49 protein-coding genes, 2 tRNA genes, 1 other RNA gene and 4 pseudogenes (1 of these 56 only partly in view) are annotated in these 56235 nt (G+C 74.8%); 36 read left to right on the top strand and 20 right to left on the bottom strand.

Annotation, left to right across the window (positions count from 1 at the left end):
* From HOY81_RS14715 to HOY81_RS14690, 6 genes are all read left to right on the top strand, one after another.
* On the top strand, positions 1-653 hold the 3' portion of the coding sequence (locus tag HOY81_RS14715) for a type III PLP-dependent enzyme (RefSeq protein ID WP_237320803.1). Its footprint begins 544 nt before the window's first position; 653 of the gene's 1197 nt are visible here — the last part of the coding sequence; its start codon lies off the left edge, out of view; its stop codon occupies positions 651-653.
* A 260-nt stretch (positions 654-913) separates the two neighbouring features.
* Positions 914-2908, top strand: coding sequence for a pyridoxal-dependent decarboxylase (locus HOY81_RS14710; protein WP_237320802.1), 1995 nt, complete (start codon positions 914-916; stop codon positions 2906-2908).
* Between the two features lie 389 nt (positions 2909-3297).
* Positions 3298-5505 carry an IucA/IucC family siderophore biosynthesis protein gene (locus HOY81_RS27580; protein ID WP_237320801.1) on the top strand — a complete coding sequence of 736 codons (2208 nt, stop codon included), beginning with the start codon at positions 3298-3300 and terminating at the stop codon, positions 5503-5505.
* The gene (locus HOY81_RS14700) at positions 5502-6986 is read left to right on the top strand and encodes a lysine N(6)-hydroxylase/L-ornithine N(5)-oxygenase family protein (RefSeq protein ID WP_237320800.1); all 1485 of its coding nucleotides are present in this window, start codon (positions 5502-5504) and stop codon (positions 6984-6986) included. Before HOY81_RS27580 ends, HOY81_RS14700 begins: the two co-directional genes overlap by 4 nt.
* 96 nt (positions 6987-7082) lie before the next feature.
* Positions 7083-8873, top strand: a complete 1791-nt coding sequence (locus HOY81_RS14695) for an IucA/IucC family siderophore biosynthesis protein (protein ID WP_237320799.1) — start codon at positions 7083-7085, stop codon at positions 8871-8873.
* Positions 8870-10258, top strand: a complete 1389-nt coding sequence (locus HOY81_RS14690) for a glutamine synthetase family protein (protein WP_237320798.1) — start codon at positions 8870-8872, stop codon at positions 10256-10258. Before HOY81_RS14695 ends, HOY81_RS14690 begins: the two co-directional genes overlap by 4 nt.
* A 240-nt stretch (positions 10259-10498) precedes the next feature.
* Here the strand turns inward: HOY81_RS14690 and HOY81_RS14685 are convergent, their stop codons facing one another.
* Positions 10499-11476 (bottom strand): ABC transporter substrate-binding protein, encoded by a 978-nt coding sequence (locus tag HOY81_RS14685; protein ID WP_237320797.1) that lies wholly within the window; start codon positions 11474-11476, stop codon positions 10499-10501.
* Positions 11477-11656: 180 nt separating this feature from the next.
* Here HOY81_RS14685 and HOY81_RS14680 point away from each other — a divergent pair, with 180 nt between their 5' ends.
* On the top strand, positions 11657-12157 hold the full coding sequence (locus HOY81_RS14680) for a tetratricopeptide repeat protein (protein ID WP_237320796.1): 501 nt from the start codon (positions 11657-11659) through the stop codon (positions 12155-12157).
* Here the strand turns inward: HOY81_RS14680 and HOY81_RS27395 are convergent.
* Positions 12127-12606, bottom strand: coding sequence for a VanZ family protein (locus tag HOY81_RS27395; RefSeq protein ID WP_306423479.1), 480 nt, complete (start codon positions 12604-12606; stop codon positions 12127-12129). The two genes, HOY81_RS14680 and HOY81_RS27395, sit on opposite strands and share 31 nt — an antisense overlap.
* 730 nt (positions 12607-13336) lie before the next feature.
* Here HOY81_RS27395 and HOY81_RS14670 point away from each other — a divergent pair.
* The 3 genes from HOY81_RS14670 (at position 13337) to HOY81_RS14660 (ending at position 16017) form a co-directional block, all read left to right on the top strand.
* The gene (locus HOY81_RS14670; RefSeq protein ID WP_237320795.1) at positions 13337-14275 is read left to right on the top strand and encodes an RNA polymerase sigma factor SigF; all 939 of its coding nucleotides are present in this window, start codon (positions 13337-13339) and stop codon (positions 14273-14275) included.
* Between the two features lie 394 nt (positions 14276-14669).
* Complete coding sequence (locus HOY81_RS14665) at positions 14670-15527, top strand: formate/nitrite transporter family protein (protein ID WP_237320794.1); 858 nt, start codon at positions 14670-14672, stop codon at positions 15525-15527.
* Positions 15528-15756: 229 nt separating this feature from the next.
* Positions 15757-16017 (top strand): GlsB/YeaQ/YmgE family stress response membrane protein, encoded by a 261-nt coding sequence (locus HOY81_RS14660; RefSeq protein WP_237320793.1) that lies wholly within the window; start codon positions 15757-15759, stop codon positions 16015-16017.
* A 288-nt stretch (positions 16018-16305) separates the two neighbouring features.
* Here the strand turns inward: HOY81_RS14660 and HOY81_RS14655 are convergent, their stop codons facing one another.
* The 4 genes from HOY81_RS14655 to HOY81_RS14635 form a co-directional block, all read right to left on the bottom strand.
* Positions 16306-16530, bottom strand: a complete 225-nt coding sequence (locus HOY81_RS14655) for a helix-turn-helix transcriptional regulator (RefSeq protein ID WP_237320792.1) — start codon at positions 16528-16530, stop codon at positions 16306-16308.
* The gene (locus tag HOY81_RS14650; protein WP_237320791.1) at positions 16530-17150 is read right to left on the bottom strand and encodes a DUF2975 domain-containing protein; all 621 of its coding nucleotides are present in this window, start codon (positions 17148-17150) and stop codon (positions 16530-16532) included. The genes HOY81_RS14655 and HOY81_RS14650 overlap by 1 nt, the downstream gene beginning before the upstream one ends.
* A 469-nt stretch (positions 17151-17619) precedes the next feature.
* On the bottom strand, positions 17620-18030 hold the full coding sequence (locus HOY81_RS14640; protein WP_237320790.1) for a VOC family protein: 411 nt from the start codon (positions 18028-18030) through the stop codon (positions 17620-17622).
* A gap of 155 nt (positions 18031-18185) precedes the next feature.
* Positions 18186-18270, bottom strand: a tRNA-Ser gene (locus HOY81_RS14635).
* 73 nt (positions 18271-18343) lie between these two features.
* On the opposite strand from HOY81_RS14635, the gene ffs reads away from it, so the two are divergent.
* The 5 genes from ffs (at position 18344) to HOY81_RS14610 (ending at position 23624) form a co-directional block, all read left to right on the top strand.
* Positions 18344-18440, top strand: an RNA gene (gene ffs, locus HOY81_RS14630) — signal recognition particle sRNA small type.
* A 230-nt stretch (positions 18441-18670) separates the two neighbouring features.
* Positions 18671-21532: a DNA polymerase III subunit gamma and tau gene (locus HOY81_RS14625; RefSeq protein ID WP_237320789.1), complete on the top strand. Its 2862-nt coding sequence runs from the start codon at positions 18671-18673 to the stop codon at positions 21530-21532.
* Between the two features lie 361 nt (positions 21533-21893).
* The gene (locus HOY81_RS14620; protein ID WP_237320788.1) at positions 21894-22217 is read left to right on the top strand and encodes a YbaB/EbfC family nucleoid-associated protein; all 324 of its coding nucleotides are present in this window, start codon (positions 21894-21896) and stop codon (positions 22215-22217) included.
* 146 nt (positions 22218-22363) lie between these two features.
* A complete protein-coding gene (gene recR / locus HOY81_RS14615; RefSeq protein ID WP_237320787.1) occupies positions 22364-22963 on the top strand; it encodes a recombination mediator RecR in 600 nt (199 codons plus the stop codon).
* Positions 22956-23624 carry a DUF5063 domain-containing protein gene (locus HOY81_RS14610; protein WP_237320786.1) on the top strand — a complete coding sequence of 223 codons (669 nt, stop codon included), beginning with the start codon at positions 22956-22958 and terminating at the stop codon, positions 23622-23624. Before recR ends, HOY81_RS14610 begins: the two co-directional genes overlap by 8 nt.
* A 54-nt stretch (positions 23625-23678) precedes the next feature.
* On the opposite strand, the gene HOY81_RS14605 is transcribed toward HOY81_RS14610, so the two are convergent.
* The 3 genes from HOY81_RS14605 to HOY81_RS14595 form a co-directional block, all read right to left on the bottom strand.
* On the bottom strand, positions 23679-24101 hold the full coding sequence (locus HOY81_RS14605; RefSeq protein WP_237320785.1) for a VOC family protein: 423 nt from the start codon (positions 24099-24101) through the stop codon (positions 23679-23681).
* Positions 24098-25042: a helix-turn-helix domain-containing protein gene (locus HOY81_RS14600; protein WP_237320784.1), complete on the bottom strand. Its 945-nt coding sequence runs from the start codon at positions 25040-25042 to the stop codon at positions 24098-24100. Before HOY81_RS14600 ends, HOY81_RS14605 begins: the two co-directional genes overlap by 4 nt.
* Before the next feature lie 464 nt (positions 25043-25506).
* Positions 25507-25881, bottom strand: coding sequence for a VOC family protein (locus HOY81_RS14595; RefSeq protein WP_237320783.1), 375 nt, complete (start codon positions 25879-25881; stop codon positions 25507-25509).
* Between the two features lie 393 nt (positions 25882-26274).
* Between HOY81_RS14595 and HOY81_RS14590 the strand changes: the two genes are divergently transcribed.
* Positions 26275-27435: an aromatic acid exporter family protein gene (locus HOY81_RS14590; RefSeq protein ID WP_308341035.1), complete on the top strand. Its 1161-nt coding sequence runs from the start codon at positions 26275-26277 to the stop codon at positions 27433-27435.
* A 140-nt stretch (positions 27436-27575) separates the two neighbouring features.
* On the top strand, positions 27576-28352 hold the full coding sequence (locus tag HOY81_RS14585) for a DUF72 domain-containing protein (RefSeq protein ID WP_237320781.1): 777 nt from the start codon (positions 27576-27578) through the stop codon (positions 28350-28352).
* Positions 28353-28473: 121 nt separating this feature from the next.
* Here the strand turns inward: HOY81_RS14585 and HOY81_RS14580 are convergent, their stop codons facing one another.
* Complete coding sequence (locus tag HOY81_RS14580; protein WP_237320780.1) at positions 28474-29085, bottom strand: TetR/AcrR family transcriptional regulator; 612 nt, start codon at positions 29083-29085, stop codon at positions 28474-28476.
* 54 nt (positions 29086-29139) lie between these two features.
* On the opposite strand from HOY81_RS14580, the gene HOY81_RS14575 reads away from it, so the two are divergent.
* From HOY81_RS14575 to HOY81_RS14555, 5 genes and pseudogenes are all read left to right on the top strand, one after another.
* Positions 29140-30234, top strand: a complete 1095-nt coding sequence (locus tag HOY81_RS14575; protein ID WP_237320779.1) for an FAD-dependent monooxygenase — start codon at positions 29140-29142, stop codon at positions 30232-30234.
* A 286-nt stretch (positions 30235-30520) separates the two neighbouring features.
* Positions 30521-31156: a dihydrofolate reductase family protein gene (locus HOY81_RS14570; RefSeq protein ID WP_237320778.1), complete on the top strand. Its 636-nt coding sequence runs from the start codon at positions 30521-30523 to the stop codon at positions 31154-31156.
* 37 nt (positions 31157-31193) lie between these two features.
* A pseudogene (locus tag HOY81_RS14565) lies at positions 31194-31334 on the top strand (deaminase); the annotation flags it as partial.
* Between the two features lie 289 nt (positions 31335-31623).
* Positions 31624-32613: a hypothetical protein gene (locus tag HOY81_RS14560; protein ID WP_237320777.1), complete on the top strand. Its 990-nt coding sequence runs from the start codon at positions 31624-31626 to the stop codon at positions 32611-32613.
* Positions 32610-33179: a Uma2 family endonuclease gene (locus tag HOY81_RS14555; protein ID WP_237320776.1), complete on the top strand. Its 570-nt coding sequence runs from the start codon at positions 32610-32612 to the stop codon at positions 33177-33179. The genes HOY81_RS14560 and HOY81_RS14555 overlap by 4 nt, the downstream gene beginning before the upstream one ends.
* 158 nt (positions 33180-33337) lie before the next feature.
* On the opposite strand, the gene HOY81_RS14550 is transcribed toward HOY81_RS14555, so the two are convergent.
* Positions 33338-33607 (bottom strand): hypothetical protein, encoded by a 270-nt coding sequence (locus tag HOY81_RS14550; protein WP_237320775.1) that lies wholly within the window; start codon positions 33605-33607, stop codon positions 33338-33340.
* A gap of 431 nt (positions 33608-34038) precedes the next feature.
* Here HOY81_RS14550 and HOY81_RS14545 point away from each other — a divergent pair, with 431 nt between their 5' ends.
* The 5 genes from HOY81_RS14545 to HOY81_RS14525 all read left to right on the top strand — a co-directional run bounded on the left by HOY81_RS14545 (position 34039) and on the right by HOY81_RS14525 (position 39919).
* Positions 34039-35328: an aspartate kinase gene (locus HOY81_RS14545; RefSeq protein ID WP_237320774.1), complete on the top strand. Its 1290-nt coding sequence runs from the start codon at positions 34039-34041 to the stop codon at positions 35326-35328.
* A gap of 55 nt (positions 35329-35383) precedes the next feature.
* On the top strand, positions 35384-36430 hold the full coding sequence (locus HOY81_RS14540) for an aspartate-semialdehyde dehydrogenase (protein WP_237320773.1): 1047 nt from the start codon (positions 35384-35386) through the stop codon (positions 36428-36430).
* Positions 36431-36777: 347 nt separating this feature from the next.
* Positions 36778-37425: a SigE family RNA polymerase sigma factor gene (locus tag HOY81_RS14535; protein ID WP_237320772.1), complete on the top strand. Its 648-nt coding sequence runs from the start codon at positions 36778-36780 to the stop codon at positions 37423-37425.
* Positions 37422-38831: a hypothetical protein gene (locus tag HOY81_RS14530; RefSeq protein WP_237320771.1), complete on the top strand. Its 1410-nt coding sequence runs from the start codon at positions 37422-37424 to the stop codon at positions 38829-38831. Before HOY81_RS14535 ends, HOY81_RS14530 begins: the two co-directional genes overlap by 4 nt.
* Positions 38832-38947: 116 nt before the next feature.
* Entirely contained in the window at positions 38948-39919 is a 972-nt protein-coding gene (locus HOY81_RS14525; protein ID WP_237320770.1) for an SURF1 family protein, read from the top strand.
* Here HOY81_RS14525 and HOY81_RS14520 read toward each other — a convergent pair.
* Positions 39864-41645, bottom strand: a complete 1782-nt coding sequence (locus HOY81_RS14520; RefSeq protein ID WP_237320810.1) for a prolyl oligopeptidase family serine peptidase — start codon at positions 41643-41645, stop codon at positions 39864-39866. The genes HOY81_RS14525 and HOY81_RS14520 overlap by 56 nt on opposite strands.
* A gap of 192 nt (positions 41646-41837) precedes the next feature.
* On the opposite strand from HOY81_RS14520, the gene HOY81_RS14515 reads away from it, so the two are divergent.
* The 6 genes from HOY81_RS14515 (at position 41838) to HOY81_RS14490 (ending at position 48227) form a co-directional block, all read left to right on the top strand.
* Complete coding sequence (locus HOY81_RS14515; protein WP_237320769.1) at positions 41838-42257, top strand: rodlin; 420 nt, start codon at positions 41838-41840, stop codon at positions 42255-42257.
* A 381-nt stretch (positions 42258-42638) separates the two neighbouring features.
* On the top strand, positions 42639-43226 hold the full coding sequence (locus HOY81_RS14510) for a hypothetical protein (RefSeq protein ID WP_237320768.1): 588 nt from the start codon (positions 42639-42641) through the stop codon (positions 43224-43226).
* Positions 43227-43442: 216 nt separating this feature from the next.
* A complete protein-coding gene (locus HOY81_RS14505; RefSeq protein ID WP_237320767.1) occupies positions 43443-44156 on the top strand; it encodes a DUF4232 domain-containing protein in 714 nt (237 codons plus the stop codon).
* 335 nt (positions 44157-44491) lie between these two features.
* Positions 44492-46210, top strand: coding sequence for an ABC transporter ATP-binding protein (locus HOY81_RS14500; protein WP_237320809.1), 1719 nt, complete (start codon positions 44492-44494; stop codon positions 46208-46210).
* A gap of 146 nt (positions 46211-46356) precedes the next feature.
* Complete coding sequence (locus tag HOY81_RS14495) at positions 46357-47577, top strand: trans-acting enoyl reductase family protein (RefSeq protein WP_237320766.1); 1221 nt, start codon at positions 46357-46359, stop codon at positions 47575-47577.
* Between the two features lie 296 nt (positions 47578-47873).
* Positions 47874-48227 (top strand): putative quinol monooxygenase, encoded by a 354-nt coding sequence (locus HOY81_RS14490; protein ID WP_237320765.1) that lies wholly within the window; start codon positions 47874-47876, stop codon positions 48225-48227.
* 23 nt (positions 48228-48250) lie between these two features.
* On the opposite strand, the gene HOY81_RS14485 is transcribed toward HOY81_RS14490, so the two are convergent.
* The 4 genes and pseudogenes from HOY81_RS14485 to HOY81_RS14470 form a co-directional block, all read right to left on the bottom strand.
* Entirely contained in the window at positions 48251-48658 is a 408-nt protein-coding gene (locus HOY81_RS14485; protein ID WP_237320764.1) for a VOC family protein, read from the bottom strand.
* 95 nt (positions 48659-48753) lie between these two features.
* Positions 48754-49002, bottom strand: a pseudogene (locus HOY81_RS14480) (hypothetical protein); the annotation flags it as partial.
* Positions 49003-49058: 56 nt separating this feature from the next.
* A pseudogene (locus HOY81_RS14475) lies at positions 49059-49324 on the bottom strand (methyltransferase, FxLD system); the annotation flags it as partial.
* A gap of 148 nt (positions 49325-49472) precedes the next feature.
* Positions 49473-50192: a hypothetical protein gene (locus HOY81_RS14470; RefSeq protein ID WP_237320763.1), complete on the bottom strand. Its 720-nt coding sequence runs from the start codon at positions 50190-50192 to the stop codon at positions 49473-49475.
* Positions 50193-50397: 205 nt separating this feature from the next.
* Here HOY81_RS14470 and HOY81_RS14465 point away from each other — a divergent pair.
* A pseudogene (locus tag HOY81_RS14465) lies at positions 50398-51050 on the top strand (transposase); the annotation flags it as partial.
* Between the two features lie 85 nt (positions 51051-51135).
* On the opposite strand, the gene HOY81_RS14460 reads toward HOY81_RS14465, so the two are convergent.
* The 4 genes from HOY81_RS14460 to HOY81_RS14445 all read right to left on the bottom strand — a co-directional run bounded on the left by HOY81_RS14460 (position 51136) and on the right by HOY81_RS14445 (position 54124).
* Positions 51136-51969, bottom strand: a complete 834-nt coding sequence (locus HOY81_RS14460) for a hypothetical protein (protein ID WP_237320762.1) — start codon at positions 51967-51969, stop codon at positions 51136-51138.
* 88 nt (positions 51970-52057) lie between these two features.
* Complete coding sequence (locus HOY81_RS14455; RefSeq protein WP_237320761.1) at positions 52058-52747, bottom strand: DUF488 family protein; 690 nt, start codon at positions 52745-52747, stop codon at positions 52058-52060.
* A gap of 243 nt (positions 52748-52990) precedes the next feature.
* Positions 52991-53064: transfer RNA gene (locus tag HOY81_RS14450), tRNA-Pro, on the bottom strand.
* 118 nt (positions 53065-53182) lie between these two features.
* Positions 53183-54124, bottom strand: a complete 942-nt coding sequence (locus tag HOY81_RS14445; RefSeq protein WP_237320760.1) for a metallophosphoesterase — start codon at positions 54122-54124, stop codon at positions 53183-53185.
* 172 nt (positions 54125-54296) lie between these two features.
* On the opposite strand from HOY81_RS14445, the gene HOY81_RS14440 reads away from it, so the two are divergent.
* Positions 54297-54602, top strand: coding sequence for a trypco2 family protein (locus HOY81_RS14440; RefSeq protein WP_237320759.1), 306 nt, complete (start codon positions 54297-54299; stop codon positions 54600-54602).
* 15 nt (positions 54603-54617) lie between these two features.
* The coding region (locus HOY81_RS14435) for a trypsin-like peptidase domain-containing protein (RefSeq protein WP_237320758.1) at positions 54618-56235 on the top strand (1618 nt) is incomplete at its 3' end.

The raw sequence follows: 56235 nt of genomic DNA, 5'->3' as shown, positions 1-56235 counted from the left end.
CCCGGCGGCTGCCCGGCCTCGACCTGACCGGCTTCCACTTCCACGCCGCCTCCAACAACCTCGACGCCGAGGCCCACGCCGCCTATCTGCGCTGGTGCGTGGAGTGGAGCGGACGGACGGCCGCGGAGCACGGCGTCGACCTGCGCCAGGTGGACATCGGCGGCGGCATCGGCGTGGCCTTCGAGGGCGAGAAGCCCTTCGACGTCGCCCGGTTCGGCGAGCTCGCCGCCCGGGTGCAGCCGCCGCCCGGGGTCACGGTCGTGCTGGAGCCCGGCCGGTACCTGGTCACCGACTGCGGCTGGTACGCGGCCGAGGTGACGGACGTCAAACGCGCGTACGGGGAGTGGTACGCGATGCTGCGCGGCGGCATCCACCACTTCCAGCTCCCCACCTCCTGGGACATCGTGCACAACATCGCCGTGCTGCCCGTGGAGGAATGGCCCGCGGGACTGCCCCGGCCGGCGGCCGAGGACACATGCGTCACCGTCGTCGGTGAACTCTGCACCCCCGAGGACACCCTGCTGCGGGACGTGCGCGTGGACCGGGTACGCGCCGGTGACCTGGTCGTCTTCCCCTGCGCAGGGTCCTACGGCTGGGAGTTCGCCATGCACTCCTTCCTCGGGCACCCGGTCGCCGCACGCCACATGCTGTAGGGCGGCCCGCCCGCGCCCTCCCGGCGCACCCGACTCCCGACCCGCCGCCGTCCTTCCGGAGCCTCCGCCATGACCGTCGCCCCCGCGCGCGTCCGTACCCGCCCCCGCCCGTCGCCGCCCGTGCCCGCACCGGCTGGGGGAGGAGCGTTCCACGGCGCCTTACGGCCGGTCGGGTCCGGGTCCGGGGCGGACCGGGAGGCCGGCGCGGCGCACCGCCCGGCCACGCCCGCAGCAGGCGCGGCACACCCCGGGAGGACGGCATGAGCCCGCGGCCCGGGGACGAGACCCGGGAACGGGCGGAGAACGCGGCGGCCGTCTCCGGGAGCCGGCCCGGCACCGGGCCCGGCGTGGCCGGTGACGCGCCGGTCGCCCCTGGCCCCGTACGCGGCGTCCCCCCGGCACGGGGTCCCGCCGCGGGGCGGCGGCCGGAGGCCACGGAGCCTGCCGGAGGCCCGGGACCGTCGCCCCTGGGCGTCCCGGAGCCGGCCGGAAGCCCGGGCGACCGGGACCTGCTGGGGGACCTCGGGCCGGGTAGCCCGGTGCCGGTGCCGCTGCGGGGCCCGGAGCCGCCGGGGGGCACGGACCTGTCCGGTGGCCCGGTGCCGCTGTGTGACGGCGCGTCACCGGGCGGCCTGGAGTCGCCGGGCGGTGCGGGCCCGGTGGGTGGTCCGGCGTCGCCGGGCGACCGTGCCCCGCTGGGCGGCCCCCGCCGGCCCGGCGGTCCGGACCGGGCGGGCCCACCGGGCCCGCAGGCAGACGTGCTGCTCGCCCGGCTCGCCGCCCTCGCCGGCGGCACGGACGGGCCGCGGGCCCTGGAACAGCCCGTACGCGAGGTCCTGGAGGCCCTGGCCGACGGCGCCCGTGCCCGGGGCGGCCCCCTGCCCGCCGGCGCCCCCTGGGTCACCTCCGAGTCCATGGCCAAGGCGTACGCCACCGCGGACGGCGACGGCGCCCTGCGCACCCTCACCGAGGCGCTGGCCCAGGGCAGCGCCGACCCCGCCGACCCCGCCTGCGCCGCACACCTGCACTGCCCCCCGCTGGCCGTGGCCGTCGCCGCGGACCTCGCCGTCTCCGCCCTCAACCCCTCGCAGGACTCCTGGGACCAGGCCCCCGCCGCCACCGCCCTGGAGACCCGGCTCCTCGCCGGGATGGCCGCGCTCGTCGGCTACGACCCGGAAGCCGCCGCCGGGGTGCTGACGTCCGGCGGCACCGAGTCCAACCTGATGGGGCTGATGCTCGCCCGCGACCGGGTCTGGGGCCGTGCGGACGGGACGCAGATCGAGCTGGCCGGCACCCCGGGCCGCGCCGCCCGCCCGCGGATCTTCGCCTCCGCCGCCGCGCACTTCTCGGTGCAGCGCGCCGCGGCCCTGCTGGGGCTCGGCGAGGACGCGGTGGTGCCGGTGCCCGTGGACCACCTGCTCCGGATGCGCCCCGACGCGCTGGAGCAGGCCATGGCGGAGAGCGTCGCACGCGGCGAACTGCCGCTCGCCGTCGCCGCCACCGCGGGCACCACCGACACCGGCAGTTTCGACCCGCTGGGCCCGTGTGCCGACCTCGCCGCCCGGCACGGCGCCTGGCTGCACGTGGACGCCGCATACGGCGGGGGCGCCCTGCTCTCCCCGCGGCTGGCGCCGCTGCTGGACGGCCTCGCCCGCGCCGACTCCGTCTCGCTCGACTGGCACAAGCTGGGCTGGCAGCCCACCGCCGCCGGGATCTTCCTGGCGCGCCGCGCCGCCGACTACGCCTCGCTGGCCCGTCGCGCGGTCTACCTCAACCCGCGGGACGACGAGGAGGCCGGCTACCCGAGCCTGCTCGGGCTGTCGCTGCGCACCACCCGGCGGGCCGACGCGTTCAAGATCGCGGTGACGCTGCGGACCCTCGGCACCGAGCGGCTGGGCCGGCTGGTCGACGCCTGCCACGCCCTGGCGCTGGCCGGAGCCCGGGCCGTACGGGCTGACCCGCGGCTGGAGTTGTACGCCGAACCGGTGCTGACCGCCTTCCTCTTCCGCTACCTGCCCGCCGACCCGGCGCTCGCGGCCGACCCGGAGGCGGTCGACCGGATCAACGCCGCGCTGCGGCGCCGGCTGCTGCGCGACGGCACCGCAGTGGTCGGGCGCACCGAGCTCCCCGGGGAGGGCGCCGGGGGCGTGCGCCTGAAGCTCACCCTGCTCAACCCGCACGCCACCGCCGAGCAGGTGAAGCGGTTGCTGCGCCTCGTCGTCGCGGCGGGCCACGCCGAGGAGACCGGCCGGTGACCCGCCGCCCCGCCCCGCACGGGACGCACGCCGAGGAAGCCTCCGGCCCCGCGGGCCGGCGCCCCGGGGAACCCCTGGACGGGGCCGCAGCGGCCGGACCCGCCGCTCCGGCCCCGTCCGGCGGGGCGCCGGTGTCCGGCACGTCCGGTGCGGGCGCGGCCGGTGCGGGCGCGTCCGGCGGGGCGCCCTTATCCGGTGCGGGCGGGCGCGGCGGCCCCCCGCCCGGCGCCTTCCCGGCGTCCGACTCCGCGGCTGGTCCGGCCCGGGGCGGTGGCGCGGCCGCCCGGGGTGACGTCCGGCCCGGCGGCCCGCACACCGGTGCCGCCGGGGCCGCCGTGTCCGGAAACCCCGCCTTCCCGGGCGTCGGGGGAGACTCGCCGGGCCGTCCCGTGACGCCGGGCGCGGACCCCGCGCCCCCGTCCCCGGTGGGCGGCGGGCCGGGCCCCGACCCGCTCGATCACCCGGACCCGCGGGAGGCCGCGGCGGCGGCCGCCGCCGAGCGGCTGGTGCGGTCGTACGTACGCGAGCACGGCATCGACGTGCCGCCCGCGGGTCAGGAGGTGCGGCTCGGACTCCCGGCCTCCGGACTGCACCTCGCCGTGCCGGTGCGCTACCGCAGCGCCACCGGGTGGCACCGCTTCGGACCCGCCCGCCTGCTGCCCCCGGCCGCCGCCGAGCCGGGGGCGACCGCGGTCGGAGAGGTGGCGGCCCCCGGCGCGTCCGGGGCGCTGCCGGCACCGGCCGGCACGGGCCCCGGCACGGCGCCCGGCACGGGCGTGGGGGAGGCGGGCGCTCTGGAGGGCGGCTCCCCGTGTCCGGGAGGACCGGGCGGGGTCTGCCGTCCGGGCCAGGGCCGGGCTCGCGGGTCCGTGCCCCCGGCCTCCGCCGCCGTGGCGAACGGGCCGACGCAGGGGGGCTTCTCGGACGGGGCTCCCGGCGCCGGTGCGGACGGGGCTCCCGGGGCCGGTTCGGGTGTGGCTCCCGTGGCCGGTGCGGGTGCGGCTCCCCTGGCCGGCGCGGCAGGCCTGGGGGCGGCGGGCGCTGGGTGCCCCGCCGGGGTGGCGCTGGTGGCGGCCGCCCTGGTGCGGGAGACCACCGTGGCCCGCGCTCTCCCCCCGCACCGCGGGGACGACGCGGTGGCCCGGGTGCTGGACTCGGCCGCCCGCACCGCGGCCCACCTGACCCGCCGGCGCGGCGAGGAGCGGGGCGCGGAGGGCCCCACCCCGTTCCTCGACGCCGAGCAGGCCCTGCTGCTCGGCCACCCCTTCCATCCGGCGCCGAAGAGCCGGGAGGAGGCCACGGAGGCGGAACTCGACGCCTGGTCCCCGGAGATGCGCGGCTCCTTCCCGCTGCACTGGTTCGCCGCGCACCCGGACGTGGTGGCCGGCGAGAGCGCGGACGGCCGTACGGTCGCCGGGGTGCTGCGCCCGCTCGCCCGGGGCCTCGACCTGCCGCCCGGGATGCTGCCGGTCCCGGCCCATCCCTGGCAGGCCCGCGAGGTGCTGCGGCGGCCGGGGACGGCCGCCCTGGTGGACGCGGGGCTGCTGCGCCCGCTCGGGCCGTACGGGCCGGCCTGGTGGCCCACCTCCTCGGTGCGGACCGTGCACCGGCCGGACGCCGCGGTGATGCTCAAGCTGTCGCTCGGTATGCGCATCACCAACTCCCGCCGCAACAACCTGCGGGGTGAGCTGCGGCTCGGCGTCCGCGCCGCGCGCCTGCTGGCCGCCGGGCCGGCCGCCTGGCTGCGCGCCGAGCACCCGGAGTTCGGCATCCTGCGCGACTTCGCCTGGGTGTCCGCCGGCCCGCCGGAACCCGGCGGGCCCGGGGGGAGGGACGCCGTGCCGGGCGGCGAGTCCGGGCTGGAGACCGCGATCCGCGACAACCCCTTCCGCGGCGGCCCGGACGACGCCCTGTGCCTGGCCGGGCTGCTGGCCGAGCGCACCGGCCCGGGCGACGGCCGACCGCCGCGGCACCGCGCCCTGCTGTCCGCCGCGGTGGCGCAGGCGGCCCGGGTGCACGGCGTCGGCCGGGCGGAGGCCGCCGCCCGGTGGCTCGACCGCTGCCTGGACGTGCTCGCCGTACCGCTGATCCGGCTCTACGCCCGGTACGGCATCGCGCTGGAACCGCACCACCAGAACACCCTGCTCGCACTGTCCGGCGACGGCCTGCCCCGGGCGGGCTGGTACCGCGACAGCCAGGGCTACTACGTCGCCGCCTCCCGGGCCGGCGAGGCGGAACGCCTGCTGCCCGGTGTCACCACGGGGGTCGAGCTGGTCTTCGACGACGCCCTGGTGGACGAGCGGATCGCCTACTACCTCGGCGTCAACAACCTCCTCGGCCTGGTCGGCGCCTTCGGCGCCCTGGGCCTCGCCGCGGAGGAGCCCTTGCTGCGGCGCGTACGGGACCGCCTCGCCGCGCTGCGCGGCACGGAGCCCGGCGCGCGGGGCCTGCTGGACACCCTCCTCGACGCGCCCGCGCTGCGCTGCAAGGGCAACTATCTGACCTGCGTGGACGGGCGGGACGAACTCGTCGGCGACGTCCACACCCAGTCCGTCTACCTCGACCTGCCCAACCCCCTCCGGGAGGCCACGCCGTGACCGACCACCACCGCAGCGCCGCCGGGCCGTCCGCCGGGTCCGCCGGGGAGCCGTACGACCTGCTCGGCGTGGGCATCGGCCCGTTCAACCTCTCGCTGGCCGCCCTCGCGGACGGCGTCCCCGGGCTGCGCACCTGCTTCCTGGACGCCCGGCCCGCCTTCTCCTGGCACCCCGGGCTGCTGCTGGAGGGCACCGTGCTCCAGGTGCCGTTCCTCGCCGACCTGGTGACCATGGCGGACCCGACCAGCCCCTGGTCGTTCCTGAACTACCTGCGGGCGCACGACCGCCTGTTCCCCTTCTTCTTCGCGGAACGCTTCCACATCCCGCGGCGCGAGTACGACCACTACTGCCGCTGGGTCGCCGAGCGGCTGCCGTCCTGCCGCTTCGGTGCGGAGGTCACGGCGCTGGAGTGGGACGCGGGAGCGGAGGTCTTCGTGGCCGAGCACCGCACCCCCGGCGGGGGGCGCGTTCGGATGCGGGCGCGGCAGGTGGTGCTGGGCGTCGGCACCGAGCCGGTGGTGCCGGAGCCGCTGCGGCCGTTCCTCGCCGGGGCCCCCGGAGCGTCCGGCGGGTCGCCCGGGCCGGCCCCGGCGGGCGTACGGGTGCTGCACAGCGCGGACTACCGCGCGCACCGCGCGGCGCTCGCCGCCCTCGACGACGTGACCGTCCTCGGGGCGGGCCAGTCCGGCGCCGAGGTGGCCCTCGACCTGCTCCGCCGGCAGGACGGGCACGGGGAGGGCGGCCCGTACGTGCGCTGGCTGGCCCGGTCCCCCGCCTTCGCACCGATGGAGTACTCCAAGATCGGCCTGGAGCACTTCACCCCTGACTACGTCCGCTACTTCCGCGGGCTTCCCGCGGAGCGGCGGGACCGTTTGGTGCGCGAGCAGTGGCAGCTCTACAAGGGCGTGAGCGAGGAGACGCTGGCGGAGCTGCACGACGAACTGTACGAGCGGACGATCGGCGGGGCCGCACCACGTGCCGCCCTGCACCCGGGCGTGGAGGTGGTCGCCGCGGAGCCCCGCGTACGGGATGCCGGGGGCGCCGTGGACGCGGCCGGCGGGGGGCTGCGGCTGGTCTGCCGCCATGTCGAGCAGGGCGCCGAGTTCGCGGTGCGCACCTCGGCCGTCGTCGCCGCCACCGGGTACGCGCCGGTGCGCCCGGCCTTCCTGGAGCCGCTGGCCGGGCTCGTGGACTGGGACGCCCAGGGCCGCTACCGGGTGGACGGCACCTACCGGGTGGCGCTCGACCCGGCGGTCACCGGGGCGCTCTACGTGCAGAACGCCGAGATGCACACCCACGGCGTGGGCGCCCCCGACCTGACCCTGGGCGCCTGGCGCGCCGCGACCATCCTCAACGCCGTCGCGGGGAAGGCGGTGGTGCCGGTGCCGGAGCGGGCCGCCTGGACCACCTTCGGGGCACCGGAGCCCGGTGCCCCGGCCTCCGCCCGCGTCCCCGTTCCCCGTGCCGCCGCCCCCCGGTGACGGCCGCCGCGCAGCGCGCCCCACGCACGGCGGCTCCGGGCTGGCCGGGCGGGAGCCCCGCACTCCGCAATCGTCGTCCCCCGAGGAGGCACACCCATGACACCGACCCCCTCCGCCCTCTGGGCACGGGCCGGGAGCCGGCTGCTGGTCAAGGCGCTCGAGGAATTCGCGTACGAGGAGCTGCTGCTGCCCGAGCCGGTGCCGGACGCCCCCGGCGCGTACCGCCTGGCTCTCGCGGACGGCGTGCACTGGACGCTGCGCGCCACCCGCGGCGCGTTCGGCGCCTGGCGCGTCGACCCCGACTCCCCGCGCCGCCACCCCGCACCGCCCGCCGGGGAGGAAGCCGGCCCGGAACGGCTGCTGCTGGACGCCCGCCCGCTGCTCGGCTGGGACGGCCCCACCACCGCCGAGGTGCTCCGCGAACTCACCGCCACCCGGCAGGCCGAGGCCCGGGTCCTCGCCCGCGCGGTGCCCGCCGCCGCCCTCGCCGACCTCTCCCACGCCGACCTGGAGACCCACCAGAACGGCCACCCCTGCATGCTGCTCAACAAGGGCCGGCTGGGCTTCTCCGCCGCCGACAGCGCCGCCTACGCCCCCGAGGCCGCCGGAACCGTACGGCTGCGCTGGGCCGCGGTGCACCGCACCCTCGCCGGCTACGCCGGGGGGCCCGGGCTGGACGCCGAGCGGCTGCTGGCCGAGGAGCTGGACCCGGGGGTGCGGGAGGAGTTCGCCGCCGTGCTCGGCGCCGCCTGCGCGGAGAGCGGCCGGGCCGCCGCGGACTTCGTCTGGCTGCCGGTGCACCCGTTCCACTGGGACGAGGCCGTGGCCCCCCTCTTCGCCCCCTACCTCGCCGACGGCCGGATCGTGCCGCTCGGCGAGGGGCCGGACCGGTACCGCCCGCTCCAGTCGGTCCGTACCCTCACCAACCTCGACCACCCGCACCGCCGGGACGTCAAGGTGCCGCTGCTCATCCGCAACACCCTGGTGTGGCGCGGGCTGGCGCCCGGCCCGACGGCGGCCGCCCCCGAGGTGAGCCGCTGGCTGCACGCGCTGCGCGCCGCCGACCCGTACCTGCGGGACGAGCTGCGCTTCCACCCGCTCGGCGAGGTCGCCTCGGTGGCCGTCCGGCACCCCCTCTACGACGCGGTCGCGGACGCCCCGTACCGCTACCACGAGCTCCTCGGCGCAGTCTGGCGGGAGCCGCTCGCCGGCCTGCTGCGGGAGGGCGAACGCGCCCGCACCCTGGCGGCCCTGCTCGGCACCGGCTCCGACGGGCGCACCCTCGTCGCGGAGCTGGTCGCGCGCTCCGGGCTGCCCGCCCGCGCCTGGCTGGAACGATTCTTCGCCGCGCTGCTCCCGGGCCTGCTGCACCATCTCTACCGGCACGGCGTGGCCTTCTGCCCGCACGGCGAGAACACCGTGCTGCTCTCCGACGCCGGCGAGGTGCCGTCCGGCATCGCGGTGAAGGACTTCGCGGAGGACGTCAACCTGCTGCCCGGGGCGCGGCCCGAGTACGCCGGTCTGCCGGCGGACGCGGACGCCGTCCTGCTCCGCTGGCCCGCCCGGGAGCTGGCGCACTCGCTGCTCAGCGCGGTCTTCGCCGGGCACTTCCGGCACTTCGCGCCGCTCGTCGCGGAGTCCCTGGAGGTGCCGGAGCGGGAGTTCTGGTCGCTGGTACGGGCGGAGGTCGAGCGCTACCACGCGCGGTTCCCGCAGCTCGCCGACCGGTTCGCGGAGTTCGGGCTGCTCGCCCCCGAGTTCGGCCGCGTCGCCCTCAACCGGGAGCAGCTCCTCGGCGGCGCCTTCCACGACCGCGCGGAGAAGGACGAGGGCTTTGACGTCGTGCACGGCACCGTTCCCAACCCGCTGGCAGGAGGCCGGATATGACCGCCGCCGAAGAGACCGCCCCGCACGACCGCCACGCCCCGTACGGGGAACTGCGCGCCCGGGCGGCGTCCGGCGAGATCGAGGAGGTCGTCGTCGCCGTCCCCGACCTCCAGGGCAGGCTGCAGGGCAGCCGGCTCGCCGCGCCGTACTTCCTCCAGGAGACGGTCACCGAGGGCTTCGGCGCCTGCGTCTACCTGCTCGCCACCGACGTGGAGATGGACACCGGCCCCGGCTACGCCGTGGACGCCTGGGAGAGCGGCTTCGGCGACTTCGTGCTGCGCCCCGACCCGGGGACCCTGCGCTGCCCGCCGTGGGACCCCGGCACGGCCCAGGTGCTCGCCGACGCCCACTGGCCGGACGGCTCCCCCGTCGGCATGGCGCCGCGGCAGGTGCTGCGCGGCCAGCTCGACCGGCTCGCCGCGCGCGGGCTGCGGGCGTACGCGGGCACCGAGCTGGAGTTCCTGGTCTTCCTCGACACCTACCGGGAGGCCTGGGAGCGCCGCTACCACGGGCTGACCCCCGCCACCCGGCACAACGTGGACTACGCCCTCCAGGGGCTGGAGGGCGTCGAGCCGGTGGTGCGCCGCATCCGGCGCGAGATGGTACGGGCCGGGCTGGCCCTGGAGACCGCGCGCGGCGAGTGCCACCCGGGCCAGTACGAGATCGTCTTCCGGTACGCGGAGGCGCTGGCCGCCTGCGACGACCACGTCTTCTTCAAGAACGGCGCCAAGCAGATCGCCGCCGCGGAGGGTGCGGCGCTCACCTTCATGCCGCAGTTCGGCGCGGGCGAGGGCAACTCCTGCCACCTGCACCTCTCGCTGCGCGGCGAGGACGGTTCCCCGGTCTTCGCCGACCCGGACGCGGAGCTGGGCATGTCCGCCCTGATGCGGCACTTCGTGGCCGGGCAGCTCGCCTGCCTGCCGGAGTTCGCACTGCTCATGGCGCCGAACGTGAACTCGTACAAGCGGCTGCGGGCGGGCGGCTTCGCACCCTCCGGGATCGCCTGGGGGTGGGACAACCGCACCTGCGCGGTCCGGGTCGTCGGCGCCGGGGCCGGGCTGCGGATCGAGCACCGGGTGCCGGGCGGCGACGCCAACCCGTACCTGGCGGTCGCGGCCGCGGTGGCCGCCGGGCTGTACGGCGTCGAGCACCGGCTGCCGCTGCCCGCCCCGCACCCCGGCAACGCGCTGGCGGACGCCACGGTGCCCCGGCTGCCCGGCACGCTGGGCGAGGCGCTGCACCGCTGGGAGCGCAGCGACCGGGCGGTGCGGGCGTTCGGCGCGGACGTCGTCGCGCACTACGCGCAGGCGGCACGGGCCGAACTGGCCGCCTTCGAGACGGCCGTGACCGACTGGGAGCGGATGCGCGGCTTCGAACGGCTCTAGCCGCCGGTCCGGGGCACGGCGTGCGGGCGCGCCGGTCCGTGCACGGCGTGTGGGCGCGCGGCCCCCGGGCCCCGGAGTCGTGCGCGCACAGCAGGCCGGACGGGCACGCGGCGCCGCGCTCACCGTTCGCCCGGGCGGCGGGTGCCCCGGCGCCGCGCACCGGGACACCCGCCGTGGGCGTCGGTGGGGGCCGCTCGGAAGCCTGGCGAGGCCGCCCCGGGAGCCCCGGGTGCCCGCAGGTCAGGCGTCGGAGCCGCCGAGGTGCTTCTCCATCTGGTCCAGGATCTGCCCGGCGCCGGTGTAGCCGATGCCCAGCATCCAGAGGTTGTCGTCCACCCGGAAGGCCCGGTCGTTCTGTACCGCGTCCAGGCCCTTCCAGAGGCCGCTCCGGGTCACCTTGGTCTCGTCGGCCTTCTCCGGGTCGCCGTAGGTGGAGTAGAAGATGATGTCGGCCTGCGCCTTGTCGATCTGCTCCGGGCTGACGTCGAGGGAGAAGCCGGTGCCGTCCTGGTTCTCGGGGCGGCCGACGCCGAGGTCCTGGAAGATCGAGCCGATGAAGGTGTCGTTCTTGTAGAGCCGGATGTCGGCGCCCTCGATGAAGCGCACGAAGCCGACGGTGGACTTCTTCGCCTGCTCCGGGCCGCCGAGCGTCTCGCGCACCTCCTCGATGTGCTGCTCGTAGTCGGCGACGACCTGCTCGGCCTTCTTCTCCTCGCCCAGCGCCTCGGCGTGCAATGTGAAGTTCTCTCGCCAGGTGGGGCCGGTGGTCTCGGTGAAGACGGTCGGGGCGATGGCGGAGAGCTTGTCGTAGTTCTTCTCGTCGCGGACCTTGCTGCTGAGGATGAGGTCCGGGTCCAGGGAGTTGATCTTCTCCAGGTTGGGCGTGCCGATGGTGCCGACCGTCTCCACGCCCTTCAGCTTCTTCTCGGGCAGGTAGGTGGAGAGGGGCCGGCCGGGCTCGGCGGCCACCGCGCCGACCGGCTGCACGCCGAGGGTGACGGCGGAGTCCAGGGCGTCGGTGTCGAGGACGACCACGCGCTGCGGGTCCTCGGGGACCTCGACCTCGCCCATCGCCGTGCTCACCGTGTGGGTCGCGCCCCCGGCGTCCTGGGAACCGCCCTTCCCGTCCTCCGAGCCCCCGCAGGCGGTGGCGGTGAGGGCGAGGGCGACGGCGGTGCCGGTCAGGACGGCGCGGCGGTGGAAGGCGGTGGTGGACATGGGTACGGATGCGCCTCTCGTGGGACGGTGGAGCGGCCCGGACGCACACACGTCCGGGCAAATTCAGGTGAGGCTAACCTAACTGCTAGTGCTCTGCAAGGGCGCATCTCTCCCGCCCGCACGCCGTTCCGGGCTTCGCCGCACCCCCGCCCGGGCCCTCCCGCCTGACACCCTGGGCGCATGAGTGCAGCGAGCAGGGACGAGGTGCTGGCGGCGGCCGCCGCGTTGCAGGAGCAGGGGCGCCTGGAGGAGGCACGGGAACGGCTGACGGAGCTGGCCGCCGGGCTTCCCGGGGACGCCGAGGTGGCGTATCACGCGGCCTCGGTCCACGACCGGCTGGGCCTGGAGGCCGAGGCCGTCCCGTTCTACGAACGCGCCCTCGCCGGCGAGGGCCTGCCCGACGAGGACCGCCGGGGCGCGCTGCTCGGGCTGGGCAGCACCTACCGGGTGCTGGGCCGGTACGAGGAGGCCGTCGCCACGCTCCGCCGGGGCGTGGCGGACCACCCGGACGACGGCGCCCTCCAGGCGTTCCTGGCCATGGCCCTGTTCCACACCGGGCAGGCGGACGAGTCGCTGCGGATCCTGCTGCGGCTGCTCGCGGCCACCAGCACCGATCCGTCCGTCCAGCAGTACCGGCGGGCTCTGGAGCTCTACGCACGGGACTTCGGCGCGGAGCCCTGAGGCTCACTCCGGGTGAACCGGTGCCACCAGTGGCGGCGCCGCGGGTGGACCGCCCGGCCCAGGCGCCGGCCCAGCAGGAGATAGCCGAGCAGCGCGCCCGTGGTGTTGAGCAGCACGTCGTCGATGTCGAAGGCGCGCCCGGTGATGAGGGCGCCCTGCACCAGCTCCACCAGGACCATCACCACGGCGGTGACCAGCGCCACCCGCAGCAGCCCCCGCGCCCGGGGCACCAGCACCGGCAGCAGCAGGCCGAACGGCACGCCCAGCACGATGTTGCCGCCGAGCTGCTTGACCGTGTCGCGGAAGCCGGGACGTTCGAGGTAGGCCCGGATCGAGTCGCCGGGGCGCAGGTTGGTGTGGATCAGGGCCTCGGAGGCGGCGGACTCGTTCAGGGTCACCCGGGCCAGCAGCACGGCGAACACCACCATCGCCCCGAAGGCCAGCAGCATGGCCGGCACCCGCACCCAGGGCGGGGGCGCCGCCGGGGCGCGCTGCGCAGCGGCCTCCGCAGGCCGGTCCGCACCGGCGGGCCGCTCTGCGCCGCCGGCGCCCTTGCGGCCGGTCGTGCCCTTGCGGCCGGTCGTGCCCTTTCCGCCGGTTGCGCCCTTCGGGCCGGTCTTCCGCTTCCGGCCGGCGGTCTCCGTACGGGCACCTGCGCGGCCGCCGGAGCTCCGCGCGCGGGACCGGCCGCCGCGGGACTTCCGTTCCCGCGCGGGCTGCGCGCCCCCGGCGGACTTCGCCCCAGGCGAGGACTTTCCGTCCTGGGCGGACTTCCCGCCCCCGGCCGGCTTGCCGTCCGCCGCGGACCTGCCGCTGCCGAGGATCCAGCGGCCTCCTGCGGGCCTCGTCCGGGGATCACGCTCCTTCCCTCCGTCTCCGGAGGACTTCCGTCCCTTCGGGCGCCGCCCGCCCGTCCCCTTCGCGGAGTCGTCGGGCGGCGGGGATGTTCTCGGCATCACTCCCCCTCGTGTCGTCCGGCTCGTTGCCGGGGCTCGCAGCCTCTTTCCCGGGCCGCGGGGGAGCATGCCCGGGCCGGACGCCGGGCGGGTGCACGCGGGGCGCGGAGGAGCAGGTGACCCTGTATTTCGTCAAGTCACGGGAATATAACGAACGATGGCGGGTAGCAGCAGCGACACACGCGCTCTCACCGGGGGAGCGCCTCAGCGTTCCGGGAGTGACATGACAGACCTGGCCGGCGACATCCTCGTCCCCGCCGCCGACACCGCCGAGCGACATACCACCGGCCGCGGCCTCGTTTCCCCGGCACCCGGCGCGGACGACGCCACGGCACCGCCCCCGCCCGCCGGGGACCTCCCCGCGCTGCCGCTCGGAGCGGACGGCGAGCGCCTCGACCCGGCGGACGCCCGGGCGCTCTCCCACGACCTGTTCCGCAGGCTGGCGGAGCTGGAGGAAGGCACGGAGGAGTACTCCTACGTGCGCAACACCCTGGTCGAGCTCAACCTCAACCTGGTCCACTACGCGGCGTCCCGCATGCGCTCGCGTGAGGACTCGTACGAGGACGTCGTGCAGGTCGGCACCATCGGCCTGATCAAGGCGATCAACCGCTTCGACCCCACCCGCGGCGTGGAGTTCACCACCTTCGCCGTGCCCACCGTCCTCGGCGAGATCAAGCGGTTCTTCCGGGACACCACCTGGGCGGTACGCGTACCGCGCCGGCTCCAGGAGCTCCGGCTCGACCTGAACCGCGCGGCCGCCGCGCTGGAACAGACGCACGGCCGGTCCCCGACCGCCGCCGAACTCGCCGAGCACCTGGACCTGGACGAGGAGACCGTGGCCGAGGGCCTGACGGCCGCCAACGCCTACTCCGCCGGCTCCCTCGACCTCCCCTTCGACGGCGACGAGGCCGGCGACACCCTCGCCGAGCACCTGGGCCGCGTCGACCCCGGCCTCGCCACGGTCGACTACGTGCAGAGCCTCAAGCCGCTCATCGCCCGGCTCCCCGAGCGCGAACGCCGCATCCTGGCGCTGCGCTTCGTGGAGGACAAGACGCAGCGGGAGATCGGCGAGGAGTTCGGCATATCGCAGATGCACGTCTCCCGGCTGCTCACCCGCATCCTGAGCCGGCTGCGCGGCGAGCTGCTCGGCACCACGGGCTGAGCGCGGGCGACGGCCCGCCGGGCGCCGCCCGGGCCGTACGGGCATGCGAGCCGTACGGCCCGGGCGACGCGCGGACAGCGACACACCCGCGGACAGCGACGACCTCGCACATCGAGGCCCCGCACCATCGAGGCCCCTGCGGACATCGACCCCATGGAGCCCCGGACCCTATGATCCCCCGGTCCGGGGCCGTCGCGTGCCGCCCGACCCCGCGCGGGCGACGAACCTGACAGACCGGGGCCCGACCCGGTGAGCCCGGTGTGACCCGATGCTCCCCGCCGCTTCACAGGGCGGAAACCTCCGGTCCGCAGGCTCGACCGGAGAAGCCGGGCCCCGGGCACGATCGACCGGTGCACGCGGCGCCCTCCAGGCCCGCCAGGGAAAGAGCGATGTCATGTCCTACGTGAGCCCACCAGAGTTCGTCACCAAGATGATCGACGCCGGTGAGGCCAAGGTCTTCATGTCCACCCGGGACACGGTGATCCGTGCCTACATGGCCGGCGCCATCCTGGCGCTGTCCGCCGCGTTCGCGGTCACGGTGACCGTGCAGACCGGGCAGCCGGTCGTCGGGGCGCTGCTCTTCCCGGTGGGCTTCTGCATGCTCTACCTGCTCGGCTTCGACCTGCTGACCGGCGTCTTCACCCTCGTCCCGCTCGCCCTGATAGACCGGCGGCGGGGCGTCACCGCGCGTTCGGTGCTGCGCAACTGGGGGCTGGTCTTCCTCGGCAACTTCGCGGGGGCGCTCACCGTGGCGCTGATGATGGCCGTGATCTTCACCTTCGGCTTCTCCACCGACCCGAACGAGGTCGGCCGCACGCTCGGCACCATCGGCGAGGGCCGTACGGTCGGCTACGCCGAGCACGGCGCGCCCGGCATGCTGACCCTCTTCATCCGCGGCGTGCTGTGCAACTGGATGGTGTCCACCGGCGTCGTCGCCGCGATGATGTCCACCTCCGTCTCCGGCAAGGTCATCGCCATGTGGATGCCCATCCTGGTCTTCTTCTACATGGGCTTCGAGCACTCGGTCGTGAACATGTTCCTCTTCCCCTCCGGCCTGATGCTCGGCGGCGACTTCTCCTTCGGGGACTACCTGCTGTGGAACGAGATCCCGACCGTGATCGGCAACATCGTCGGCGGGGTGACCTTCGTGGGTCTCACCCTCTACGCGACCCACGCCCGTACGGCCGCCGGCCGGACCCGCCCGGAGGCCGAGGAGCCGGAGGCCGCCGCCCCGGAGAAGGTCTCCGTCTGACGCCGGCCACCGCTCCCGGCCCTCCGGCCCGTTCCGCCTTCGCTCGCCCGGGCCCCGGGCTCCCGCGCCGGGCCCGGGGCCACCCCTACGGGCCCGCCGGCGCCCCGCAGCGCTCCCGCCGCCCGCCCGTCACGATGCGTGGCCCGGCTCCCACGGGGCACCCGGACGCCGGACACTCCGGGTCCGCGCAACGGGACCCACGGCGGCCCGGGGAAGGAGAGGAGACGCCATGGAGATCTCGGGCATCATCAGCGCGATCCTCATCGGGATCGTCATCGGCGTGCTCGGCCGGCTGGTGCTGCCGGGCCGCCAGCGCATCGGGGTGCTGCTGACCATCGCCGTCGGCATCGTGGCGGCGTTCGTCGGCACGTCGATCGCGGTGGGGCTGGGGGTCGCCGACACCGCGGGGATCGACTGGATCCAGCTCGCCCTCCAGGTCGCGCTGGCCGCCGGCGGTGTCGCGGCCGTCGAACGCCTCAAGGCCCGCTGACCGCACCGGCCGCGGGCGGCGCCGCACCGCCCGCTCCGGCCGCGCGCGCGGAACGGGAGAACACCGGACCGCCGGCAACCGCGCCGGCGGTCCACGCGTCCTCCTCCCGGGGCGTGCGCGGCAACCCGTGCCACATCGGGGCCTCCGCCGCAACGGAGTTCCGGCACCTCCACAGTTGCCGCACACCGGTACGGAGCCCGGGAGCAGCGCCGGTGTGCGCGACCGGCGACCCCGCCCCGGCGCAGCTGCTCGCCCGCGTCCGCCCGGAGGCGGCGCTGCCGGAGGCGGTCAGTCGTCGCGGACGCTGAGCAGGTCCCCCGGCTGGCAGCGCAGTTCCCGGCAGATCGCGGTGAGGGTGGAGAAGCGGATCGCCTTGGCCCGGTCGTTCTTCAGCACGGAGAGGTTCACCACCGTCACCCCGACCCGGCTCGCCAGCTCGGAGAGGGTCATGCCGCGTTCGGCCAGCAGCCGGTCCAGGTGGGCCTGGACGCGGTGCTCCTCCTCCGGAGGCATCAGACCAGCCCCTCGGTGTCGGCGCGCAGCTTCGTCCCGCGCCGGAAGACCTCACCAAGAGCCAGGACGAGGAGGGCGAGCAAGACGTACTCACCGGCGAAGGTGGCCGAGAAGGGGATCCGGTCGGCCAGGTGCGTACCGCTCACCAGCAGCTGCGTGGTGAGCGCCGGCAGGACCGGGACGAGGACGGCCTGCGCCAGCACCGCGAGTCCTATGACGCTCAGGCGTCGTGCGTTCCGCGGGACGAAGACGTCTCCGTCGCGCAGGGTCCCGGCCACCCGGACGAGGAAGACCAGGATGAGCAGCAACAGCAGACCGCCCGTGATCTGCGGCAGGGCGAGCAGCAGGCGCTCGCCCAGGTCGGGATCGGCGAAGACCAGGTCGGCCCGGTGGGTGCCGGTGAGGGCCATGCCGGGGCTCGCCGCCGCGTCGGCCGCGGTGTCCGGCAGCCGCGTCGTGCTCCCGGCCTCGACCGCCCGGGTGTCCACCGGGCCGACGAGACCGGCCACGCCGAGCGCCGGCCACAGCACCCCCGAGACACCGGCCAGTACCGCCGCCAGGCCCAGCACCGCCTCCAGCAGCCGGCTGTCGGTCCGGCTCCACCAGGACTTGTTACCCATGACTCCCCTGACACTCGCGATGTGCATATCGATTGTCGATACTATCGAGAAACGATATGCACGGCGTCAAGGGGGGGTCGGCGTCAAGGGGGGTCGCGGTGCCGGTGAGCGGAGTCCCGGCCTCCCGGGGGGCCGGCGGAGAGCGCGGAGCACCGTGCGCCCCGTACCTCCCCGCACGTCGTGCTCAGCCGAGCCGGCGGCCGTCGCGCATCAGGTCGCGCCCCCTGCCACGCGTCCTCCTCCCGCCGGACCTGGAGGCAGCGGCTGCGCGTACTCCCGGTCGATCCGGTCGCGTATCCGGCGCAGCCGCGCGAGGTCGTTCCGGCGCTGCGCCGCGGCGCGGGCGCGGCCCCAGGAGGGTGGCACATGGGGGACTCCTCTTCCTCGGTGTCCGCGAGTCGCCTGGGGTCCGCGCGCACGGCCGGGCCCCGTGACCGGGCGGACCGGCCCGGCGCAGCTCCCGTGCGGCTCAGCGCAGCTCCTGGATACGGATGAGGTTGCCCGCGGGGTCGCGGAAGGCGCAGTCCCGGATGCCGTACGGCTGCTCGGTCGGCTCCTGGACCACCTCGGCGTCCGCGGCCTGCACCTGCTCGAACGTGCCGTCGAGGTCCCGGGTGGCCAGCAGGATCCAGCCGTAGGTGCCCTTGGCCATCATCTCGGCGATGGTGCGGCGCTCCTCCTCGGTGATCCCCGGGTCGACCGCAGGCGGCGCCAGCAGGATCGACGTACCGGGCTGGCCGGCGGGGCCCACCGTGATCCAGCGCATCCTGCCCTCGCCGACGTCGTTGCGGATCTCGAAGCCGAGGGCGTCCCGGTAGAAGGCCAGCGACGCCTCCGGGTCCTCGTGCGGGAGGAAGCTCGTGTGAATGGTGAGGTCCATACCGACGACGCTAGAGCGCCTCCACGACCCGCGCTTCTCGATTCCTGACCGATCCCCCCGGCCGGTCGTTCCGAAGCCAGGACGGGGACCGGCGAACGACGAAGGTCCCGGCCGCTGGGCGGTCGGGACCTTCGGTCAGCCCGGTGAAGGCTGGGCGGAGGATACGAGATTCGAACTCGTGAGGGGTTGCCCCCAACACGCTTTCCAAGCGTGCGCCCTAGGCCTCTAGGCGAATCCTCCGCCGAGAACTGTACACAACGTCGGCGGGTGGGTGCGAACTCGATCCCGGGTCCGGGCATCGGGTAGGGTTGAGCGCAGCCCCTCACGCGGCGCTAACTCTCTGAACTCCCCCAGGGCCGGAAGGCAGCAAGGGTAGGAGGGCTCTGGCGGGTGCGTGGGGGGCCCTTTGTATGTGCGGTGCGGCTCGCTGATCGGTGCGGAAGGTGACCGGTCGCGTACGCCCGGTGGTGCGCGGGGCTTCGTGCGCCGGTTCCGGAGCGGGTGCGGGGCGGGAGCCGTGCGTGCCGTGTGTCACGCGCACGGCATTGCGGGCGCACGCCCTGGCGGGGTGCGGGCGTGTGCGGGGGCTCTCCCCGGCGGGCCCGTCCGGATGTCGGCGGGGGCCGATATCGTCGGGGGTGTGTCGTCCCTCGCCCTGTACCGCCGCTACCGCCCGGAGACCTTCGCCGAGGTCATCGGGCAGGAGCATGTCACCGACCCGTTGCAGCAGGCGCTGCGCAACAACCGGGTCAACCACGCGTACCTCTTCAGCGGCCCGCGCGGCTGTGGGAAGACGACCAGCGCCCGCATCCTCGCCCGCTGCCTGAACTGCGAGCAGGGGCCCACCCCGGACCCGTGCGGAGAGTGCCGTTCCTGCCGCGACCTCGCGCGGAACGGCCCCGGCTCGATCGACGTGATCGAGATCGACGCGGCCTCGCACGGCGGTGTGGACGACGCGCGCGAGCTGCGGGAGAAGGCCTTCTTCGGCCCCGCCTCCAGCCGCTACAAGATCTACATCATCGACGAGGCCCACATGGTCACGTCGGCGGGCTTCAACGCCCTGCTGAAGGTGGTCGAGGAGCCGCCGGAGCACCTCAAGTTCATCTTCGCGACGACGGAGCCGGAGAAGGTCATCGGCACCATCCGCTCGCGGACCCACCACTACCCCTTCCGGCTCGTCCCGCCGGGCACCCTGCGGGACTACCTGGCGCAGGTGTGCGAGCGCGAGGCCATCCCCGTCGACGAGGCGGTGCTGCCGCTGGCCGTGCGGGCGGGCGCCGGGTCCGTACGGGACTCGATGTCCGTCATGGACCAGCTCCTGGCCGGCGCGGGCGAGGAGGGCGTGACGTACGCCATGGCCACCGCCCTCCTCGGCTACACGGACAGCGCCCTGCTCGACGAGGTCGTGGACGCCTTCGCCGCGGGCGACGGCGCAGCGGCCTTCCAGGTCGTGGACCGGGTGATCGAGGGCGGGCACGACCCGCGCCGGTTCGTCGCCGACCTGCTGGAGCGGCTGCGGGACCTGGTGGTGCTGGCGGCCGTCCCGGACGCGCTGGACAAGGGCCTGATCGACGCCCCCGGCGACGTCGTGGAGCGGATGGCCGCCCAGGCCGGGCGGTTCCGCGCGGCCGAGCTCAGTCGCGCCGCGGACCTGGTGAACGAGGGCCTGACCGAGATGCGCGGCGCCACCTCCCCGCGTCTGCAACTGGAGCTGATCTGCGCGCGGGTGCTGCTCCCGGCGACCTACGGCGACGAGCGCTCCGTGCAGGCGCGGCTCGACCGGCTGGAACGCGGGGTCGCGCCGGGTGGCGGGGCCTTCCCGCCGGCGGGCGGGGCCGCACCCGGCCCGGGGCCGTCCGGCGGTGCACCGGCCCCCGGGGCACGGCCTCCGGGCACACCGGCACCCGGCGAGGGCCCCGCTGCGGCGCGGGCCGCGCTGGGCGGGAACGGCGGCCGTACGGACGCCGCCGGGCCGGGCGGTACGGGAGCCCCGGCGCCCGCAGGCGGCGCCCCGCAGGAGGGCGCGGCGGCGCCCGGGGCCGCAGGCCCGGCCGGGGCTGCCGGACAGCAGCCCGGTGGCCCCGCGGAGCAGGCCCCGGCCGGGGACGCCCGGCAGCCGGGCCAGTGGCCGGGCGGCGCGGGTGCGCCCGCCGGGCAGCAGGACGGTGAGCGGCAGCCCGGCGCATGGCCGGGGGCCTCCGGCGCTCCCGGTGCCCCCGGCGAGGGGCCGGGGCAGAGCGGTGCCGCGGGTCCGCAGGCCGAGGCCGGCCACGCAGCGCCCGGGGGTGAGCGTCCCCCCGGGGCGTGGCCCGGGGGCACGGCCCCGGGAGGCGCGGGTGCTCCGGGCACGGGCGCCGGTCAGGCGGGCCCCGGGCAGAGTGCGGGCGGTGCCCGGAACGGGCGGGCGCCCGGTGCGTGGCCCGGCGGCAGCGGGGCGAGCGGTCCTGGCGGTTCCGGCGAGGCGGGCGCGCCGCAGCAGGGCGCGCGGCAGCCCGGCGCCTGGCCGGGCGGTTCCGGTGGTCCCGGCGGGCCGCCCGGCCCGGGCGATTCCGGACAGGGCCCGGGCCACGGCTCCGCTGCGGGGCAGAGGCAGGCACCCGGCGGTCCCGCTGCGGGGCAGGCGCCCGGCGGCGCCGGTACGGCGCAGGGCCAGGGCCCCGGCGGTCCCGGTCCGGGTCCGGGTCAGGGGCCCGGCGGAGGCCGGAGCGGCCCGGGCGGTGGCGCCCCGGCGCAGGACAGCGCGCAGGGTGCGGCCCAGGTGCGGCAGATGTGGCCGCAGATCCTGGACGCGGTCAAGAACCGCCGTCGCTTCACCTGGATCCTGCTCAGCCAGAACGCCCAGGTCGTCGGCTTCGACGGCACGACCCTCCAGCTCGGCTTCTCGAACGCCGGTGCCCGGGACAGTTTCGCCGGCGGCGGCAGCGAGGACGTGCTGCGGCAGGCGCTCCAGGAGTCGCTCGGCGTCCAGTGGCAGATCGAGGCGGTGGTCGACCCCTCCGGCGGTGCGGGCGGCGCCGCACCGGGCGGGCGCGGGGGCGGAGCCCCCGGCCCTGCGCCGCAGGGCCCGGCGTACGGCTCGGGTCCGGGCGGCCCCGGTGGGCAGCCCCGGCCGGGTGGGCCTGGGCAGGGACCCGGCGGTCCCGGTGCGGGTCAGGGTCCGGGTCAGGGGCCTGGCGGAGGTCAGGCGTCCGGGGGCCCCGGTGCGGGGCAGGGCCAGGGCCCCGGCGGGCCCGGTGCGGCACAGGGCCGCGGGCCCGGCGGCCCTGGCGGCGGCCCGGGTCCGGGCGGCGGTGCGGGCCAGGCCCGGCAGGCCCTGGCCCAGGCCCGGCCGGCGGCCCCCGCGGAGCCGGAGCCCGCTCCGCCGGAGCCCCCGGCGTACGACTACGAGGAGGACATGCCCGCCGAGGACGACCCGGACCTCGACGAGCGGGCTCTCTCCGGCCACGACCTGATCGTCCGTGAGCTGGGCGCCACGGTGCTGGAGGAGATCCAGCACGACTGATCCCCGTCCTGGGAGGGTGGCCTGGCTCGGCCCGGCCACCCTCCTGTCGGCGCCGGACCGTGCGAGCCACACCACCGGCCAGGGCCGTGTGGCCCGGCCCGCCGCCTGGACGCCCGGCTGCGGCGCCGCCCCGGCGGGCCGGCGCGGCTGCCCGGCCGCCCCGGCAGGCCGGCCGGGCAGCTGCGGCGGCACGGTGCTGGGGCGCACGGTGCCCCGCGCGCGTGTGCGAGCGGCCCCCGGTCGCGGGAAACCCGGCGCGAACCGGCACGCCGCGCGCGGGAACACGTAGGCTCGGCTCCGTACATCGTGTCGTCGACGAGCCAGGAGCCAACTCGTGATTCCCGGTGGTGGCCAGCCCGACATGCAGCAGCTGCTGCAGCAGGCCCAGAAGATGCAGCAGGACCTCGCCACGGCCCAGCAGGAGCTGGCGGAGACGCCGGTCGAGGGGACCGCGGGCGGCGGTCTGGTGAAGGCGACGGTGAACGGCTCGGGCGAGCTCCAGAATCTCGTCATCGACCCCCGGGCGGTCGACCCGGAGGGCGGCTCCGCGGAGGAGGCGGCCGAGACCGTCGCCGATCTGGTGCTGGCGGCCGTGCGGGACGCCACGCAGGCGGCCTCGGAGCTCCAGCAGCAGAAGCTGGGCCCGCTCGCCCAGGGGCTCGGAGGCATGCCGGGCATGCCCTGACGGCCGGGGCCCGGCGGACACCGGTGACCGGCTCCGGCGGACACCGTGTGGCAACTGCCTGGCCGTGGTGACCGCCGACAACTACCGTACGGAGAAGCCGGGCGCCGGGCTCGCCGGCCCGGCCGAGCAGGAAGCGGGAGCGATCCGTGTACGAAGGCGTGGTCCAGGACCTCATCGACGAGCTGGGCAGGCTGCCCGGCGTCGGTCCGAAGAGCGCCCAGCGGATCGCCTTCCACATCCTGCAGGCGGAACCCGCCGACGTGCGGCGGCTTGCGGCCGCCCTCACCGAGGTGAAGGAGAAGGTGCGGTTCTGCGCGGTGTGCGGGAACGTCGCGCAGGCCGAGCAGTGCCGGGTCTGCCAGGACCAGCGCCGCGATCCCTCGGTGATCTGTGTGGTCGAGGAGCCGAAGGACGTCGTCGCGATCGAGCGGACCCGGGAGTTCCGCGGGCGCTACCACGTGCTCGGCGGGGCGATCAGCCCCATCGAGGGCGTCGGCCCGGACGACCTGCGGATACGGGAGCTGATGTCGAGGCTGGCGGACGGTTCCGTGCAGGAGCTGATCCTGGCCACCGACCCCAATCTGGAGGGCGAGGCGACGGCCACCTATCTGGCGCGTCTCGTCTCCGCCATGGGCCTCAAGGTCACCCGCCTGGCCAGCGGTCTCCCCGTCGGGGGAGATTTGGAGTACGCCGACGAGGTCACGCTGGGGCGGGCCTTCGAGGGGAGGCGAACGCTGGATGTCTGACGCCACACTCGACTCGATCAAGGACGACCCGAACGACTTCGCCGTGCAGATCTGCGACCAGATGGAGAGCTTCCTGGTCGCGGTGACGGAGATCGCCAAGGGCGACGACCCGGACAGCGCGGTGCCGTACCTGCTGCTGGAGCTCTCCCAGCTGATGCTGGCGGGCGGCCGGCTCGGCGCCCACGAGGACATCGTCCCCGACGAGCGTTACGAGCCGGACGCCGGCCCGGAGCCGGACGTGGACGAGCTCCGCGAGCGGCTGGCGCAGCTTCTGGAGCCGATCGACGTCTACTCGGAGGTCTTCGACCCGTACGAGCCGCGCAAGGCGCCGGTGGCCTGCCGGCTCTCCGACGACCTGGCCGACGTCGTCACCGATCTGCGGCACGGCATGGCGCACTACCGCGAGGGGCGGGTCAGCGAGGCGCTGTGGTGGTGGCAGTTCTCCTACCTCTCCAACTGGGGGCCGTCGGCCTCGGCGGCGCTGCGTGCGCTCCAGTCCCTGGTGGCGCACGTACGGCTGAACCAGCCGCTCGGCGCGCTGGACGGGCTGGACACGGACAGCCACGCCGTCGGTGACGACGGGGAGCTGGAGGCGGAGGCCGGCGCGGTGATGGCCGCCGAGATCGGCGAACCGCTGGGGATCCGGCCCAACGGCGGCTGAGCCCGTCGCGGGGCACCCGGGCCGGCCTGGTGCGCCGGGCCGGCCCGGCGGCGGTCAGCCCCGTGGCTCCCCGGGGTAGGTGCCGAAGGACCAGGTGTTCCCCTCCGGGTCCGTCATGGTGAAGTCCCGGCCGCCGTAGTCCTTGTCCTCCGGCTCCGCGGTGAACCGGACCCCGGCGGCCCGCAGCTTCTCGTACAGCCCGTCGACGTCGGCGGTGACGACGTAGGTCGCCCCGCTGCCGGGCGGGGACACGCAGTGCCCGTCCTCCCGTACGGAGCTGAGCATGACGCCGCCTCCCTCGGGCCAGTCGAGCTGGGCGTGGGCCACCAGGTCGCCGTCGGTGTGGACGGCGGTGCGCAGGAAGCCGACGGTGCCGGTCAGGAAGTCGATCAGCGCGGGTGCGTCCTGCGCCTGGATGATCGGCCAGGTGTCGGGCGCGGGCGGGTGGTTCTCGTGCTGGGTCTCGGAAGTGCTCATGGGGCCCACTCTTCGCCGTTGCGGTGGCCCCCGGCTTGGATATTCCGGTGCTCCTCGGCGATCCAGCCGCTCGGGCTGAGCCCGGTGTACCGGTGGAAGTCCCGGACCAGGTGGGAGTGGTCGTAGAAGCCGCAGCGCGCGGCGGTGTCCGCCAGGTCCGGCGGCCGCCCCTGCGCGACCGACGCCGCGATCGTCCCCCGTGCCCGCTCGAACCGCATCAGCCCGGCGATCTGCTTCGGAGCCATGCCCACCTCCCGGCGGAAGAGGGCGCCGAGCTGCCGCGGGCTAAGGGCGACGTGCCGCGCCAGCGCGTCCACCGGACCGGCGCCGCCGCTCCGGGCCAGCCACCGCCACGCCTCGGCGACCTCCGCCCGTACGCCGGGGCGTACGCCCGGACGCCGGGCCGCCCGGTCCACGCGGTCCCGCAGATAGCCGGTGAGGAGCGCGAACCGCTCCTCCCATTCGGGTTGCTCCTGCAGCCGTTCCAGCAGCTCGGCGGCCCCGCGCCCGAGCAGCGCGGCGCCGTCCACGGCGGTCAGGTTCAGCTCGGCGGCGGGCATCCCGAGCAGCGCGCGGGCGGCCAGCGGGTGCAGCGCGAGCTGCACGCCGCTCTGCCGCGCGGGCTGGGCGATGTAGGCGGGGGTCCGGTGCAGACCGCCGAAGAGCACCCCGGCGCGGTACGCGTCCGGGCCCCGGGCGTGCTCGGGGGTCTCTCCGCAGACCACGGGCCCGTCGAGGGAGAAGACGAGGGTGAGGTACGGGGACGGCAGGCCGCGGTGCAGCCGCGGCTGCTCCTCCGCGGCGCGGTAGCCGACGGTGCTGGGCACGAGGGCCCCGAGCCGGCGCGGCGCCCGTACGAACTCGTACGGCGCCGGCTCCGGTGCCGCGCGCCCCGCGGTGTGCCCCGCGCCAGGGCCGCCGGGATGCGTGCGCCGCTCCATGCCGCCCAGTATGCGCCGCCCGGCCGACACCGCCACCGGTGCGGCCTGGCGCTCCGGGAGGGCCCGCCGGGCCGCCCCACCCCCGCGGGAGCGGCCCTGACGGTGCCACCGGCACCCCGTCGCCCCGGAGCCCCGTCGCCCCGGGCCCCGGGGCCCGCGGTGCGGCTGCGTCCGGGCCGGGCCCGGCCCGGCGCGGCGTTCCCCGGGCGCGGCCGGCCGGGGTCTCGTTCGCAGCTCTGCGGGCTGCGGGCTGCGGGCTGCGGGCTGCGGGCTGCGGGCCTGCGGCCCTGTGTCCTGGCGGCCCTGCGGTGGTGCGGGCTCGGCTCTCGGCCGCGCGGCTTCCGGGCCGGGCGGCCACGCGGTGCGTGTGCCCCGCCTGGGCCCTGTCGGCGGCCTGTGGCCCCTGTGGCCCGGTGATCGGCGCGGGCTCGGCTCCTGGCCGCCCGGCCCCGGGGCCGGGCGCGCTACCCGGCGCGGGTGAGGATCTCCATGTTGTGGCCGTCCGGGTCCGACCAGTAGATCCCGCGGCCACCGTGCATGTGGTTGATCTCCCCGGGGCGCCGGTGCCCGGGGTCCGCGTAGTAGGTGAGGCCCGCGTCCCGGACGCGGGCGAAGATCGCGTCGAACTCGTCGTCGGCGACGAGGAACGCGTAGTGCTGCGGCGCGATCGGCGTGTCACCGGCGTCGGCGAAGTCGAGCGCGACCCCGTTCCCGGTGGCGACGGGCACGAACGGGCCGGTCTGGGGCTGCACCTCCAGCCCCAGGAGTTCCGCGAGCCGGGCGGCTGAGGTGTGTTTGTCGGTGGCGCGGACGATGGTGTGGTTCAGCTCCACGGTCATGCCGTGCTCTCCTCGGTGCGCGATGTGTGCCACGGAGGCGTGTCGCTGCGGGCGGGCCGCGGCCCCTCCTTCAGAGTCGCGCGGCCGGACGGGCCGGGCAATCCGTCCTCCGGCGGGTCCGGGGCTCCGTCCGGGGACCGAGGACCGGGCCGCACGGCCCCGAGCCCCGAGCCCCGGGCCCGGTGCCGGCGCGGGCACCGCACCCGGCCCGGTCCCGCCCGGCCCGTTCCCCGCCGGTACGCGCCGGCCGATCCCGCACCCGGGGCGATCCACTCGGGTCATGCGGGAAACCCGGCCGGGGACCACACCCCCGGAGCGGGAAGGAAGGCCGGCGTGTTCGGCAATCGCAGCAGTCTCGGGTCCCGGACCCGCCGGTGGGCCCGGGAACCGGCCGTGGCGCAGACCCTGCGGTCCACGGCCGCCGCGACCCTCGCCTATGCGGTGGCCGTATGGCTCACCGAGGCCCGGGCTCCGCTGCTGGCGCCGCTGACCGCGTTGCTCGTGGTGCAGGTGACCCTGTACGCCACGCTGACCAGCGGCATCCGCCGGGTGAACGCCGTGGTCGCCGGCGTGACCGTCGCCGTCGGGTTCAGTTCCGTGGTGGGTCTGAGCTGGTGGAGCCTGGGGCTGCTCATCCTCGTCGCGCTGACCCTCGGGCACGCGGTGCGGGCACACCAGTTCGTGCCGGAGGCGGCCATCAGCGCCATGCTCGTGCTCGGCGTGACCCACGCGACGGACCTCGCCCTGAGCCGGATCGTGGAGACGCTCATCGGCGCCGCGGTCGGACTGCTGTTCAACGTCGTCTTCGTGCCCCCGGTGTGGGTGCAGCCGGCCGAGGAGGCCGTGCTGGACCTCGCGCGCCGGATGTCCTCCCTGCTCCGGCACATGGGGGAGGAACTGGGCAGCCACACGCCGGTGCACGAGGCCGCCGCCAGGCTGCACGCGGCCCGTCGGCTGGACGACGACATCGCGGACGTCGACACCCAGCTCAGCCGTGCCGAGGAGAGCCTGCGGTTCAATCCGCGCGCCGCCCGCGAGGGGCTGCTCACCCGGGTGGCGCTGCGGACCGGTCTGGACACCCTGGAGATCTGCACGGTGGTGATCCGGGTGGCGTCCCGCACCCTGACCGACCTGGCCAGGGAGCGTACCGAGGAGCCGCTGTTCCCGCCGGAGGTGGCCGAGGCCCTGGAGGAACTGCTCCGGCACCTCGCGGAGACGGTCCTCAGCTTCGCCGTCGTGGTCACCAGCCAGGTCCGTTCCCGGGCCGAGAAGGCGGAGGACCGGCTGCAGAGCGAGCTGGCGGCCGGCGGGGCCGCCCGGGAACGGGTGGCGCACCTGCTGCTCGCGCGGGTGCAGGAACACCCCCGGCAGTGGCAACTGCACGGCGCCCTGCTCGCGGAGGTCGACCGGCTGCTGGACGAGCTCGACGTGGAGAAGCGTTCCCTGCGGCTGGCGGAGGAGCTGGACCGCCACACGCAGCGGCGGCAGGACCGCTTCCCGTGGCTGTACGAGGCCGGCCGCCGGCTGTGGGCGCGGCGCCCGGGCGGACGGTGAGCCCGCGGCGGGGCCGGTCCCGCGCCGCGGCGGCCCCGGGGCTCCGTGCGGGCGGCAGTCCGCCCGGTGCGTGCGCGCCGCCCCACGCGTACGCCCGCGCCGGGTTCGCGGTACGGCGTGCGCGGGCCGACACTGGCCCCATGGCCGTCCTCGTGGGGACGTCGGGGTGGCAGTACCGCGACTGGCGCGGCGTCCTCTATCCCGCGGAGCTGCCGCAGCGCCGGTGGCTGGAGGGGTACGCCCGGGGCTTCGCCACCGTGGAGAACAACAACGCCTTCTACCGGCTGCCCTCCGCGGAGACCTTCGCCGCCTGGCGGGAAAACCGCACCCCGGAGGGCTTCGTCATGGCCGTCAAGGCGAGCCGTTTCCTCACCCACATGAAGCGACTGCGCGACCCGGAGGAGCCCGTCGAGCGGCTGCTGACGCGTGCGGCGGGGCTCGGGCCGCGGCTCGGCCCCGTCCTGCTCCAGTTCCCGGCCACCCTGCGCGCCGACCCGGCCTCTCTGGACGCCTGTCTGCGGGTCTTCCCCCGCGATGTACGGGTGGCCGTGGAACCGCGCCACCCGTCGTGGTGGTCGGACGAGGTCCGGGCGCTGCTCCGGGAACACGGCGCGGCGCTCTGCTGGGCCGACCGGGACTCCCGGCCGGTGACGCCGCTGTGGCGGACCGCCGGCTGGGGATACGTCCGCTTCCACGCGGGCCGGGCCGCGCCCTGGCCGCGCTACGGGCGGCAGGCCCTCCGGGCCTGGGCGCGGCGGATCGCCGCCACGTGGCCGCGGGAGGCGGAGGTGTACGTGTACTTCAACAACGACCCGGGGGGCGCGGCCGTCCTCGACGCGGCCGCCTTCGCCCGCGCGGTCGCCGCCGAGGAGCGCGAGGTGAGCCGTACGCCGCACGGGCTCGTCGAGGCGGGGTGACGGGAGCCGCGCCGGAGCCGGCGGGCGGCGGGGTGCGGGGCGGCCCCGGCGACGGGCAGGGGCAGGGGCCGCGGGGAGCGTCAGTGGCGTACGGGAGAGCCGGGCCGGTCACGGGGAACGGTCAGCGGGGCACGGGCCGGTCGCCGCCGGGCTTCGCGCCGCCCGGAGGCGCGGGCGGCCGCTCCGGCAGCATCGCCGCGAGCACCGTACGGATGCCCGGCTCGGGATCGAAGGCCGGTCGCTCCAACGAGAGCTGATGCAGCATCATCCCGTCCAGCAGTGCCATCAGCGTCCGGCAGTGCTCCTCGGGGGCGGGCGAGCCCAGCCGCCGCAGCATCTCCGCGCCCCATCGCGCCAGGGAGTCCTGTCCGCGGGCCAGGGGCTCCTGAACGGCAGGGCGTGCCGTCCCCTCCAGCAGCAGCGCGTACCGGGCGGCCGTACGGCTGCGGGCGGGCCCCAGCAGGTGCCGCACCATCTCCGCCAGTCCGCGGGCCAGCTCCTCGCGGGTCGCCGGGGTGGGGACGGCTCCGGCGTCCCAGTCCTCGCGGTCCAGGTTCTCGAGGTGTGCGACGACGCCGTCCAGCAGGGCCGTACGGGTGCGGAAGTGGTTGGAGGTGGTGCCCGGCGGGACCGCGGCGGCGCGGTCGACCGCCTGGTAGGTGAGGCGGCGCAGCCCGCCGGAGCCCAGCACCTCGATCGCCGCGTCCAGCACCTGGTGCCTCCTGCCGGACACCGGCACCGCCTCCCTCTGCCGTCGCGCTACTACAAACATAGTACCCTGGTCGTCGTGACCCGGACTGCACTGATCATCGGTGCCGGGATCGGCGGTCTCGCAACCGCCGTCCGGCTGCGCAACGACGGCTGGCACGTGGAGGTACGGGAGCGGAGCGGCGCTCTCCCGCAGACCGGCACCGCCCTCGGCATCTGGCCCAGCGCGCTGCGGGCCCTGGACGAGATCGGCCTCGGCGACGCGATACGCGCCGCCGGCCGCCCGCAGACCGCCGGCGGGTTCCGCCGCGCCGACGGCAGCCGCATCGCGGACGTCGACGCCGACGCCCTCCGCCGCCGCACCGGCGACCCGGTCCACCTCGTCTCCCGCCCCACCCTGCTGCACACCCTCGCCGCCCCGCTCACCACCGCGCCGGACGACGGCGTGATCCGCTTCGGCACGCCCGTACCGGACGCCGTCGCCGCGGACCGCGAGGGCGCGTACGACGTCGTGGTGGCCGCCGAGGGCCTCCACAGCCCCACCCGCACCCGGCTCTTCGGGCCCGCCCACACCACCCGCTACACCGGCGTCACCTGCTGGCGCGGCACTCTGGACGGCGACACCGGCAGCCTGACGGAGACCCTGGGGCAGGGCGCCCGCTTCGGCATCACCCCGCACGAGGGCGGGCGCACCAACTGGTTCGCCTGCGTCCGCGCGCCCGAGCGCGCAGTCGCACGCGGTGGCGAACTCGCCGCCCTGCGCGCCTGCTTCGGGCACTGGCACGCCGACGTCCGGCGGGTGCTCGACGACCTCACCGCGAGCCCCGAGCCCGACATCCTCCGGCACGACCTGCACGACCTCGCGCGCCCCCTCCCCGCGTACGTGCACGGCCGGATCGCTCTCGTCGGCGACGCCGCCCACGCCATGACGCCCGACCTCGGCCGGGGCGCCTGCGAAGCCCTCCTCGACGGCGTCACCCTCGCCCGCGTCCTCACCGCGCACCGCCGGGTGCCGGACGCCCTCGCGGCGTACGACGCGCAGCGCCGCCGCCCCACCCAGCGCCTCGCCCGCCTCGCCCGCCTGCTCAACCGCGCCGTCCACACCCCGGGCGCCGCCCCCTTCCGCAACCCCGTCCTCCGCCTCGCGACGGCCCTCACCGACCCGCCCGCCTGAGCGCAGCGCCAAGCCGGCCTGCCGGTGACACCAGGCCCTCCACGACTCGTGGTCATTCCCGGGAGGTGAGGCGTCCGGGAGGGGCGCACGGCGTGCTGCACGCGCCGGCCCTGCGGTGCACGGGCCGCCGGGTGGCCCGGGGACACCCCGTCGGGGAGCCTCCCCCGCTTGCGGCCCGGGCCGCCGGACGATGAGTTTCTCCCGCCCGGGAGGTCTGTCTCTGCGGAACGGCCGGTGAGCCGGCAGCGCACGACGACGGGTGTCAGCGAGAAGGGACCTGCGCGCCATGAGACTGACCACCCTCACGAACGTCTCCGTCGACGGAGTGATGCAGGGACTCGGCGGGCCCGACGAGGACCGCAGGGGCGGCTTCGGGCGCGGCGGGTGGGCGCTGCCGCTGTTCGACGACGAGGCGGAGAGGTTCGTGAGCCGGGTCTACCAGCGCGCCGACGCCTTCCTGTTCGGCCGGCGGACCTACGAGATCTTCGCCGGGTCCTGGGGGACCGGCTCCTGGGGAGCGGATCAGGGCGACAACCCGATCTCACGGGCGTTGAACACCCGGCCCAAGTACGTCGCGTCGACCACGCTCACCGCACCGCGCTGGGCCGGGACGACCGTTCTCTCCGGTGACCTCGCCGGCGCCGTCCGCGAGCTGAAGGCCGAGCCGGGGGGTGAACTGCAGGTGCACGGCAGCGGACGGCTGGTCCGCCGGCTGCTCGCCCATCGTCTGGTCGACGAGATGATCCTGCTCACCTATCCCGTGGTCGTGGGCCAGGGCACGCGGCTGTTCCCCGGCACCGGCCCGGACACGGCGCTCGACCTGGTCGACTCGCGGGCCACCCCGAAAGGGGTGACGATCCACGTCTACCGGCCCGCCGGCCGCCCGGAGTACGCACCGGCCATGCCGGCCCCGAACCCGTGAGAAGGAGCACGACGTGACCGCGACCTACGCCTTCGATGTGACGCTCTCCGTCGTCACCGGTCGGACCGGACTGGACCGGGTCTTCCGGGGCGCGGCCGACTTCGACCTGGAGCTGGTCGAGAACCGCACGCTCGACGGTCAGCTTCAGGAACTCGTCTACCGGCCCGCCCTTCATTGACCGGTACGGGCGTGAGGAGGGCCCCCGGCAGCCGGACCGTACGGCCGGGGAGTGAGTTCCGAGCGCCGGAAGCCGGGGGCCGAGCGTTGCTTCTGCGGAATGGGCTGAGGGTTGTCCACCCGCCCGCCCACCCTTGAGTGCATGGGCACTGACCAGCTCATATGACTTATCGTCACCGCTTTGACACGGGCGGTCGACCTGTCTAGCGTCCTCGCAGACAGAACGACCCCCGACAGATGCCGCAAACACCTGTGGGGGTCTCACCGACAAGATCGAGAAGGCCGATCCTGTGGCTGACACCGACCTTAGCCCTGCGCTGCCCGGCGACGCACACCCGATGGCCAATCCGGGTTACGGAAAGCGCTCCGCACCGCTGCAACTCCCCCGTACGGGGCATGACTTCGCACACCTGCCCCCACGCGAGGCGTCCCTCGCCGCGCTGATCGACCGGCTGCCGGAAGGCGCCGCCGTGGACGGCAAGTCCCTCGCCGCCGTGCACCCGCTCTACGGGCAGGCCGCCTGCCTCACCGCACTGCGGCGGCTGTCGGAGGCCGGGCACCTGCGCCGTTTCCGGGAGCATCTCGTGCACCCGGACGGCTCCCGCTGGGTCACGCGCACGTACTTCACCCGCACCCCGCGCGACGACGCCTGGTGGGCCGACTTCCAGGCGGGCCGGCTGCCCGAGGAGCCCCCGGTCGCGGAGCCGGCCCCGCGTCCTGCCGAAGCCGGACGCACCACGGACCCCGAGGACGCCTCCCCGGAGCCGTCCGTGCCGCCGCCACGCGGCGTACGCGCACCCTCGCCCGCCTACCGGGCCCTCGCCTCCCTCTCCCGCGCCGACCCCCGGCTGACGCTCTCCGCCGCCGACTGCACGGCCCTGGAGCCCCTCGCCGCCGTGTGGTTGGGGCGCGATCCGTCGCCCGAGCGCTTCGTCCAGGCGCTGACCGCCGGGCTCCCGGTACCGGTGCACAGCCCGCGCGGGCTCCTCCGCTCCCGCCTCCGTGCCAAGCTCCCGCCCGAGCCCGTCACCCCACCGGCCGTGCCGGCCCGTACGCCCCTGCGCCTGGTCGAGTGCGCCGTCTGCCGGGCGCCGGGGCGCGCCGGCGCCCTGCCGGGAGGCGTCTGCGCCGCCTGTCGCGGCCGGCCCGGCCCGGGGAGGCAGCCCAAGACGGCGACCGGCGTCCCCGAACGCGTGGCCCGCCTCCGCGCCCTCGTCCGCGCCGGCGGTCGCCCACAGCCTGTGGAAACCGCGAGGCGCAGGGACCAGGCGGCGCCATGACCCGCTTCGGTGCCGGTCGTCGGCAGATGACGGTCGGGGAGTTCGAGGAGCTTGCCCGCTCCTCCCCCGAGACGGTCACGCTGGAGTTGATCAGCGGAAAGCTGGAGGTCAAGCCGGTCCCGGACGGGAGTCACGGGGCCATCCGGATGTGGCTGCTCACGCGCTTCCTGCACCGGCGCCCCGACCTGCGCCTCTACCCCGGACAGGGGCTCAGGACCGGGAGCCGTCGGCAGGACCGGGCCCGCCCCGACGGCGCCCTCGCGCCGGAGGACCATTTCGCCGGTCAGGGGGAGTGGGCGGAGCCGGAGGGTGTCCTCATGGCCGTTGAGATCACCTCTCGTGACAGCGACACCGATCGACGGGACCGCCGGGAGAAGCGGGACGGCTACGCAGCCGCCGGCATCCCGGTCTACCTGCTCGTCGACCGGGAGGACTGCTCCGTCAGCGTCTACAGTGAGCCCCGCGACGGTGCCTACCGGCGGCTGGAGTCCTCCGCATACGGCAAGCCCGTCCACCTTCCCGAGCCCGTGGGCGTCACCCTGGAGACCGAGAAGCTCAAGGGCTGAGTGCTCGGCACAGGCCGGGAGTCAGCGCCCGTGCAGGACCTGCGGGGGTCTGCGAGGCCCGGGCCCGAGCGGTGAGCGCGGCCCGGCGTGGGCCCGTACCCGCACCCGGGGCCGCCTCGGCGCCCGGCACACCCCCGCCCCGGTCCGGCCCGGAGGGCTCACCCCACGTGCCGGTCCGTGTCCTCGCGGGGGTCGCCGGGGCCGGGAGGCCACTTCTCGCAGGCCCGGCCGTCGTCGTCGGCGTCCAGGACGCCCGGGTCGTCCGGGTCCGCCTCGTACGCCTCCTGCGCCGCCTCCTGGCTGGAGAAGTCCCGGCAGTCGCGGTCCTCTTCCTCGTTGCAGGCGGCGCCGGTCACCGGCAGCGACAGCGCGGCGGCCAGCAGGCCGCCGGCGGTGGCCGCCCGGAGACGGGCTCGGCGAGGACGCATGACTGCCTCCCGGGGGGTCGGGCCGTGGCGACACGGTGTCCGCAGCGCCGTACGGCGAGTGCCCCGCGTGCCCGGCCTCACGCACCGCCCGCGCCCCGGCCACGCTCCGTGGCCCCACCGGCTGCTCCGGCCCCGTCGCACCCCGCGGGTCACCCCCGCAAACCCGTACGCCACACGCCCCACCGGGGCCGTCTCCCGCCCGTTCGCCCGTGTGACCTGCCGCACGTTTCGGTCACGTTTCGTGTGCTCCGGACGCGAGCGGGCAGGGGTCGTCGCTGGACGGGTGCGAAAGGGCGCTCGTCTTCCACGGTGTGAGCCGGACGTCTCACACCGTGAGAGCGGCCGGACGGATCCCGTCCGCTCGGTAAAATGAGCCGAACGCGGGGCCCCGGCCGAAATGGGCCCCGGTGAGTTACGAGGAGCGAGCACACGTGGGCCTTGTCGTGCAGAAGTACGGCGGCTCCTCCGTTGCCGATGCCGAGGGCATCAAGCGCGTTGCCAAGCGAATCGTGGAGACCAAGAAGAACGGCAACCAGGTTGTCGTGGTGGTCTCCGCGATGGGTGACACGACGGACGAGCTGATCGATCTCGCGGGTGAAGTGTCCCCGGTGGCGGACGGGCGCGAGTTCGACATGCTGCTGACCGCCGGAGAGCGCATCTCCATGGCCCTGCTGGCCATGGCGATCAAATCCCTCGGCCATGAGGCGCAGTCGTTCACCGGCAGCCAGGCCGGCCTGATCACGGATTCCACGCACAACAAGGCGCGGATCATCGACGTGACCCCGGGCCGCATCAAGTCGTCCGTGGACGAGGGCAACATCGCGATCGTCGCGGGTTTCCAGGGCGTCTCCCAGGACAGCAAGGACATCACCACCCTCGGCCGCGGCGGCTCGGACACCACCGCAGTGGCGCTCGCGGCCGCGCTGGACGCCGAGGTCTGCGAGATCTACACGGACGTGGACGGCGTGTTCACCGCCGACCCGCGGGTCGTGAAGTCGGCCCGGAAGATCGACTGGATCTCGTTCGAGGACATGCTGGAGCTGGCCAGCTCCGGGTCCAAGGTGCTGCTGCACCGCTGTGTGGAGTACGCGCGCCGTTACAACATCCCGATCCACGTCCGGTCCTCCTTCTCCGGGCTGAGCGGGACGTGGGTCAGCAGCGAGCCGCAGGGCGGATACAGCGGACAAGGGGAAATGCCAGTGGAGCAGGCGCTCATCTCCGGTGTCGCACACGACACCTCCGAGGCCAAGGTCACCGTCGTCGGCGTGCCGGACAAGCCGGGCGAGGCCGCGGCCATCTTCCGGGTGATCGCGGACGCGGAGATCAACGTCGACATGGTCGTGCAGAACGTCTCGGCGGCGTCCACCGGCCTCACCGACATCTCCTTCACGCTGCCGAAGTCGGACGGCAAGAAGGCGATCTCCTCCCTGGAGAAGGCGAAGCAGAAGATCGGTTTCGCGTCGCTCCGCTATGACGACCAGATCGCCAAGATCTCGCTCGTCGGCGCCGGCATGAAGACGAACCCCGGTGTCACCGCGACCTTCTTCGACGCGCTCTCCAACGCCGGGGTGAACATCGAGCTGATCTCCACCTCCGAGATCCGCATCTCGGTCGTCACCCGGCAGGACGACGTCAGCGAGGCGGTGCGCGCCGTGCACACCGCGTTCGGGCTGGACAGCGAGAGCGATGAGGCGGTCGTCTACGGAGGCACCGGCAGGTGACCGGGCGCCCCCGGCGGTGACCCTCCCACGAAACGGGTGATCTCCGATGAGCGGCATGCGTGACAGGCCGGCCTTGGCGGTCGTCGGGGCGACCGGCGCCGTCGGGTCGGTGCTGCGCGCGCTGCTCTCGGAACGCCGGGACCTGTGGGGGGAGATCCGGCTCATCGCCTCGCCGCGTTCCGCCGGGCGCAAGCTGCCCGTACGCGGCGAGGAGGTCGAGGTCCTCGCGCTCGGCGAGGAGGCCCTGGAGGGCGTCGACCTGGCCCTGTTCGCGGTGCCGGGTGAGGTCGCCGCGGAGTGGGCGCCGGTGGCCGCCGCCCGGGGTGCGGTGGTGGTGGACGGTTCGGCGGTGTTCCGTACGGCGGAGGACGTGCCGCTGGTCGTCCCGGAGATCAACGCGCACGCCGCCCGGGCCCGGCCCCGCGGCATCGTGACGGGCCCGGACTGCACCACGCTCGCCATGATCGTGGCCGTGGGCGCGCTGCACTCCGAATGGGGCCTGGACGAGCTGGTGCTCGCCTCCTACCAGGCGGTCTCCGGCTCCGGCCGGGACGGCATGGCCGCGCTGCGCCGGCAGCTCACCGAGGTGGCCGGGACGGACCTCGGCACCAAGCCCGGGGACGTACGCCGTGCCGTGGGGGACACCGGCCCGTATCCGGCGCCGATCGCACTGAACGTGGTGCCCTTCACGGGCGAGCTCGCCGAGGACGGCTGGACCTCGGAGGAGCTGGCGGTACGCGCCGAGACCCGGAAGATCCTCTCCCTGCCGCGGCTCCGGGTGACGGCGACCTGCGTACGGGTGCCCGTGGTCACCGGCCACTCGGTGGCCGTCCATGCGCGCTTCGAGCGCGAGGTGTCGGTACGGGCCGCGCACGAGATCCTGGCGGGGGCGCCCGGCGTGGTGGTCTGCGACGACCCGGAGCAGGGCGAGTTCCCGACGCCGGCGGACGTGGTGGGCACCGATCCCACCTGGGTGGGACGGGTGCGGCGTTCCCTGGACGACCCGCGGGGACTGGAGTTCTTCGTCTCCGGGGACAACCTGCGCAAGGGCACGGCGCTCAACCTGGTGCAGATCGCCGAATCCGTGGCGAACGGTCACTGACCCGCCGAAACGGTCACATCGGCGCAGTTCCCCCGAATCCACAGGCTGCAGGCCGCGTTCCGCTTCCTGTGAAGAAATTGTAATCGGGGCAATGGTCCAGTCCGGTAGCCCTGACCTGCGTGTTGGGCGAGAATCGAGCCTTCGTGCCTGCCGGAACCGGCGGCGCGCGAACCGCGTCCTGCAGGGTGCCGACGCCTCGCCGTCGGACTCCGGGGCGCTGCTGCGAGTCGAGTCATTGGGGAAGAGCTGGTACGCATGAGGAGTTCCGCCGCATCGGCGCCCGTCGCGACGCCGAGACGGATCGCTCCCGCGTACAACCCTGACGGGGGGATGCGTGTCCAACAGGCGTGGCAGAAGTACTCGGAATTGCGACAGCCCCCCGCCCCCGCGTGGCTCGCGGCGGGGGAGGTATGCCGGTGATCGCCCCCTGGTCGGCCGCCCGCCCGGCGCCCTCCGCACAGGTCCCGACAGGACGCGGGGAATCTGACGGCGCGATGACCGCGGGCACGACTGTCGACCAGCTCACCGAGACCTACCGCACCCACTACCGCTCGCTGCTCGGGCTCGCCGCCCTCCTCCTCGACGACACCGCCTCCTGCGAGGACGTCGTCCAGGAGGCCTTCATCCGGGTCCACTCGGCCCGCCGGCGCGTCCGGGACCCCGAGAAGACCCTCGCCTATCTGCGCCAGACCGTGGTCAACCTCTCCCGTTCCACGCTGCGCCGCCGCATCCTGGGCCTGAAGCTGCTCTCCAAGCCCATGCCCGACATGGCGAGCGCGGAGGAGGGCGCCTACGACCGCATGGAGCGGGACGAGCTGAAGCAGGCGCTCCGCGGCCTCCAGCGCAGGCAGCGCGAGGTCCTGGTGCTACGCTACTTCGCCGATATGACAGAGGCTCAGGTGGCGGAGGTGCTCGGAATCTCCCTGGGCTCCGTCAAGGCATACGGCTCCCGCGGGATCGCCGCCCTACGGGTCGCGATGGGGTCGGCGTCATGACGGAACCGCACGACTGGCACGGCGGGCGCGAGGGCGACGAGCCCCTGCCCGGCGAGGGCACGCCCCCGAAGGGGGCGGACGCCCGGGGCGGGCATCCCGAGGAGGGACGTCCCGAGGGGATGCCCCACGAGGGCGCGCACCAGGGTGACGCGCGGCACCCCGGCGCCATGCCCGGTCAGCCGGGTGCGCCCGGGGCCGGCCACGGCACGGGCCGCGCAGCGGGGGGCGACCCCGCCTCCGGCCCGGCGGGCGACCCCCTTCCCGGCGCCTCCGGCGGGGACCTCGACGAGGACGCCCTGCGGCGCCTCCTCCGGGACAGCGTCAGCGACCTCCGTCCCTCCCCCGGTTCCCTGGAGGAGCTGCACCGCGCCGTCCCGGCGCGGCGTGCCCGCCGGCGCCAGGTGATGATCGGTGCGGCCGCCGCCGTCCTGCTGGGCGGCGCCACCATCCCGGCCCTGCTGCACACTGACCTGATGCCGGGGCGCGGCGACAAGCCCATGCGGGCGGCCGGGCACAGCGAGTCGCACGAGCCGGAGGACGAGGCCCCCGACGGCGCCCGGTCCGGGCAGACGGACAGCGGCCGGCAGGAGGGCCGGCAGGGCGGCGGACAGGACCGCGGAGCGGACGCCGGCGCGCCCAGCACCGGGCAGTCCGCCGGGCCGGACCCGAGCAGCACGCTGGGCGCCGTCTCGCCGACCTGCACCCGGGACCAGCTCGGCCAGGGCACCGCTACCACGGGCGAGCCCGACCCGCAGGGGCGGGTCTACGGCTCCTTCCGGGTGGTGAACGTCTCGGAGAAGCCCTGCACCGTCGAGGGCGACGGACTGGTGTCCGTCACCGCGACGGGCGGCGCCCAGAGCGAGAACATCCAGGTCCTCGACCACACCACCGGTGACGCGGCCACCGGCCTGCCGGACCCCGCCACCGCCCCGGACTCCGTGGTGCTGGGCGCGCAGCAGGCGTACGTCGTCCGGTTCGCGTGGATCCCGCGGGAGGGGGGCGGCACGACGGGCTGCTCCACCTCCCCGTCGCCCTCGCCCGGCGGGTCCGGCGACGGCACCTCCCCGATGAGCGCGTCCGGCTCCACCACGACCAGCGGCGGCGGCGACGGTGAGACCGGTGACGGGCTCGAGGGCGGCGAAGGCGCCCCGGAGGAGGAGACCGGCGGCACCGGCTCGGGTGGCACCGGCTCGGGCGGCAGCGGTTCCGGCGGTTCGTCCGGGGGCGACGCCACCGGCGGCGGGTCGACCGGAGGCGACGCCACCGGCGGTACCGGCGCCGACCCGGTGCCGGGCATCTCCGTCAGCCACACCCCGGACGTCGGCGACCCCGTGGCGGCGACCACCGTGGTCGAGGGCGCCTGCGCCGGCACCCTCTACCGCACCGGCGCCCTTCCGGCGTCGTAGGGGACGGCCGGCGGCCGCCGGGCGCCCGCCGCCGGGTGCGGCACCACGGCGTCCCGGCGTCCCCGCACCGGCCCCCGGAGCGCCGGGGCGCGCGGCGTGCCCCGTACCGTGGGGGCGTGTACCGGTTTCTGCTGGCCCCGCGATGGTGGGCGATCAACGTCTTCGTCGTGCTCTCCATCCCGGTCTGCCTCTTCATGGGGAGCTGGCAGCTCTCCCGTTTCGAGGCCCGGGTGGACAGTCACCGCGAGCAGCAGGAGCAGGCCGGCGAGCAGCCCTCCGGCGCCCGCGCCGAGCCGCTGACCTCACTGCTGCCCGTCGACAAGCGGACCAGCGGCCGCACCGCCGAGGCCACCGGACGCTACGACGCCCGGCACACCCTGCTCGTGCCGGACCGGATGCTCGACGGCGAGCGCGGCTTCTACGTCCTCTCCCTCCTCCGCACCGACGCGGGCCCGGCGCTGCCCGTGGTCCGCGGCTGGCTCCCGGGGAAGGCCGACCCGGACCGGGCGCCCGCGCCGCCGCGCGGCGAGGTGACGGTGCGCGGCGCGCTGCAGGCCCCCGAGACCGAGGGCAGCCCGGGCGTACGGACGGCCGGCGGCCTGCCGGAGGGACAGCTCGGCATGGTCAGCGCCGCCGCGTTGGTGAACGTGGTGCCGTACGACGTCCACGAGGCGTGGATCACCGTGCAGCGGACCGAGGCGCCGCTGCGGCCGGTGCCGCCGGTCGCGGCCGCCGGCACCGGCCTGGACATGAAGGCGTTCCAGAACCTCGGCTACACGGCCGAGTGGTTCGTCTTCGCGGGCTTCGTCCTCTTCATGTGGTACCGGCTCTTCCGCCGGGACGCCGAGCCGGCCCGGGACGCGGCGCTCGGCCTGACACCCCCGGCTCCCGCGCCGCCCGGTGCGGGCGGCACCGGGGACCCCGGCGAGCAGGCCGCCGGCTTCCCGGGCGACCCGGAGGTCCCGGGCGGCCCGGAGGTCCCGGGCGCCCCGGGCGACCCGGAGGCCCCGTCAGAGCCGCCCGCCGGGGGCACTACCGCCGGGGTAGGTGGCGCTGGGCGAACTCGATCTCCAGGCGGAGCTGCTTGATCCGCTCCTCCACCACCAGCGACCCGTGCCCGGCGTCGTAGCGGTAGACCTCGTGCGGGTGACCGCGGCCCTCCAGCCGCCGGACGTAGTTCTCCACCTGCCGGATGGGGCACCGGGGGTCGTTCACGCCCGCCGAGATGAAGACCGGGGCACGCACCTCGTCCACGTACGTCAGCGGGGAGGACGCCGCATAGCGCTCCGGAACCTCCTCCGGGGTGCCGCCGAGCAGCGTGCGGTCCATGGACTTCAGCGCCTCCATCTCGTCGTGGTAGGCGGTGACGTAGTCCGCGACCGGCACGGCGGCCAGCCCGACCGCCCAGGACTCCGGCTGCGTGCCGAGCCCGAGCAGGGTGAGGTAACCGCCCCAGGAGCCCCCGGCCAGCACCAGCCGCCCGGGGTCCGCGAGCCCGGAGGAGACCGCCCACTCCCGTACGGCGGCGATGTCCTCCAGCTCGATCAGGCCGACCCGGTGCTTGAGCGCGTCCGTCCATTCCCGGCCGTAGCCGGTGGAGCCGCGGTAGTTGACCCGTACGACGGCGAAGCCGTGGTCCACCCAGGCGGCCGGCTGGGCGGCGAAGGCGTCGCTGTCGTGCCAGGTGGGGCCGCCGTGCACGTCGAAGACGGTCGGGAAGGGGCCCTCGCCCGCGGGCCGCTGCACCAGCGCGTGGACCGTGCCGCCCGGGCCCTCCACCCAGGCGTCCTCCACCGGCACCGACTGCGGCGCCGTCATCCCCGGCGGGTCCAGCACCACGGTGCCCCGGGTGGAGCGCACCTGGGGCGGGCGCGCGGCGGAGGACCACAGGTACTCCACGGTGCCGTCCGGGCGCGCCGTCGCCCCGGAGACCGAGCCGGCGGGCGTCTCCACCCGCTCCAGCGGCCCCGGCCGGCCCTCGGCGGAGATCGCGCAGCGGTAGAGCTCGCTGCGCGCCTGGTGACTGTGGACGATCAGCAGCGCGCCGGCGTCCGGGTACCACTCGGCGCTGACGTCGCCGGGCAGCCCGAGCTCCAGGTCCGTGGTGCGGCCGCTCAGCGGGTCCCAGAGCATCGGCTCCCAGCGGCCCCGCCGCTGGTGGCCCACGAGCAGCCGTACGTCGCCGGGGGCCGGGGCGAAGCCCAGCACCGTGAGGCCCAGCTCCCGGGTGCCGCCCTCGGAGTCGTCCAGCTCGGCGACCGTGCTCCCGTCCCGGCGCACCACGCGGAGCGCGGAGTGCATCGCGTCGCCGTGCTCGGTGTGCTCGACCGCGATCAGCGTGCCGTCGTCGCTCAGGTCGCCGACGCCCGCGGACTCCTGGTGCCGGTAGATCTCCCGGGGCTCCTCCCCGGGGCGCAGGACGTGGAGGGTGGAGCCCTCCTCGTCCGTGGAGCGGCCGATCACCGCGGTGCCGTCCCGGCCCAGGGCCAGTCCGGCCGGGTAGGACGGGGCGAGGGCGGGGGCGGCGGGCTCGTCGGGGCCGCCGCCGAAGGGCTGGCGCATCCAGACCCCGAACTCGTCACCGTCGGTGTCCGAGAACCACCAGATCGTCTCGCCGTCGGGCGCCAGCACCCCGTCGGTGGTGCCGTGGGGACGGTCCGTGGCCTGCCGCTGCTCGCCCGTGGCGCGGTCCCAGGCGTAGAGCTCGAAGGTGCCCGTCGCATTGGACACGAACAGGGAGCGGTCCGGGGCGTCCTCGGCCCACTCGGGCAGGCTCACCCGGGGGGCCCGGAACCGCTTCTCCCAGTCCGGCATGCCATCCGTCTGCGTCGTCGTCATGCGCCCATTGTCCGGTGCGCCGTCGCGTTACGGTCCGCGGGGTGAACTACGTCCGTTAAGGGCATCAAACGGAGCCGATCGGGTGAACCGCGAGAACTTCCGTCTATCCCAGGAGTTGTCCAGGGCGCTCCGGCAGCGGGGCACCTCCATGATCCGGAAGGAAGACTCGTGCTCAAGAAGGTTCTTGCTACGGCTGCTGTAGCGGCTTCGGTCGTCGGTGCCACCGGCGCGGCCGCCACCCCCGCGATGGCGACCAGCGACGACAGGGGCGGCCAGTCCGCCAACGGCAACGGCTCGAAGCAGGCCTACGGCAACACCACCACCGGCGGCTACATGAGCCCCAACATGAGCCTGGTGAACGGCTCGCTGAACAAGCCCTGCATCGCGGTGCCGTTCAACAAGCTCAACGCGCAGAGCATCGCGGCCCTGCTGAACATCGGCGTCCAGGACATCCTGACGAGCGCCAACCACCAGACCTGCACGGAGAACTCCAGCCTCAGCGACGGCGACGACCCGCTGTCGCACCTCCTGGAGGACTTCCCGATCATCTCGCAGAACGGTGCCGGGAACGCCAACAACGTCCACTGACGACGGCCCTCCCCGCGGCCCCCTCCGGCGTCCGCCGCCGGAGGGGGCCGTCCCGTGTCCACAGGCCGGGCCGTGTCCACGGGGTGCCCGCGCTGTGGGACGGCGGGTCCGCGCACCGGGCCGACCGGCGGTCTCGTCCGCGCGCCGCCGGGTGCCGTCCCGGCACCGCTCCGTTGCATTGGCATGGGCGCGTCGCAGGATCTTCCCCGGTCGGTGACAGCCGCCCGACTGCGGCGTTTCCGGGGCCATGCTGGTCCCGCACCGCCGCCCGCCCCACCGCACCGGGGTGTGCGGCCCGTATGCCGATCCGGGGGAGTGACACCCATGCGTTCCGTACGTCCCGCCGCGCGACCCGCGACGCGCCCTGCGACGCGACCCGCCGTGCGTCCTGCCGCCGCCGTCCTGCTCGCCGGCGCGGTCGTGCTCTTCGGCACCGCCTGCGAGGAGGACTACGTACCCGAGGAGAACCCCTCCACCGACGCGTCGCCCTCCGCCACCGCGGACGCGGACAAGCCGGTCGACGCCGACCTGGGCAGGACCCTCGACCTCGGCACCCCCACCACGGTGTCGTACAAGCGGGCGGGCGACCGCACCGGCACCCTGCAGCTCACCGCCGACTCCGTGGAGAAGGGCGCGATGAGCGACCTCGACGAGGTCCGGCTGGACGCCGAGCAGCGCGCCAAGGTGCCGTACTACGTGACCATGACGTTCAGGAACGTCGGGGAGAAGACGGTCGCCCACCCCTTCACCCCGACCGGCCTCCGGGACGCCCGCGGCGAGGAGGCCGACGAGCTCGTCACCGTCGACGACGAGGTGACGGAGTGCGTGAACGAGGGGGAGTACGAGCTCTCCGCGGGCACCGAGCAGACCCGCTGCCTGGTCTTCCTCGTCGCGAAGGGGCAGCGGCCGTCGGTGGTGACGTACACGGCCGACTTCGACAAGGAGCCGGTCTTCTGGAAGGCGGACTGACGGCGGGACCGGGCGCGCGTGACGCGTGCCCGTCCCGTGCGGTCCCGCGCTGCGGGGGAGCGCAGGACCACGGAGGGGCGAGGGGCCCGGGCTCGCGGGGGTGGCTCGGGCCCCTCGCCTCCTTCCGCGAGGCCGGGGGCGCGGTGGCGTGGCCCGGCGGAGACGGCGCTGCTCCGGCCCGGGGCGCCGGCGCGTCCTCGTGCGAGGATCGGGCGCGTGATCCTTCCCGCGCTCCGTCACCGCGCCCCGCGTGTGCGCCCGCGCACGCTCTCCCTCGTGCTCGCCGCGGGGCTGGCCGCCGGGCTGGCCTCCGGCTGCGGCCTCGCCGCGGAGATCGAACGCGAGCGCGACCCCGCCCGTACGGACTCCGCTCCCGGCGAGCCGGCTCCGGAGCCCCCGGCCTCGGCGGCGGCCGGCGCACCGGAGGCGCCGACCCCGCCCCCGGCCCCGCACGCCGAGCCCGGTCGGCCCGGGAAGCCACGCCCCGCCGTCCCCGGCACCTGCCCGCGCACCGGCGTACGGCTCCACGCCGGCCTGGTGAACGCCGCCATGGGACTGCGGGGGATGAGCGTCACCCTGACCAACTGCGGCGACCGTCCGTACCGGGTCGCCGGACACCCCCGACTGCGGGTCCTGAACGGTGACGGGCAGCCGCTGGACGTCGAGATCCTGCGGGACCCGGACGAGATCACCGCGTACGACTCCCCGCCGGTCGGGACCCTGGTGCTGCAACCCGGCGAGGAGGCCGTCACGGAGCTCTTCTGGCGCAACACCGTGACCGCCGGGGACGGGTCCGCGGACACCGGCGTCCACCTCGACGTCACCCCGGCCGAGGGCGACCCCGCCCAGCGCCTCACGCCCGACGGCGGCCTCGACCTGGGCACCACCGGCCGCCTGGCCACCACCCCCTGGCACCGGCCCGAGCGCTGACCCGTAACCCCTCCTTCGGGTGAACCCACCCCCGGGCACGGCGGGTTACGCTCTCAGAGCGACCACCCGGCGCGCACCCGAGGAGTGCCGTGGACACGGACACCACATCATCCGGCGCCCAACCCCCCGACGACACCGACACCTCCCCCACCGCCCGCGTCCCCGGCCCGTCGGCACATGGCGACGCCGGAGCACCCGGCAGGTCCGCGCCACCCGGTGGCCCGTCCGGGCCGCCCGGCACCTCCGGGACACCCGGTGGCCCGTCCGGGGAGCCCGCGTCCGGGGCGCCCGGCGACACCGGAGGGCCCGAGGCCCCCGGCACCCCCGCCTGGCGGGTGCTCCTGCACCACGTCCGCCCGCACCGCCGCGCCCTCCTCGCCGGGGCCGTCCTCTCCCTGGTCACCGGCGCCACCGGGCTCGCCCTGCCGCTGGTCGCCCGCGCCCTCATCGACGATCTCGCGGACGACCGGTCCATCACCGGCCCACTGTTCCTGATGTCCGCGCTGGTGATCGCCAACGCCTGTGTGGGCGCGCTGGGTGCGTACGTGCTGCGCCGCACGGCCGAGTCGGTGGTGCTCGCGGCCCGCCGCTCGCTCTCCTCCTTCCTCCTCCGGCTGCGGATATCCGCCGTGGACCGCAGCGAGCCCGGCGATCTGATGGCCCGGGTGACCTCGGACACCACCCTGCTGCGCCAGGTGACCACCGACTCCCTCGTCGGCGCCGGCACCGGCGGTCTCACCCTGCTGGCCACGCTGGTCATGATGGCCGTGGTCGATCCCGTGCTGCTGGCCGTGACGGTCTCCGTCATCGCCGGTGCGGGCTGCGTGATCGGCCTCATCGTGCCCCGTATCCACCGGGCGAGCCGTCAGGCCCAGGAGTCCGTCGGCCTCATGGGCGCCGCCCTCGAACGCATCCTCGGCGCCCTGCGCACCGTCAAGGCGTCCGGTGCCGAACACCGCGAGGAGCAGGCCGTGCACGCGGCCGCCGAGGAGTCCTGGCGGCAGGCCGTACGGGCGGCCAAGTGGGAGGCCCTGGCGGGGAACACCGCGGGGCTCTCCATGCAGGTCGCCTTCCTCACCGTGCTGGGCTTCGGCGGGGCCCGCGTCGCCACCGGGGCCATCGACATCGGCACCCTGGTGGCCTTCCTCCTCTACGTCTTCTATCTCATGTCGCCGCTCCAGGAACTGGTCCAGGCGGTGACGCAGTACCAGGTCGGCGCGGCCGCCGTCGCCCGCATCCAGGAGGCCCGGCGCCTGCCGACCGAGCCGCAGCGGCCCCCCGCCCCGCTGCCGGCGCCCGGCGCCGCGCCGGCCGCGCTCGCGTTCGAGGACGTCCGCTTCCGGTACGGACCGGACCTCCCGTACGTCCACCACGGGGTGAGCTTCCGCGTGCCGCCACGCGGCATGACCGCCTTCGTCGGCCCCTCCGGCGCGGGCAAGACCACCGTCTTCTCCCTCGTCGAGCGGTTCTACGACCCCGAGGCGGGGCGGGTGCTGCTCGACGGCCGCGATGTCCGGGACTGGCCGATCCCCGAACTCCGCTCCGCCCTCGGCTACGTCGAGCAGGACGCCCCCGTGCTCTCCGGCACCCTCCGGGACAACCTGCTGCTGGGCGCCCCCGACACCACCGACGACGCCCTGGAGGAGGTGCTGCGCACCACCCGGCTCGACGGGCTGACGGCGCGGCTGCCCGAGGGGCTGGACACCCGCGTCGGCCACCGCGGCACCAAGCTCTCCGGCGGCGAGCGCCAGCGCGTCGCCATCGCCCGCGCCCTGCTGCGCCGTCCGCGGCTGCTGCTCCTGGACGAGGCCACCTCGCAACTCGACGCGGTCAACGAGGCGGCGCTGCGCGACACCGTCGCCGAGGTCGCCGGCCGGACCACTGTGCTGGTCGTCGCCCACCGGCTGTCGACGGTCACCATGGCGGACCGCATCGTGGTGATGGACGCCGGCACGGTGCGGGCCGTCGGCAGCCACCGCGAACTGGTCACCGCCGACCCCCTCTACGCCGAACTCGCCGCCACCCAGTTCCTCGCCTCCCCCGACCCGGGCTGACGGCGACGCCGGGCGGCCCGCCCCCGCGGGACAGGAAGCGCGCCTGCGCCCCGTGACGGGGCACACCGCACACCACCCGCGCGGAAGGCGTACGGTCGGACTGTCCGCAACCCGCCGGTAACCCCGACCCTCGCCCGGAGGACCCCGTGCCGCAGGCCGACGCGCACCCGCCCACCGAGACCGAGCCCCACGACCTCGTCCTCTACGGTGCGACCGGCTTCACCGGCCGCCTCACCGCCCGCTACCTCGCCCGCAACGCCCCGCCCGGCTGCCGCTGGGCCCTCGCCGGACGTAACCGCGACAAGCTGGCCGGCGTCCGCGCCGAACTGGCCGCCCTGCGCCCGGAATGCGCGGACCTCCCGCTCCTGGAGGCCGACGCGGGCGACCCCGCCTCGCTGCACCGGCTCGCCGCCGGGGCCCGCGTGGTGGTCAGCACCGTGGGGCCGTACCTCCGCCACGGGGAGCCCCTGGTGGCCGCCTGCGCCGAGGCGGGCACCGACTACCTCGACCTCACCGGCGAACCGGAGTTCGTCGACACCATGTACCTCCGGTACGACGCCGTGGCCCGGCGCACCGGCGCCCGGCTCCTGCACGCCTGCGGCTTCGACTCCGTCCCGTACGACCTCGGCGTCCAGTACACCGTGGAGCGGCTCCCGGAAGGCGTGCCGCTCCGCATCGACGGTTACGTGCGCGCCGACGCCACCATCTCCGGCGGCACCCTCGCCTCCGCCCTCGACTCCTTCGCCCGCGGGCCGCAGACCCTCCGGGCCGCCCGGGAACGGCGTGCCGCAGAGCCACGCCCGGCCGACCGCCGCATCTCCACCCCGACCGGCGGCCTCCGCCGCGTCCCGCTGCTGGACGCCTGGGCCGTCCCGCTGCCGACGATCGACCCGCAGATCGTGGCGCGCTCCGCCTCCGCCCTGGACCGGTACGGGCCGGACTTCCGCTATCGCCACGCCGCCGCGGTCCGCCATCTGCCCGTCGCCCTCGGCGGCGTCGCGGGCGCCGGCGCCCTGCTCGGCGCGGCCCAGCTCCCCGCCGTACGCCGCGCCCTGACCAGCCGCCTCGGCTCCGGCGAGGGGCCCAGCGAGGAGCGCCGGGCCCGCAGCAGCTTCTCCCTCCGCTTCCTCGGCGAGGGCGGCGGCCGGCGCCTCGCCACCGAGGTCGCCGGGGGCGACCCGGGCTACGACGAGACCTCCAAGATCCTCGCCGAGTCCGCCCTCTGCCTCGCCTTCGACGAGCTCCCGGCGCTCTCCGGGCAGCTCACCCCCGCTGTCGCCCTCGGCCGGCCCCTCCTCCAGCGCCTCCTCGACGCCGGCCTCACCTTCCGCGTCACCCACACCGGCCGTACGCCCACCGACGCCTGAACCCCGGGGCCGGGGGGCCGGTCCACCTGGCCCCGGCACGGCACCTGGGCCCTGGGCCCCGGGCCTGTCACCCGGCCCGGACCACGGGACTACCACCCGAGCCCCGGTGGCCGGGTGCGCAGCCCGCCCCCGGGCACCGCCGGGCGACCGGCGCGCCGCCGACGCTCGGTACACCGCGACGGCGGAACACGAGGGCGGAGCCCAGCGGGGCGGGGCCGGACCTCCCGCCGTCCGGGGCCCGGTGCGGCCGGCGGTGCCTCTGGCGCAGCCCACGCCGGGGCGCTTGACTACCGCCCATGAGCATCTTCGTACGGGCCCGGTTCGACGTCCCCCGGCAACAGCGTCCCCGCTTCGAGGAGTTACTGCGGGTCCTGTGCGCCCAGGCGAGGCAGGAACCCGGCACCCTCACCTACCGGTGGTTCTTCGCCGGCGAGGGCGGCTACGTCGTCCTGGAGGAGTACGCCGACACCGCGGCCGCGGTGACGCACAACGAGCGGGCGGCGGACCTGCTGCGCCAGGTCGGCGCGTGCGCCGAGATGACCCAGGCCGAGATCTACGGCACCCCCGGCCCCGAGATCCTGGACTGGGCCCACCGCCACCCCCGTGTGACGACCTACCCCGACCTCCACACCCCGGACCCGGCGACCTGACTCCCGGCTTCCCGAGCGCCCTGCTACCGTCCCGTGCCTACGGGCCGGTCCAGTTGGATCAGGTCCCAGCGGTTCCCGTACAGGTCCCGGAAGACGGCGACCGTGCCGTACGCCTCCTGCCGGGGCGCTTCTTCGAAGACGACCCCGGCTGCCCGCATCCGCTCGTAGTCGCGGTCGAACGCGTCGGTGTTCAAGAACCAGCCGACTCGGCCGCCGGTCTGGTCCCCGACACGGGCCTCCTGACCTCCAGTCACGGCCCTGGCCAGGAGCACCGCCGTCTCCCGCGCCCCCGGTGGAGCGACCACCACCCACCGCTTCTCCTCGTCGATCCGGGTGTCTTCCAGGAGCTCGAACCCGACGACGTCCCGGTAGAAGGCGATGGCCTCGTCGTAGTCACGCACGACAACGGTCACGAGTCCAAGGTGAGGCATCAGGCGCTCTTCCCTCCAGGCCGTACGGACGTGTCATCCCGCCCCGGCAAACTTTCCGGTCACGCACTGGAGACGGGACGGCGAGCGAGCCGCCCATCGTCCCAGCGGCCCTGGGCGGTGAGGGTGCGAGTGCCGTCGGTGAGGAGTACACGCCACAGCCAGGCACGCACTTCCTGACGATCGTCATCGGCCACGGTGAGGTCGGCGGGACAGCGATGTCCTCGAAGCGGACGGCTGTGCCGGTGCCGATTGCTGAGTACAGGACGAGGAGGCGCCGTCGGTCTTTTGTCGCCGCAGCCCGCGCGAACCCGGAGTCGCGCGAGGTTGCGACCAGGCGCGATACCGACGGACACCGGACGTCGTGATGCCGACGGGCACCGGACGTAGGGCGGTGTGACCGTCAGCCGAAGTCGACGACGACCCGGTTCAGCGGCGTATCCAGGGCGAATCTGCCAGCCTCGGCTCCGCTTGCGTAGCTGTCAGGTCTTGCAGCTCGAACGTGGCCCCGTACCCCCGATACTCACGCTCCCAGGTGCGCACCGCGTCAGCGACCTGTGCCACCAGCGCGTCGCTGCCAGGTTGGTGGCCGATGACGCCGAACTCCCAGAGCTTGCCGCCCTCGGGCGTCGTCCGGTCTGAAAAGTGACGGGTGAGGTATGCGACGGCGGCGCAGCGCGGCCTCCACCTCGGGAGTGCGGGCGCGACCGTCCGCCTTTATCTGGTCGACGAGGATAGGAGGATGAAATGGCCGATCGCTTTGGTGCACCTGTAGTGTGGGCTTTTCGCCAGGTGCTTCGGTCTTCTGCTCGAGGTGCTATCGCCTGTCGGTATCGCGGCTGAAGATGGTCCAGTGCCAAGAGTTCCCGTGGTAGTCGGTGTCGAACTCGTTCACCTCAATCCATCCTGCCTTCCACTGCCCTTGACCGTGATACTTCGCCCGGCATGAGCACTGACAGTCCGGGCCTGCTGCGTGACGGCAGGCTCCGTTGCACTTCTCGATCGGGTTGAACTCACGCCCAAGCATGATCATCTGGTTATAGCGCAGCAGGTGCCGAGCCAGCTCGAGGAAGTGACGGGTAGGCACACTCCAGCAGCCCCGCTTCTCGTTCCACCTGAGGCCGTGTGTGCTCGGCAGGAAGCGGCCGATGAAGCGCCGCTGTTCCCCTCGGGTCTTGCCCGGGAGCCATACATCTGCCGGGCCCGAGCCGGGAAGCATGACGGCCACGTAGCGGCGGCCTTCGTGCATGGGGAGCAATTCCGGCGCTGGAACCGGGTCGTCGTCGTAGGGGTTCATGGCGCGGCGAGCAGCGGCGTGGGTGGCCCGAAGCTCCTGGCGGCGGCGGTTGGCCTTCCTCGCCCGGTTGAGCTGGTAGTGCTCTAACTCTTCGCCCCTCAGCCAGCGGACATGGGTGGACTCGCGGTAGGACGCAGGACACAGGGAAGAAGAGAAATCCTCTCTCCAATGCGGGATGATGATCCCGCTCCGGAGTCCGACGATCTGGCGGCAGTAGCCGCATATGGGTGCAGTAATCAAGATGCCCGCCCTTCCGGCACGGCGGAAGTGGCCAGCCACCCCCTACTGCAACCAGATATACCAACGCGCGGTCCGGCGTGAAAAGATCTACACCCCATCGCGTTGTGCGGGGAGTGGTGGCCGCGCTCGATGGTTCCGGCGGAGCAAAGTTGCCGGGTAGCGGCCCGGAGAGCAGAACTGACGACCTCGGCTATTGAGGGCTCTTGGTCACCGTATCCTCGGCATCGACCTCGCGACCGCTGAGGACGGCGCCGGCTGGCTGGCCTTCCTCCGCTCACTGGTCGCCCGCGGCCTTTCCGGAGTCCAGCTGGTCATCTCCGACGCCCACGCCGGCCTAGTCGAAGCGATCGGCGCCGTGTTGCCGGGGACGTCCTGGCAGCGGTGCCGCACCCACTACGCCCGCAACCTGCTCTCGCAGGTACCGATATCGGCTCAGCCTTGGGTCGCGACCTTGCTGCGGACGGTCTTCGAGCAGCCCGACGCCGAAGCCGTGAATGCGCAGGTCAATCACGTGCTGGACGCGCTGGAGGCGAAGTTCCCCAAGGCTGCCGCCCGCCTCGATGAGGCCCGGCACGATCTGCTGGCGTTCGTTGCCTCCCGCGGGAGATCTGGCGGCAGGTCTGGTCCAACAACCTCAAGAGTGGTTGAACAGGGAAGTCCGGCGCCGCGCCGACAGTCGGGATCTTCCCCGACCGGGCGGTCGTCATCCGGCTGGTCGGCGCTGTCCTGGCCGAGCAGAACGACGAGTGCACCGAAGCCCGCCGCTACATGGGCCGCGAGCTCCTCGCCAAGGCCCGTCTCCACCCGATCGACGGAGAAGGAGATGAATCTGCACCACCGACCGAACTGACCGCATAACCTCAACTACGAAGCACCGAGTGGCCGCCGTTACACCACTCCAGAAGACGTGACCAAGTCCGCCTGAGTCTCCGGCAGGAGCGCATCACTCACCGAACAGACTCTCCTGAACGTTCTCGACGACCTTCCGCTCCGGGTAGAAGACAGCCAGCAGCATAAAGGTCTTGGGATGGGCCGCTATGTTGCCGACAAAGAAGTGGACGGCCCGGTTCGGGGCGCACATCCGGTCGTACCAAGTCTCGCGTAGTGCCTCACGGACCCCACGCTCGCCGTACTTGCGCTGGAACTTGCGGTATGACTGGCCGGCCTCCCAGTCCTTCAGTCCCATGTCGTGGGTCGGACAGTCGTCGTCGGCGCAGCGGAAGCTGTAGCGGAAGTCAAGCGGCACCCATTCCAGGCGGTTCAGTTCCTGCTCGAACAAGTCGAGTTGGTCGGCCAGGGCGGCCTTGGAGACGGACCAGGGCTCGGCGGGCTCCAGCCGGAAGCGGGTGATCTCGGCGGGTTGGAAGACGCCGAGGGACGTTCCTTGATTCTCCTGAGCCCGCTTGATGGCGCAGAGCGACGGGGCGACCAGCGGCTCCACATACCGGTACCGCTTCTTCCAGCCGCCGTCGGACGGTACCTCACCCACGATCTCCAACGTGTCGAGGTCGGGCCGGAAACTCTCCGGGCGGGAGTCCCGCTCCGGACGATGCGGTTCGACGTCGACTTCGATGATCGAGTACTTGGAGAACTGGGCGTCCTCGCTCAGAAGCCGGAAGGGCACTGGGAAGAGCCGCACGTGCTGCGGCGCGCCCTGGTCCAGGCGTATGCCGGCCACGCAGCTGGTCTCGCGGCATTTGTTGGACAGCTCCGGATACGTCTTGACCGTGATCATGATCCGTGCGCGCTGCCGTTTCGCGAATGCCGACGACGCCATGGTGTGCCCCCTCCATCGATCTCCCCGATCTGATTGGAAGAGAGGCATGCACCGCTGGCAAGGGCGCGTGCGTAAGCCGGGGACGAAGTCAGGCCAACGGATTCACCGACACTGAGACCCGGTTACGGACCGTCTCCAGGACGATCTGCCGGTGACAGCGGCTCTCGTCCTTCTCGAAGCACAGCACCGCGACCCGCGACGCTCGGGCGTGCTCTGCGAGGCGGTCAAGGTCGGCCTGGGCCTCTTCGGACTGCAGTAGACCACGGAAGCGCGCCCGTCCCACCTCGACGCGGCCGTCCCAGAAGGGCTCCCGGTTGTCCTTCGGATTGCCCAGGCCACGCAGGTGCGTGTACTCGATGCCGGCTTCGGCCAGAGCCTCCCCGAGGCGGGTTTTGCTGAAGCCCTTCTTGCGGCTGATCGGGGTGAGCCGTACATCCGCCACGACACCGATGTGGCTGTCGACGAGCGAGGCGACGAACGAGTCGATGTCCCGCCCTTCGTATCCGGCTGACCAGAGACCGGGCGTGACGGGCGGGATCTGGGCCGCCCGGTACAGATCATCGAGGGAGACCGCAAGAGCCTCGGCCACCGCGCCGACGGTGAAGAAACCTGGCTGGATAGCTCCCTCGCTCTCCAGACGGCCCAACGCCCCGACGCCGATGCCCGCCTCCTTGGCCAGCCGTTCCCGCGTCCACCCGCGGCCCTCACGCAACGCACGTACCCGCTGGGCGAGCGCACGGGCGTGGTCGTGGGGAGGCGCTGAGCGATGACCTGCCATGTGCGGTGCTCCTAACGACCGTTGGGGTGGCCCGCCGCGGTGTTCCTGGTCAGCTACGAGCCCTCATTCGCGAACGCGCAGGGCCGAGGGCGCGTAGGCGCCGCTCTTCCTGCGGCACTGGAGACTGCTCCTGGGAGAAGCCGACCAAGGTCTTCTCCCAGATTTCTCCCAAGCGATCTCCAGGAACCACTCAGGGGCCCGACCCGCGATGCGGATCAGGCCCCTGACCTGGTGATTCCTCTGTCGGGGTGGCGGGATTTGAACCCACGACCTCTTCGTCCCGAACGAAGCGCGCTGCCAAGCTGCGCCACACCCCGAAGCAACGACGACTACTCTAGCCCAGGTCGTCGCTGAGACGAAATCCGGTTTCGGGCGGCACGTCGGAGGGGGCGGGTGCGGGGCCGTGGCGGCCGCCCGGAGGGGCTGCGGGCCTGGTCAGACCGCTTCGGTGAGGGTGAGCAGGGTGGCCTCGGGCGGGCAGGCGAAGCGGACCGGGGTGTACCGGTTGGTGCCGCAGCCGGCCGAGACGTGGAGGTAGGAGCGGTTGCCGCCGGCCTCGTGCGCCGAGAGCCCCTTGACCCGCCGGGTGTCCAGGTCGCAGTTGGTGACCAGGGCGCCGTAGAAGGGGACGCAGAGCTGTCCGCCGTGGGTGTGCCCGGCGAGGATCAGCGGGTAGCCGTCGGCGGCGAAGGCGTCCAGGACCCGCAGGTACGGCGCGTGCACGACGGCGAGGGAGAGGTCGGCGCCGCTTTCCGGGCCGCCCGCGACCTCGCCGTAGCGGTCCCGCTTGATGTGCGGGTCGTCGAGGCCGGTGAGGGCGACCTCCCGGCCGCCGCCGAGCTTGATGCGGCCGCGGCTGTTGGAGAGGCCGACCCAGCCGGCCGCGTCGAAGGCGTCCCGGATGTCCTCCCAGGGGTTGTGGACCGCGCCGGTGACCGGGGGGTTGCCGTTGAGGCCGTGGCGGCCGCTGGCCTTCTCCAGGAGGTAGCGGGCCGGGTTGCGCAGGCGCGGCCCGTAGTAGTCGTTGGAGCCGAAGACGTACGCCCCCGGGTACTCGAGCAGCGGCCCCAGGGCGTCCAGCAGCTCGGGGACGGCCTCGGTGTCGGAGAGGTTGTCCCCGGTGTTGATCACGAAGTCGGGCCGGAGCCCCGCCAGGGACTGGAGCCAGCGCTCCTTCTTGCGCTGGCCGCACACCAGGTGGATGTCGGAGACGTGGAGGACGCGCAGCGGGTGCATGCCCGGGGGCAGCACCGGGACGCTCACCCGCCGGAGCCGGAAGGACCGGGCCTCGATGCCCGCCGCGTAGCCGAGGCCCGCAGCGCCGAGTGCGGTGACGCCGGCCGTGATGCCCAGGGGGATTCCGTATCGCGCGCGCATGGGATCCATGGTCGCAGACGGGCACGGAGGGTGCAGCCGCGCGGACGGGCCGCAGGGCCCCGCAGGCACAGGCCTGCGGGCGGCGGGGGCGAGGCCGGCGCAGACCGGGGCTTTCTCGCGGGGAGGGGGCGCCCTACGATGTCGATCTCGGGCCGTCGTGTGGGGGGCGTGGATGGACATCGAGCTGGCGGACCTGCTGCGGGCGCTGCGCCGGGAGATCGGCAGGGCGCAGCTCGACGCGGCGGGGGAGGACGTACGCTTCCGCATCGACGACGTGGAGCTGGAGCTGCAGGTGGCGGTCGAGCGGACCCGGGAGGCGGACGCGGGAGTGCGGTTCTGGGTGGTGTCGCTCGGCGGCAAGGGCACGAAGACGTCCACGGACACCCATGTCGTACGGCTCAGCCTCTCCGCGGAGACGGCGTCCGGTGGGCCGGTCTTCACCGGGGACGACGTCTCCGGCCTGCTCGCGGGCGACTGAGCCGCGGCGTCCGGGGTGCAGACCGACAGGGTCGCCGAGGTCGTCGTCGGTGGCGGCAGGGCGTACGGGACGGGGTACCGCATCAGCGCCCGGCTGGTGCTCACCGCCGGTCATCTGCTGGACGCGGCCGGAGCACGCTCCGGGGCGGGCCCGGTCTGCGAGGTGCGCCTCGGCGGCCGTCCCGAACCGCTGACCGCCGAGCCGGTGTGGCGCGCGGACGGCCCCGACCTGGCCCTCCTGCGGCTGGCCGCGGAGGACGCGGCGGCGGCCGGCACCGTACGGCCCGCGGTCCTCGGCGAGCTGCCGGCCGGCGTGACCGGGAGTGTGCCCTTCGCCGCGATCGGTTTCCCGGCGTACGCGCAGCGCTCCGGCGACGCCCGGTTACGCGGGCTGGAGCGCCGGGACAGCCGCCGGATCGACGGTGCGATCCAGCTCGGCTCCAATCTCAAGTCCGGACTGCTGGACCTCTCCGTCACCAGCGCCCCGCCCGTCGAGCGGAGCGGGAACGGCCCGGACCCGTGGAGCGGGATGTCCGGCGCGGCGCTGTTCGTGGAGGACGGCGCGGTGCTGGTAGGGGTGCAGGGCAGCCGGCTGCCGGCGGCGGGTTCCCGGAGCGCGGAGGCCGAGCCGGTGACGGCGGCGCTGGCGGACCCGGAGTTCCGCGGGCTGCTGGCCCGCGAGGGCGTGCCGCCGGCCCCGGTGCCGGTGGAGGTGCCGGGCACCGCGGCCCCGGACCCGCTGCGCTCGGTCCTCGCCCAGCAGGAACTCGTCGAGGGCTTCGCGGACTTCAAGAAGAACCTCACTCCGGAGCGGCTCCCCTTCGTCAGCCCCGGAAGCGACCACCCGGCCGACCCGGAGAACCTCTTCCAGCGCCTGGTCACCCGCCCCGACCGGGGCGTCCTGCTGGTCGGCGCGGCCGGCACCGGCAAGACCCGTACGGGCCTGGAGACCGGCCGCTGTGCCCTGGCCGCGGGCTGGCGGGTGCTGCACAGCCTGCCCGGCGAGGACGCGCACGCGCTGGACCGCATCGCGGAGGAGGCGTTCGCGGAGACCGGCCCGGTGCTGGTGGTGGTCGACTACTTCAACGACTCCTCGCTCGACCTGCCCGCCATCCGGCACCGCTTCCTGCCGGAGGCGGCGCGCCGGGGCGTGGTGGTGGCGCTGCTGGCCTCGGTACGGCCCGGCTGGCTGCAACGGACGGACCGGGCGCTGCTGCACGAGGTCTTCGACGAGGTGGAGCTGCGGCAGGACGACGCGTTCCAGCTCCAGGTCACCGGTTCCGCGCTGGAGGCGCGGGCGCCGACGGCGGTGCGGAAGCTGGGGCGGGACCGGATGGTCGCACTGTGCGGGCGGCGGCCCATCGTGGCGCTGCTGGTGGGGCGCGAGGTGGAGCGGCGGGTCGCGGCGGGTCTGGAGCTGCCGGACGGTGCCGGTTTCCGGGCGTCCGGGGAGCTGCCGAGCTGGCTGGAGCGGCGGCTGGGTGAGGACGGGCTCGGTGTGGGCGGGCGTACGGACGCGTTCCGGCGGGCCCGTGCCGCGCCGGTGCTGGTGGCGGCGGCCGCTGCGGCGGCCGCCTGCCCGCAGCCGTGGCCCGAGGTGACGGCCGCGGCGCGGGCGGCCAGCGTGGCGTTCA

The organism is Streptomyces sp. JJ36 (assembly GCF_021696945.1).
In the GTDB taxonomy this organism is placed as follows: Bacteria; Actinomycetota; Actinomycetes; order Streptomycetales; family Streptomycetaceae; genus Streptomyces.
This window is presented reverse-complemented; position numbering and strand designations above follow the sequence as displayed.

Excerpts from the sequence above, each read along its gene's own strand:
- HOY81_RS14710 (WP_237320802.1), top strand. The coding sequence starts at position 914 with ATGAGCCCGCGGCCCGGGGACGAGACCCGGGAACGGGCGGAGAACGCG.
- HOY81_RS14570 (WP_237320778.1), top strand. The coding sequence starts at position 30,521 with ATGAGACTGACCACCCTCACGAACGTCTCCGTCGACGGAGTGATGCAG.
- HOY81_RS14640 (WP_237320790.1), bottom strand. The coding sequence starts at position 18,030 with ATGGACCTCACCATTCACACGAGCTTCCTCCCGCACGAGGACCCGGAG.
- HOY81_RS14460 (WP_237320762.1), bottom strand. The coding sequence starts at position 51,969 with ATGGCGTCGTCGGCATTCGCGAAACGGCAGCGCGCACGGATCATGATC.
- HOY81_RS14670 (WP_237320795.1), top strand. The coding sequence starts at position 13,337 with ATGACAGACCTGGCCGGCGACATCCTCGTCCCCGCCGCCGACACCGCC.
- HOY81_RS14695 (WP_237320799.1), top strand. The coding sequence starts at position 7,083 with ATGACACCGACCCCCTCCGCCCTCTGGGCACGGGCCGGGAGCCGGCTG.
- HOY81_RS14665 (WP_237320794.1), top strand. The coding sequence starts at position 14,670 with ATGTCCTACGTGAGCCCACCAGAGTTCGTCACCAAGATGATCGACGCC.
- HOY81_RS14610 (WP_237320786.1), top strand. The coding sequence starts at position 22,956 with ATGTCTGACGCCACACTCGACTCGATCAAGGACGACCCGAACGACTTC.
- HOY81_RS14690 (WP_237320798.1), top strand. The coding sequence starts at position 8,870 with ATGACCGCCGCCGAAGAGACCGCCCCGCACGACCGCCACGCCCCGTAC.
- HOY81_RS14685 (WP_237320797.1), bottom strand. The coding sequence starts at position 11,476 with ATGTCCACCACCGCCTTCCACCGCCGCGCCGTCCTGACCGGCACCGCC.
- HOY81_RS14660 (WP_237320793.1), top strand. The coding sequence starts at position 15,757 with ATGGAGATCTCGGGCATCATCAGCGCGATCCTCATCGGGATCGTCATC.
- HOY81_RS27395 (WP_306423479.1), bottom strand. The coding sequence starts at position 12,606 with ATGCTGCTGGCCTTCGGGGCGATGGTGGTGTTCGCCGTGCTGCTGGCC.
- HOY81_RS14440 (WP_237320759.1), top strand. The coding sequence starts at position 54,297 with ATGGACATCGAGCTGGCGGACCTGCTGCGGGCGCTGCGCCGGGAGATC.
- HOY81_RS14595 (WP_237320783.1), bottom strand. The coding sequence starts at position 25,881 with ATGACCGTGGAGCTGAACCACACCATCGTCCGCGCCACCGACAAACAC.
- HOY81_RS14540 (WP_237320773.1), top strand. The coding sequence starts at position 35,384 with ATGCGTGACAGGCCGGCCTTGGCGGTCGTCGGGGCGACCGGCGCCGTC.
- HOY81_RS14655 (WP_237320792.1), bottom strand. The coding sequence starts at position 16,530 with ATGCCTCCGGAGGAGGAGCACCGCGTCCAGGCCCACCTGGACCGGCTG.
- HOY81_RS14555 (WP_237320776.1), top strand. The coding sequence starts at position 32,610 with ATGACCCGCTTCGGTGCCGGTCGTCGGCAGATGACGGTCGGGGAGTTC.
- HOY81_RS14585 (WP_237320781.1), top strand. The coding sequence starts at position 27,576 with ATGGCCGTCCTCGTGGGGACGTCGGGGTGGCAGTACCGCGACTGGCGC.
- HOY81_RS14680 (WP_237320796.1), top strand. The coding sequence starts at position 11,657 with ATGAGTGCAGCGAGCAGGGACGAGGTGCTGGCGGCGGCCGCCGCGTTG.
- HOY81_RS14520 (WP_237320810.1), bottom strand. The coding sequence starts at position 41,645 with ATGCCGGACTGGGAGAAGCGGTTCCGGGCCCCCCGGGTGAGCCTGCCC.
- HOY81_RS14485 (WP_237320764.1), bottom strand. The coding sequence starts at position 48,658 with ATGCCTCACCTTGGACTCGTGACCGTTGTCGTGCGTGACTACGACGAG.
- HOY81_RS14605 (WP_237320785.1), bottom strand. The coding sequence starts at position 24,101 with ATGAGCACTTCCGAGACCCAGCACGAGAACCACCCGCCCGCGCCCGAC.
- HOY81_RS14620 (WP_237320788.1), top strand. The coding sequence starts at position 21,894 with ATGCAGCAGCTGCTGCAGCAGGCCCAGAAGATGCAGCAGGACCTCGCC.
- HOY81_RS14455 (WP_237320761.1), bottom strand. The coding sequence starts at position 52,747 with ATGGCAGGTCATCGCTCAGCGCCTCCCCACGACCACGCCCGTGCGCTC.
- HOY81_RS14530 (WP_237320771.1), top strand. The coding sequence starts at position 37,422 with ATGACGGAACCGCACGACTGGCACGGCGGGCGCGAGGGCGACGAGCCC.
- HOY81_RS14445 (WP_237320760.1), bottom strand. The coding sequence starts at position 54,124 with ATGCGCGCGCGATACGGAATCCCCCTGGGCATCACGGCCGGCGTCACC.
- HOY81_RS14600 (WP_237320784.1), bottom strand. The coding sequence starts at position 25,042 with ATGGAGCGGCGCACGCATCCCGGCGGCCCTGGCGCGGGGCACACCGCG.
- HOY81_RS14650 (WP_237320791.1), bottom strand. The coding sequence starts at position 17,150 with ATGGGTAACAAGTCCTGGTGGAGCCGGACCGACAGCCGGCTGCTGGAG.
- HOY81_RS14550 (WP_237320775.1), bottom strand. The coding sequence starts at position 33,607 with ATGCGTCCTCGCCGAGCCCGTCTCCGGGCGGCCACCGCCGGCGGCCTG.
- HOY81_RS14490 (WP_237320765.1), top strand. The coding sequence starts at position 47,874 with ATGAGCATCTTCGTACGGGCCCGGTTCGACGTCCCCCGGCAACAGCGT.